The sequence below is a fragment of the Gleimia europaea ACS-120-V-Col10b genome, from assembly GCF_000411155.1.
Taxonomy (GTDB): domain Bacteria; phylum Actinomycetota; class Actinomycetes; order Actinomycetales; family Actinomycetaceae; genus Gleimia; species Gleimia europaea_B.
This window is the reverse complement of sequence record NZ_KE150266.1, coordinates 230,686-288,356: the sequence shown is the minus strand read 5'-3', so window position 1 is coordinate 288,356 and position 57,671 is coordinate 230,686. Positions and strand designations below refer to the sequence as shown.

Genomic DNA, 57,671 nt, shown 5'->3' with positions numbered 1-57,671 from the left:
CTGCGTTATGCCGGCGAGTATTGGGCTGGTTACATTACGGAGAAGTCATTGTCCTTGGACAACCTGTTCGTATTTGTGCTGATCATTGCCGCTTTTAGGGTTCCGCGAAAATACCAACAGAAAGTGCTGCTGTACGGCATCGTCATGGCCCTGGTGATGCGCCTTATTTTCATCCTTATAGGCGCGGCAATAATCGAGAAGTTTGCATGGATCTTCTATATTTTCGGCATTTGGTTGCTGTACACGGCCTATTCGCAGGTTCGTGAAGGCATCCAGGGAGATGAGGAAGAAGACGAATACCACGAACCTAGCTTCGTGCGCCTCGTGCGCAAGGTTTTCCCGGTTACGGACGGTTTCCTTTCGGACAAGTTGCTGCACCGCCACGCAGGCCGCACATACTTGACTCCCATGCTTCTGGTGATCATTGCCCTGGGCACTACGGACATCATGTTCGCATTTGACTCGATCCCGGCAATTTTTGGCCTTACCAAAGAGCCGTACCTGGTTTTCGCGGCGAACGCTTTCTCTCTTTTGGGATTGCGCCAGCTCTACTTCTTGATTGACGGCCTGCTTGAGCGTTTGGTGTACCTTCACTACGGCCTCGCTGCGATTTTGGGGTTCATCGGGGTGAAGCTCATTTTGCACGCGCTGCACGAGAACAATCTGCCGTTCATTAACTCCGGCATGCCGTTTAACGTTCCCGAAATCGGTATTCCCGCCTCACTCGGCTTTATTGGCGGCACGTTGATTATTACGGTTGTGGCATCGATATTGAAGACGCGCGCGGACAATAAGTCCAACTCTTAAAATGGGTTTAGGGCGCCTTTAAGGCAACGATCAGCGTTCCCCAATAGGATTTAACCGTGAGTGAATCAGCCGTGACGAAAGACCGCTACTTGGGCCGCGACGGTGTCAGCGCACAAGAGGTTGTGCGGGCCAAGCAACTGGGCAAAACCAACCGGGTAGAAAGCACCACTTCGCGGCCGATTAAGGTCATCATTAGGTCTAACTTGTTCACGCTGTTCAACGCGATTTTAACTACGGCAGTTGTGGTTGTGCTACTGGTTGGCAACTGGCGTGATGCGGTGTTTGGAATCGTGATGATTACCAACGCCGTGATTGGGATTTACTCTGAGATTCGCGCTAAGTACGTGCTAGATAGTTTAGCTATTTTAGAGTCGCCGAGGTCGTGGGTGATTCGTGATAGCAAGCAGATACAGGTTCCATCGGCTGATTTGATCTTGGGTGACTTAGTGTTGTTGCGCTCTGGCGATCAGGTGCCTGCCGACGGCATGGTGCTGGAGAGTTACGGCTTGCGGGTGGATGAATCAATGCTGACGGGGGAGTCCGTGCCCGTGCGTAAGCGCGAGGGTCACTCAGTGCTGTCCGGCACGGTTGTGGTGGCGGGTGAGGCCCTGTTTGAGACTTCCAAGGTGGGCGAGGATTCCTACGCGAATCGGCTAACTAGAGAGGCAAAACAGTTTCAGAAGGTTAAGTCTGAGATCGGGCAGAGCATAAATACGATTTTGAAATGGATTTCGTGGGTGATCCTTCCAGTCGTACTGCTGCTAGTTGCCTCGCAGTTGCGTTCGGATGAGGGCACCACGTGGCAGCACGCGGTGGTGCTCGCAGTCGCGGGAGTGGTGGGCATGATCCCGCAGGGACTGGTACTACTAACGTCTCTTAACTTTGCTTTGGCCGGTGCAAGTCTGGCTAAACGTAACGTCCTTATGCAAGAACTCGGTGCGGTTGAAGTATTGGCTCGCGTGGATCACTTGTGTTTGGACAAGACGGGCACAATAACTACCGGCGAAATTGAGCCGCAACAGCTAATTTGTCTGGATGATTCGATGGAGGAGGCTGCTCGCGCTGCTCTTGCGGCAATGGTTGCAGGCGGGGAGAACCAGACCGCGAAGGCGACGATGGCGGGCTTGCCCGGCGTGGAACCGGCACAGTTGCGTCAGAACATTCCGTTTGATTCCTCGCGCAAATGGTCGGCGGCAGTGACTGAATCGGGTTCCTGGTTTTTTGGGGCGCCCGATATTGTAGCTAGCCACGCGGTAAATGCATCTGAAGCGCTACACCAGGTCTCGGAGTTCACCGCGCAGGGTGCGCGTGTGGTTTGCTTGGCACACGCAAATGAAACCTCTATTGATGAGGACGATCCAAAACTGCCGCCGCTTTTGCAGGTCGTTTTGATCGTGGTTTTGGCGGAGCAGATTCGCACGGACGCTGCGGAAACCATCTCTTATTTCCTGCGCCAGGGAGTCCAGATCAAGGTGATATCGGGTGACAATCCCAGCACGGTTGCGGCGATTGCGAACCGGGTGGGAGTGCGGCGCGGCGAACCGGTTAGGGTTGTAGATGCGCGCGATCTGCCCCAAGAGGACGAGGCATTCACTGATGCGGTAGACGAGTATGACGTGTTTGGACGCGTCACTCCGGAAGCTAAGCGCAAGATGGTGAGAGCGCTCCAAGCGCGCGGCCACACGGTTGCTATGACCGGCGATGGGGTGAATGACGTGCTCGCCCTAAAGGACGCTGATCTTGGTATTGCCATGGGTTCGGGGGCGCCCGCAACGAGGGCGGTGGCAAAGCTCGTGCTAGTAGATGGGAAGTTTTCTAAACTGCCGCGCGTTGTGGCAGAAGGCCGTCGCATCATTGCCAATATGGAGCGAGTCTCTGCATTGTTCCTCACCAAGACAGCGATGTCGGCGCTACTTGCGGTGGTGGTGGCTATTTTTGCGTGGAGGTACCCATTCTTGCCCCGTCATTTGACGATTATTTCGAGCTTAACGATTGGGATTCCCGCATTCTTCCTTTCCTTGACACCGAATTACCGCAGGTATCGGCCTGGGTTCTTAGAGCGCACACTTCACATCGCGATACCGTCCGGCATTGCTTTGGCGTTGACCGCGCTGGCGGCGCAGCGGTTTTATGCGGCTGAGTCGCTAGAGGTTGGGGCTACTGTGGCCACGCTCGCCGTCCTGATGGCCGCGCTCTACCTGCTGTCCGTGATGTCTCGCCCAATTGTTGCCTACCGGGCAATGATCCTGTTCGCAATGTTGGGCGCGGGAGTGGCGGTAGTACTTATTGAGCCGGTGCGCACGTTTTTTGCCCTCACCTGGCCCACCCCGAACCAATGGCTCGGTGTGATGATACTAGCGGGGGTTTGCTCGTTCCTGATTGAGCTGATCTTCCGCAACTATTCACGCAAGTTCGGCGATCTGACGCGCATAGTTGGCGACATAGACGAATAGTTCGGCCGCAAGCGGATAACGCTTACTGGCTCACCAAGTGGTTTCACCCGTTTGTGCGGAGGTGGTAGCTAGGCGCTTGGCGATAACCGCAGCGGCCATGAGCTGCAGCTGGTGGAACACGATTATCGGCACGGTTACAGCCGCCACAATGTGGGGTGGGAAAATGATCGCGGCCATGGGTAGGCCGGTGGCCAAAGACTTCTTCGATCCGCACATGAGTAGCGCAATGTTGTCGCCGCGATTCATTTTCAAGAGGTGCCCGGTCTTCCACGAGGCGGTCATCATGATTGCCAGCAAAATGCCCGAGGCGATGACGAGACCGATGACGTCGCCCCAGGTAAGCGTGCTCCACAGTCCGCGAGCGGTTGCGCCGGCAACGGAGGAGGCAACGACGATGAGGATTGTGCCGCGGTCAACGGTTTTGGTTAGCCACTTGTTGGCGCGCACTTTGTCACCCAGTTTGGGTTGCAGTAGCTGCCCGATTATGAAAGGGATGAGTAGTTTGACGAGAACGTCAACTATTGAGCCCCAGCCAACACCCGTGGATGCGCCCATGACGATCATGACCAGGAGGGGAGTGAGCACCATGCCCAGAATGTTGGAGATGGTGGCGGCGCATACGGCGCCGGCCACGTTCCCTCCGGCAATGGAGGTAAACGAGATCGAGCTTTGCACGGTTGAGGGCAGTAGCGTCAGGTAAAGCAGACCGAGGGCGAAAGTCGCACCAAGCCAGGGACGAAATAGCGGTTGCGTGACGGCTCCGAGAATGGGGAACACAATGAAGGTAGAAGCAAGCACGCTGGCCTGTAGCTTCAGGTTTGTAAGACCTGCAATTATTTCGCTGGTGCGAAGCCGCATACCGTAGACCAGGAATAGGATCATGACGGCTACGGTGCCCATGATGGTGAGCAGGTCAATCCATTGCGCGGGGATCGGCACCAGGATGCCGATGACCAGGATAGCGAGGATGCTGACGATAAATGGATCAATGTAGCGCAGTAATACCTTCACGCCACGATGCTACGCCATGGCCGGGCGTTCGCAGTATCGTGGAGACATGACAACACTTAGTTATGACGTCTTTGGGCCGGCTGATGCGCCGGTCGTCTTCCTTGGATCAGCGCTCGGCGCAGACCGCGAGATGTGGAATGAGGTGGCACCGGGACTGAGCGATTACCGCGTGGTTCGCTTCGATTTCCCCGGGCACGGTCACTCGCACGTACCCGATGTTGCGGGGCAGCTAACTCCCGCAAAGCTGGGAGAATACATTCTCGAAATTGCTAACGAGCTAAACGTGGAACGTTTCCACATTGCGGGCCTGTCCCTTGGTGGCATGATGGCGCTGTGGATGGCGATTAACCACCCGCAGCGTGTCCAAAGCCTGGTCATGATGTGCTCTGGCCCGGTCCTGCTTCCTTCTAATGCTTGGGTAGAGCGGGCTGAGCTCGTGCGCGAGCAGGGTACGAGCGCCCTGGTGGAGGCCACGCTACAGCGCTGGTTCACGCCCTCGTTCTATGAGCTAAATGGGCCGGGCGTGCAGCGAACCCGGCAGACGTTCTTGGATTGCGCCGATGAGGGTTATGCCAAGTGCTGTGAGGTTATTGCAAATATGGACAATCGCGCAGGCCTTGTCTCTCTATTTCAACCGATTACCGTTGTAAGGGCGGAGTTTGACACAACGTTACCGGAAGATGCTGCGCTTGAGCTGGTAGCTTCTCTTCGCGAGGGCGGAAATCAGCAGGTGAATTTGGAATACGTGAAGGGCGCTGCTCACCTGGCCGCTGTCGAACAACCCAAACAGGTGTTGCAGGCACTCCTCGCGCATCTGCGCAAATACGCCTAAACGCGGTCTATAAAGCTTGAGGCACAGAAAAGTGCGGGGCGTGGTGGAAGAAACAGCCCCGCACTTAGCGTTTGCCTCTACGGGTTTGAGATGGGGAAGTCGGAGACGTTAGAGAAGCGTTCAGCCAGATCGCCAATGGTCGGCTTCCACTCTCGAATAATGATGTTGGTTACGAGGCCGTGTGCGAAGAACGGGTCTTGTTCTAGCAGGTCGCGTGCCTCCTGGGCGGTTTCGGTGCGCATGATTAGCAATGCACCCGCGTGACTGGCCTCCCGTAGGTGGCCAGAGGTGAACAGCTTTCCCTGCTTGTGCAGTTTGCGAAGGTACTCGCGGTGCGCGGGGCGCCAGTTGTCAATCAGGGCAAGAAGCTGCGGCTCATATTCATAAATTACGGCGTATGTGTGCATAACTACATTCTCTCTCGTAATCGAGAGTTTTTCAGCTGGACAAGCCGCAGATCTCACTTTTCTCCGCGATTTGTACGGACGTGGGTGCGCTAAAGGTCCGGATGACACCGGTTTTGCTGTAATCGAACAAATGTGCGCTTTCGCGCCGCGCTATTTAGGGTAGAGGTGTGAATGATTCGCTAATTGTCCGCGGTGCGCGCCAGCATAATTTGAAAAGTGTAGACCTGGATCTGCCCAGGGAATCGATGATTGTGTTCACAGGTCTTTCGGGCTCGGGCAAGTCCTCGCTGGCTTTTGACACGATTTTCGCGGAGGGCCAGCGTCGGTACGTGGAGTCGCTGTCTTCCTATGCGCGCCAGTTTTTAGGCCAAATGGATAAGCCGGACGTTGATTTCATTGAGGGATTGTCACCGGCGGTATCGATTGATCAAAAGTCCACGTCGCGCAACCCGCGTTCAACGGTTGGCACAATCACGGAGATTCACGATTATTTGCGTTTGTTGTATGCGCGAGCGGGCGTCCAACACTGCCCGCAGTGCATGGCGGAGATTACGGCGCAAACACCCCAGCAGATTGTGGACTCGGTGTTGGAACTTCCCGAAAGCACCCGATTCCTCGTTCTTGCACCCCTTGTAAGGGGCCGCAAGGGCGAGTATCAGGATCTGTTTGAAGAGATGCGCCAGAAAGGCTTTGCGCGCGTTCGCGTGGACGGTGAGCAGCTTCGGCTCGACCAGGATATCCAGCTGGATAAGAACCTGAAGCACACCATCGATGTGGTGGTGGACCGTCTGGTGATTAAAGCTGGGTTGCGCCAGCGCCTTACGGATTCGGTGGAGACAGCCCTGGAGCTAACCAACGGTATTTTGGTGATCGAACGCATTGATTTAGATGAGGATGACCCGCACCGCTCGCGCCGTTATTCCGAGGCCAGGGCGTGTCCGAATGGTCACCCGTTGATGCTTGAGGAGATTGAGCCGCGCACGTTCTCATTCAACGCGCCCTACGGTGCGTGCCCGGAATGTTCGGGGATTGGTTCGAAGTTGGAAGTGGATCCGGATCTGCTGGTACCCGATGAGGACGTTTCCTTACAAGATGGCGCGATTGCCGTGTGGACGGCCAACAACAAGTACCATGCGAACCTACTGAAAGCACTGGCTAAAAAGCTCGACTTTTCAATGACGACACCGTGGAAGGATTTGCCGAAGAAGATCCAAAAGGCGGTTTTATACGGCAATGACTACGAGGTGCACGTTCGGTATAAGAACCGGTGGGGAAGGCAACGCGCCTACACAACGGGCTTTGAGGGCGCCGTCAACTACATTGAGCGTAAACGTTCTGAAACGGAATCTGAGAACCAGTTGGAGCGTCTCGATTCTTTCATGAGGGAGGTGCCGTGCCCAGTCTGTAAGGGGGCGCGGCTGAAGCCGGAGGTTCTCGCGGTCACGGTTGGTGATCTTTCGATCGCGGCGCTTTCGAATCTGTCAATCCTAGAGGCGCGCGACTTCTTGAAGAACGTACACCTTCAGGGCAGGGCGAAACAGATCGCTGCCCCGGTGCTCACCGAAATTTTGGTGCGCCTCAACTTCTTGGTGGACGTGGGGTTGAACTATTTGACGCTGTCGCGCTCCGCAGGCACGCTTTCTGGAGGTGAAGCCCAGCGCATTAGGTTGGCCACCCAGATCGGATCCGGTCTGGTAGGCGTGCTATACGTGCTCGATGAGCCGTCCATCGGCCTGCATCAGCGCGACAATAGGCGGCTTATTGACACGCTGATGCGCCTGCGCGACCTCGGAAATACTCTCATCGTTGTTGAACACGATGAAGAGACGATGGAAGCCGCAGATTGGATAGTGGATATCGGTCCGGGCGCGGGTGAGTATGGCGGGCAGATCGTTCATTCCGGCACGTTGCAGGCGCTAAAGGAGAATAAGAAGTCGATCACGGGAGACTACCTTTCGGGGCGCAAGTCGATCGCCACGCCAAAGGAACGGCGCCCCGTGGATTCCCGGCGCATGCTAACGGTGCGCGGAGCGGTGGAGAACAACTTGCAGAACCTAACGGTTGAGTTCCCCCTCGGGCTTTTTGTGGCGGTTACAGGTGTTTCGGGCTCGGGCAAGTCCACTTTGGTGAACACGATTTTGTACCGCTCCTTGGCGTCGAAACTGAACCGCGCCCAGATCGTGCCAGGCCGTCACCGCACCATTACGGGCGTGGAGGATCTGGACAAGGTTGTGCACGTGGATCAATCACCGATTGGGCGCACGCCGCGCTCAAACCCCGCCACGTACACGGGCGTGTGGGATCACGTGCGCACACTGTTCGCACAGACGCAAGAGGCGCAGGTGCGCGGCTACAAGCCGGGCCGGTTCTCATTCAACGTGAAGGGCGGGCGTTGTGAGTCTTGCAAGGGCGATGGCACCATCAAGATCGAGATGAACTTCCTGCCCGACGTGTACGTACCCTGCGAGGTTTGCGGTGGGAAACGCTATAACCGCGAGACGTTGGAAATCGAATATAAAGGCAAAAACGTTTCCGACATTTTGGACATGCCTATTTCCGAGGGCGCGAAGTTCTTTGCGCACATTCCTCGTATTGCCCGGCATTTGAACACGCTAGTTGAGGTGGGCCTGGGGTATGTGCGCCTGGGCCAGTCCGCAACTACGCTATCGGGTGGTGAGGCGCAACGCGTGAAGCTGGCCGCTGAGTTGCAGAAACGTTCGCGTGGCCGCACGGTGTACGTGTTGGATGAGCCCACCACGGGTCTTCACAGTGAGGACATTCGCAAGTTACTCCTGGTGTTGCAGGGCTTGGTTGATAAGGGCAACACGGTGATCGTGATTGAGCACAATCTGGACGTGATTAAGTCCGCTGATTGGGTTATCGACATGGGGCCTGAGGGAGGCTCTGGCGGCGGCAAAGTAATTGCAACGGGCACTCCCGAGCAGGTCTGTGAAGTTAAAGGCTCTTTCACCGGCCAGTATTTAGCGAAGATCCTCGCCAAATAGGGCCGAACCTCGCCAAATACGGCGTGCCCAACGCGGCACCACGCCCAGGCCCGGCCTTCGGGCGGGCGGTGTTTAGATTTGATTAATGGGACGCACCGAGATCACTTCAACGGTGGCATCCTCAGTTGCATCGAGGGTGAGTCGCACGGCTTTCGCAATCGACTCGGGGCGCACGTGATCGCCGGCATTGTAATCGCGGCCAGCCTGTTCTTGGATCTGCACCTGCATGTCGGTGTCGACGCGGCCCGGATGCACGGAGCTGACCCGAACAGTGCCGCGCTCTTCTTCGCGTAGCGCGTCCGTCAGCGCGCGCAGGGCGAACTTCGAGGCGGAGTACAGGCCCCAGCCTGGCTTTGAGTTGAACCCGGACCCCGAGTTGATTGCCACCACTTGGCCGCGCGCATTGCGCAGTGCGGGTAGCAGGTGCTTCACTAGGCTCGCTTGGGCTATCACGTTCACGTCCAGAATCGTTTCCCAGTCTTCACGCGTGGCTTCCGCAATGGGTTTGCCCATGGAAATGCCAGCGGACAGCACCAGCGCGTCAAGCGAGTCGATCTTCGCGCATGCTTCGCGTACGGCCTCCTCGTCCGTAATATCAACCACCCAAGGCTCTGCCGATTCGAGGCTGGAAGCCACGCGCGCGGCAACCTCACTGCGACCTCCTACAAGAACGTGCCAATCTTTAGCCAGGTCTTCGCAAATGGCGCGCCCAATGCCGCGCGTGCCGCCGGTGACAAGTACTGTTTTTCTGCTCATAACTCCACCCTAAAGGATCCCTGCGCGTCCGGCTTTACTTGGCATAGAGCACTTCGATCTCGTCGGCGAAGTCTCGCGCGACGTCGGCTCGTTTGAGTTTCATGGAGGGGGTTAGGTAGCCATTGTCAACGGTGAATTCTGCGTTAATGATGCGGAATTTGCGGATCGATTCGGCTTTGGAAACAGACTTGTTCGCCCGGGCAATCGCCTTATCCAGTGACGCGATGACGCGCGGATGCTGGGCAGCCTGCGTCACATCCATGTTTTCCAGGCCGTGATTTGCCAGCCACGTGGGAAGCATCTCGCGGTCAAGAGTGATGATCGCGCCGATGAAAGGCTTCTGGTCGCCAACCACGATGACGTGGGAGACGAGCGGGTGGGTGACAAGCGATTCTTCGAGGCCGGCGGGAGCTACGTTCTTGCCTCCGGCGGTGACGATGATGTCTTTCTTCCGGCCGGTGATGTAGAGGTTGCCGCGCCGATCCATGTGGCCGATGTCCCCGGTGTGGAACCAGCCGTCCTTGTCGAATGCTTCGGCACTCGCCTCCGAGTTGTTCATGTAACCGGGGGTAATGGACACGCCTTTAACCAGGATTTCCCCCTCGTCGTCAAGCGTAATAGTGTTGCCGGGCAGGACTTGTCCTACGGAACCCATGATGGGATTGCGCGGGTCAGACAGACTAATTGGGCCGGTGCTTTCGGATAGTCCCCAGCCTTCGTAAACGGTCAGGCCCATGCCGCGGAAGAAATGCCCGAGGGTGGGGGAAAGCGGCGCTCCTCCGGAGATGACGTACTTCATGTTGGGGCCAAGCAGACACCGGATTTTGCTGAGCACAACGCGGTCAGCCCACGTGCGCTTGCGGCGCTGGGCAACGGTGGGGCCAAACGTTGTTTCCATGGCTTTCGAGTAGTCGATCGCCGCCTGCGCTGCCCAGCGGAACAATTTGCGCTTGGCGCCTTTGCCAGCTTTGGCTTCGGCGGAGTTGTATATTTTTTCAAGCACGCGCGGCACCAGTAGAAGCAAGGATGGTTGGAAGCTCTCGATATCGGAAAGTAGGTTCTTGGTGTCGGGGGAGTGGCTGAACACGCCCCGCCCAGAAATCACCGCGAGTTGCACGAAGCGGGCGAGCACGTGTGCGAGCGGGAGGAATAGCAGGAAGCGTGTTTGGGTGGAGTAAAGAATGTTCGGCACTACTTGGGCGATGGATTTGGTGGTGCCCACGAAGTTGCGGTGCGTGAGGATCACGCCCTTGGGAACGCCCGTGGTGCCCGAGGTGTAGATAACGGTGGCGATGGTATCTACGTGAAGTTCGGCTTGTGCAGCGCGCAGGTTTTCTTCGGCCACAGAGGTGGCGGCCTCAAGAATCGTGCGGATGGCGCCGGATTCGAATGTTATGATTCGCTTAACGGTTGGCGTGTTGGCGTGTTCGATTAGTTGGGCGCGCGCATGGGTGTCACAGATGGCGAGGCGCACGCTCGCGTCTTTGCAGATCCACTCGATTTGTTGCACTGAGTCAGACTCGTAGATGGGAACTACGATCACACCAAGGGATAGCGCCGCCAGATCTATGAGAGTCCATTCTGGCCTCGTGGATGACATGATTGCGAGCGCATCGCCCTGTTTTAGACCCAGGCCCAGCAGGCCGCGAGCGATGTCGTCAATCTCTGTGACGAAGCGTTTGGCCGTGACCTTGTACCATCCTCCAACTTCGCGGCGGCGTTCCATCACTACATCGTTTGGGCGGCGGCGGGCGCGTTCGCGTAGCGCAGTGAGGATTGTTTCGTTTTGGCTAATTGTGTATTCGGCCTTCGCAGTGCGGGTTTGGTAGTTTAGGCGGCTCATCGGCGCTCCTTTGGAAGTTTTCGGTTTCGATAATGATTCCAATAGGTTTTGTGCGCGTCGAATACACAATTGTATGTTTAAGAAAACCGCTTCGTTTCGGCGTGATTAATTGCTTTGACCAGTGTCTATTACGCAAACGTTTTGTTGTTACTGGGTTGAAGGGGATAGTGAGTTGGTTTTGCGCCATACTCTGACAGTCACCTCTTTGGGTGAACTGAGTTTGGTTGCGCAAGGCGAGTTTTTGGTGGGCGTGTATTTTCCGGATCATCATCCGGCGCCGAGTGAGCAGGATTTGGGTGCGTGGGTGTCGCCGGCAGACAGTGTGCTTAGCGCGGCTGCGGATCAGATTCACGATTATTTGGCAGGGCAGCGCTTGGACTTCACCGTGCCTTTTAAACTACCTGATCTGGGTTTTTACACGCAGGTTTGGAGGTGCTTGCAAAAGATCCCATACGGCGCTGTTTCAACTTATAAGGAAGTTGCGCAGGCCGTGGGGAGGCCACGCTCGTATCGGGCAGTGGGAACGGCTGTGGGACATAATCCGTTATCGCTTGTTGTGCCTTGTCACCGGGTAATCGCGTCGGATGGCACGCTGTCGGGTTACGCGGGCGGCGTGGATCGTAAACGTTCGCTTTTGCAGTTGGAACACCGCGTGGCCCACGCCCGAGGCCTAGATACCCACGAGCCGGACTTGTTAACTGGGATTTGACCGGCTTTCTGAAAGCACTGCGCGCGAGCCTAAAGGGGCATATCAGCGCCCGAAGCTTCCCGGTTTGATTGGCAATGCCGTGCAAGTAAGCGAATCGATAATAGCGGACGCGCCTGTCGCCCTCGTTGCTTAAACTTCGTAGAATCGAGGCGTGGCTGACCCTGTAACTTATCGTCCGAAGACGTCTGAGATCCCCACTGAACCTGGGGTGTATCGTTTTCGTGACGCTGAGGGCCGCGTCATTTACGTGGGTAAAGCCAAGAACTTGCGTAACCGCCTCACCAGTTATTTTCAGGACCCAGCGAACCTGCATCCGCGCACCCAACAGATGGTGTTCTCTGCAGCATCAGTGCAGTGGACGGTTGTAGCAACTGAAGTTGAAGCGCTCACCCTCGAATACTCGTGGATCAAACAGTACGATCCACGATTCAACGTCATGTACCGCGACGACAAGTCCTACCCCTATCTTGCAGTATCGATGGGGGAGGACGTCCCCCGAATGCAAATCATGCGCGGGGCGCGGCGGAACGACACCCGCTATTTTGGCCCTTACTCGCAAGTGTGGGCCATCCGCGAAACCGTAGACCAACTCCAACGAGTATTCCCCATCCGCACCTGCTCCACAGGCGTCTACCAGCGCGCACAGCGTTCCGGACGGCCCTGCCTACTCGGCTACATCGAACGTTGCTCTGCACCCTGCGTTGGCAAAATCTCAGAGCAAGACCACTACGAGCTAGCCGAACAACTATGCCAATTCATGTCCGGCAAAGTGGGCCCCTACATTCGCAACCTCAAAACCCAAATGAAACAGGCCGCCGCAAAGCTCGACTTTGAACGCGCCGCCCGCCTGCGCGACTTAGTGGCCGCACTCGAAAAAGTCCTCGAACAAAACGCTGTGGTACTCGGCGACGGCACAGACGCAGACGTATTCGCCCAAGTAGTTGACGAACTCGAAGCCGCAGTCCAAGTGTTCCACGTGCGTGGTGGCCGCATCCGCGGCGTGCGCGGCTGGGTAGTAGATCGCCCCGACAACACCAGCGAAGCTGAACTCATGCAGCGCCTCCTCCAACAGGTGTACGCCGAAGCCACGCGCGAAGATGTGTACGAACGCGTCGCCGCTGTCTCGGTAGACGACGTCGAACACGCTCCAACCTCGGCGGTTCCGCGCGAGGTTCTCGTCTCAGTCCTACCTGCTGATGCCGACGCCGTCACCCAGTGGCTCACCGAGATTCGCGGCGCCAACGTAGACCTACGCATCCCCCAACGCGGCGAAAAACGCGCCCTCATGGAAACCGTACACGCCAACGCGGAGCACGCCCTGCGCCTGCACAAAACCAAGCGGGCCGGTGATCTAACCCAGCGCAGCCAAGCTCTCGAAGAACTGCGTGACTACCTGGATCTTTCATCCGCACCGCTACGCATCGAATGTTACGACGTATCTCACACGATGGGCACAAACCAAGTGGCATCCATGGTTGTATTCGAAGATGGCGCACCCCGCAAAACCGACTACCGCCACTTCACCATCCGGGGCGAGGACGGCGAGGGCGTGGCGGATGATACCGCCGCGATGCGTGAAACTCTTACCCGCCGTTTCAAAAGGCTCCTTGCTGAAGAGGCGGGGGAGTCCGGTTACGACGATGACGGCATTGAACTGGCCTCCGGCCCGGTAGACCCGCACACCGGCCTGCCCCGCAGATTCTCCTACCGGCCCGACCTGGTGGTAGTTGACGGCGGCCTGCCGCAAGTAAACGCCGCCTCAACAACCCTGGAAGATCTCGGTATAAACGTGTCCGTAGTGGGCCTAGCAAAACGCCTGGAGGAAGTGTGGATCCCCGGTGACGACTTCCCGGTAATTCTGCCGCGCACCTCACCCGGGCTGTACCTACTGCAACATCTGCGTGACGAATCGCACCGCTTTGCCATCACCCATCACCGCCAAAAACGCTCCCGGGCGATGAAACGTTCCGTTCTCGATAAAGTGCCTGGGCTCGGGCCAGGTAGGCAGGCGGAACTACTCAAGAAGTTCAAATCAGTGAAGAAGATCCGCGAGGCCAGTGTGGAAGAACTCCAAACCACCCCCGGCGTTGGTCCGGTGCTGGCACAAACCATTTTTGACTTCTTCCATGCGGACGCGAATACGACCCGCCCCAATGAAAGCGAGACGAGCGGCCAAAAGGCTGGCAGACTAGACACATGAGTGAAGACACGAAGTCGGTAACCGAAAACAACCCGCCAACCGTGCCCGCAGGCATTCCGCTACTTGATGAAATGGCACGGCTTCCAAAAGCGCGCGACCCGGAGCTCATCATCATCTCCGGAATGTCGGGTGCTGGCCGCACGCGAGCGTCGATGGCACTGGAAGACCTCGACTGGTACGTCGTAGACAACCTTCCGCCCGCGCTCCTGCCCGCCCTCGCCGGCATGATGACCGTGGATGGAGCGGGCGTGCACCGCCTGGGCGCTGTGGTAGATGTTCGTAGCCGGGAGTTCTTCAATGACTTCGAGGACGTGCTCGCGAAACTGAATGAAGATTCGGTGACTTACCGCATTATCTTTCTAGAGGCGGACGAACCCACACTCGTACGCCGATACGAGTCCAACAGGCGCCCACACCCATTGCAGGGCGATGGACGCATCCTGGACGGAATTCGCAAGGAAAAGCAGATGCTGGCCCCGCTGCGCGCTCGCGCGGACGAGATCATCGACACCTCGAAAATGTCTGTGCATGACCTCACTCGGCACATGCGCGATATCGTTGCAGGTGAGGCCGACACACAACTGAAGCTCACGGTCATGTCTTTCGGCTTCAAATACGGTCTGCCGCTTGACGCGGACCACGTGCTGGACGTGCGCTTCTTGGCAAACCCGTATTGGGTTAGCGAACTTCGCCACCTGACTGGGCGGGATGAGCCGGTTGCGAAATACGTGCTCGAACAACCCGGAGCCCGCGATTTTGCCATTAACTACGCCAAACTTTTGGCCCCAATGATCCGCGGCTACGTGAATGAGCTGAAACCTTTTACTACCATCGCGGTAGGATGCACTGGCGGCAAACACAGGTCAGTTGCCATGAGCGAACTGATTGCCGCCACTTTGCGTAACGAAGGTTTCCCAGTCCGTGTACTGCACAGGGACCTGGGTAGGGAGTAATTGTGGCGGGTTTACTGGACGCAAACGGCTGGCCGCGCAGGGGAGAGGCCGGCACGCGAGTGGTTGCATTTGGTGGTGGCCATGGCTTATCTGCAACGTTGCGTGCCCTGAAACACATAACGCATCAGCTTACGGCAGTGGTGACCGTTGCCGATGACGGCGGATCTTCTGGCCGGCTGCGCAAAGAAATGGACGTGTTACCCCCGGGAGATCTACGGATGGCACTCGCTTCGCTTTGCGATGACTCCGAGTGGGGCCTCACTTGGCGTGACGTCATGCAACACCGTTTCGATACCGAGGGGCCATTGGATGACCACGCCCTCGGCAATCTTCTGATTGTTGCCCTGTGGCAGCTGTTGGATGACCAGGTGGCGGGCCTCGACTGGATCGCACGCCTCCTTGGCGCCCACGGCCGCGTGCTCCCAATGGCGCAGTCCCCATTAGAAATTGAGGCCGATGTGGAAGGCCTCGACGGTGTCACCAGGGTTGTGCGAGGCCAATGCGCCGTGGCCACTGCCGAGGGACAGACCCGCGCGGTTCGCCTCAACCCGGCAGATCCACCGGTTGCCCCCGAGGTTTTGAATGCGATTGCCGAGGCCGAATGGGTAGTGCTCGGCCCCGGTTCGTGGTACACCTCGGTGCTTCCCCACCTGCTCGTGCCAAAACTGCATGACGCCCTCGTTTCTACGCCGGCTCGCCGCGCCCTCGTTTTAAATCTTGCCGCGCAAGAGGGAGAGACAGAGATGCTCTCAGCTGGCGATCACGTGCGCGTCTTAGCTCAGCATGCTCCTGATTTGGCACTGGACGTGGTGATTGCTCAGCCCTCCACGGTGGATGACATTGAAGATCTTGAAAACGCCGCTCGCGATGTTGGCGCTAGACTACTTCTTCGACAGGTGTCGATTGGTGGCGCTCAGCCCTTGCATGACCCGCTCCGTCTTGCTGCTGCGCTACGCGACGCGTTTGATGGTTTCTTGGGTGAAGTGGGCCGCCGCGAGGCTTGGCTAGCTTAGATTTTTGGGAAGGTTTATGTCGCTGACGCTCGCTCTGAAAGAGGAACTGGTTAGAAAACCCGTTGCCACCCCGTCGGAAATGGTTTCCGAGGTGGCCGCGATGTTGCGCTTTGCCGGCGGTTTGCACCTGGTTTCGGGCCGCGTGATTATCGAGGCCGAGGTTGACTTACCCGCCACGGCCGCGCGTCTGCGCACGTTCATGGCGAAGCTGTTCAAGGTGAACTCTTCGGTGGTGATCGTCTCTGGGGGAGCGCTGAAGAAGGGCGACCGCTATGTGGTGCGCGTGGTGGAACGCGCTGACCATCTGGCCCGCATGACCGGCCTGATTGACGCGCAGGGACGTCCGGTGCGCGGCCTGCCCACCCGGATTGTTGCTTCGGGCGACGGGGAAGCGATCGCGGCATGGCGCGGAGCGTTCCTTGCACGCGGTTCGCTGATGGAGCCGGGGAGGTCTTCGGCAATGGAGATCACGGCGCCCGGCCCGGAGGCCGCGCTCGCAATGGCGGGGTTTGCTCGGCGTATGGGCGCGCAAGCTAAGGTGCGGGAGATTCGTAGCGCGCAGCGAGTTGTGGTGCGCGAAGCAGACGGGATCGCCTCGATCCTGCAAGCACTGGACGCGCCAGAAACCCTCGAAGTATGGCAGGCACGCCGAAAGCGCCGCGTTGCTCGGGGGAGTGCGAACCGGCTGGCTAACTTTGATGACGCTAACCTGCGCAGGTCTGCGCGTGCCGCCGTGGTGGCAAGCGCACGGGTGAAGCGCGCGTTCGACATTTTGGGAGACGAGGTGCCCGAGCACTTGCGTGAGGCTGGCGAACTTCGCGTGGCACACCCGCAGGCCTCCCTGGAAGAACTTGGTAAACTCGCCAACCCGCAGCTAACGAAAGACGCAATTGCGGGCCGTATTCGTCGGCTTCTTGCAATGGCGGATAAGCGCGCCCATGAAGACGGGATTCCGGACACGGAAGCAAGCCTGAGCGCTGATTTACTCGAAGGTTAAACAAAATAGCGTTTTCATAGCGAACCTAGATGCTGTATTTGCCTAGCTTTTACCTCCAAAAACCTTTCCAAAACCAGGAGTTTTCCTGGTAATAAAGTAAAAATGGCTCGCGAGCATGCTAAATCAGTCGAAACGGTGTAAATTTAGTACTGCTGGAACCGCAGAAAACTGCGGACTGCATGCCCACGAATTTTGGGCATTCAGTTTCATCAGACGAAAATGCGCCGTAGCGCATTACAGGAGGACATTGTGACTTTCCGCGTCGGTATTAACGGCTTTGGTCGTATTGGCCGTAACTTCTTCCGTGCAGCTCGTGAGCAGGGTGCGGACTTTGAGATTGTTGCCGTCAATGACCTAACTGACAACGAGACCCTCGCACACTTGCTCGAGTGGGATTCCATTCTCGGCAAGCTTGACGCAGACGTAACCTACGATGACGAGTCCATCACCGTTGGTGGCCACCGCATCGCCGCTTTCGCTGAGCGCGACCCCGCCAACATTCCGTGGGGCGACCTCGGTGTTGACATCGTGATTGAGTCCACCGGCTTCTTCACGGATGCAACCAAGGCCAAGGCACACATCGATGGTGGTGCTAAGAAGGTCATCATCTCCGCACCGGCTAAGAATGAAGACGCTACCTTCGTTGTTGGTGTAAACCACACTGACTACGATCCGGCTAAGCACAACATCATTTCGAACGCCTCGTGCACCACGAACTGCCTCGCTCCGATGGCTAAGGTTCTCGATGAGGCCTTCGGCATTGAGCGCGGCCTCATGACCACGATCCACGCTTACACTGGCGACCAGCGCATCCACGACGCTCCGCACAAGGATCTTCGCCGTGCACGCGCCGCTGCGGTCAACATTGTTCCGACCACCACCGGTGCTGCTCGCGCTGTTGCTCTCGTGCTCCCGCAGCTCAAGGGCAAGCTCGACGGCTACGCACTCCGCGTTCCGGTAATCACCGGTTCGGTCACCGACCTCACCTTCACCACGAAGTCCGAGGTCTCGATCGAGTCTGTCAACGCTGCGATGAAGGCTGCTGCTGAGGGCCCGCTTAAGGGCGTCCTTTCGTACTCCGATGGCTACCTCGTATCGACTGACATCGTAACCGACTCGCACTCGTCGATCTTCGACGCGCCGCTAACCAAGGTTATTGGCGACCAGGTGAAGGTTGTTTCCTGGTACGACAACGAGTGGGGCTACTCGAACCGCCTAGTAGACCTGACCAAGTACGTTGGTGAGCGTCTCTAATTAAGAGTCGAGCGTAAAAGTTGGACGCCCGCACATGCTGACGCGTGCGCGGGCGTCTTCTTTAGGCCTGAAGCATTGAACTTCGAGAGGAAGAATTTATGAGAACGATCGAAAGTCTAGGTGACCTTAAAGGAAAGCGCGTCCTGGTTCGTTCGGACTTTAACGTGCCACTAGATGGCCAGACGATCACCGATGACGGCCGTATCCGCGCGGCACTACCCACCTTGAACAAGCTGGTAGAAAGCGGAGCAAAGGTTATCGTCATGGCTCACCTTGGCCGACCCAAGGGCGAGTTTAAGCCTGAGTTCAGCCTCGCCCCGGTTGCGAAGCGTCTGGGCGAACTTGTTCCCGGCAACGTGTTCCTGGCCAAGGACATTACCGGCCCCTCCGCTAAGGAGGAGGTTGCCAAGCTAAACGACGGTGACATCCTTCTGCTAGAAAACGTGCGTTTTGATCCGCGTGAGACCTCAAAGGTTGACGCGGAGCGCGAAGAGTTCGCTTCTGAACTCGCTGAGCTTGCTGACGCTTTCGTATCCGACGGTTTCGGTGTTGTACACCGCAAGCAGGCTTCGGTTTACGACATTGCGAAGAAGCTCCCGTCCGCCGCTGGCCTCCTTGTTCTCAAGGAGATCCAGTCCCTGTCGAAGGCGACCGACAATCCGGAGCGCCCCTACGCGGTTGTACTCGGCGGCTCCAAGGTCTCCGACAAGCTTGGCGTTATCGCTAACTTGCTGAAGAAGGCCGACATGCTCCTCATCGGTGGTGGCATGGCGTTTACATTCCTTAAGGCGAAGGGCTACGAAGTTGGCAAGTCGCTACTGGAAGAAGAGCAGCTAGCCACCGTAAAGGGTTACATTGATGAGGCACAGGAGCGCGGTGTTGACCTCGTTCTTCCTATCGACATCGTGGTTGCGCCCCAGTTTTCGAAGGATGCGACCCCAACCGTAGTTGATGCGGACGCGATTCCCGCTGACCAAATGGGCCTCGACATTGGTCCGAAGTCGCAGGAACTCTACGCTTCGAAGATTGCTTCGGCGAAGACCGTTGCTTGGAACGGCCCGATGGGCGTATTCGAGTTTGAAAACTTCGCCGGGGGCACGAAGGCCGTTGCTCGCGCACTATCTGAGGGCGATTGCTTCTCGGTAGTTGGTGGCGGCGACTCCGCCGCTGCTGTGCGTCTGCTCGGCTTCGACGAATCCACTTTCTCTCACATTTCCACCGGTGGTGGCGCTTCCCTCGAACTCCTTGAGGGCAAGACGCTTCCGGGTATCGCAGTTTTGGAGGACTGATTTATATGGCACGTACGCCGCTTATGGCTGGCAACTGGAAAATGAACATGGATCACCTAGAGGCGATCCACTTGGTCCAGGGCCTAAACCAAGAACTGACCGACGCTAACTTTGATTTCTCAGCTGTTGAGGTAGCTGTCATTCCGCCTTTCACTGACATCCGTTCGGTGCAGACGGTTGTTGAGGGCGACGAGATGAAGATCAAGTATGGCGCTCAGGACGTTTCCACTCACGAGAACGGTGCATACACCGGCGAGATTTCTGCTTCCATGCTTTCCAAGCTTGGCTGCAGCTTCATCGTTGTGGGCCACTCGGAGCGCCGCGAATACCACGGCGAGTCTGACGCCCTGGTGGGGGAAAAAGCACGCGTTGCACTCGCCGCTGGCATGACGCCGATCATCTGCTGTGGTGAGGGCCTTGACGTTCGCAAGGCTGGCAACCAGGTGTCGCACGTACTCGCGCAGATCGATGGTGCCCTAGCGGGTATGTCCGCTGATGACGTCAAGAAGAGCGTTATCGCGTACGAGCCGATCTGGGCTATTGGCACCGGTGAGGTTGCAACCCCTGAGGATGCTCAGGAAGTTTGCGGCGCAATCCGCGTACGCGTAGGAGAACTGTACGACGCAGCAACTGCTGACGCTGTGCGAATCCTTTACGGCGGCTCCGTGAAGTCGGCGAACGTTGCCGACATCATGGCTAAGGAGGACGTCGATGGCGCCCTCGTTGGCGGTGCATCGCTTAAGGCTGACGAGTTCGCAAAGATCGCTCGCTTCAACGCCTAACCTCTTAGTGTGCCTCCACCGGCTAGGAGTCCGGTGGAGGCACATTTTTAGTGAAAGCCACCATGCTCGCGCGCCCGGCTATGAACTTTCGCGATGCCACGCTAGAATCTAAAAGGTTAGAAAAGTTTGTTGAAACGCCGTGGCGTGAAGGAAAACGATTAGCGTGACAGCTGTAAAAATCATCCTGGACGTGTTGCTCGTGATCTCGAGCCTGTTCCTCATCCTCACCATTTTGATGCATAAGGGCCGAGGAGGTGGCCTGTCCGACATGTTCGGTGGAGGTTTCTCATCAACGGCCGGCTCGTCCGGTGTTGCCGAACGCAACCTTAACCGCATCACAATCGGCACCCTTGTTGTTTGGGTTACCGTGATCGTGCTGATCGGTATCTTGACGAAGTTCGCCTAGTTTGGATGCGATAGCGAATATCGAATTCTTTTGCGCGCGTGGCCATGTCACGCGCGTTTCTTATTCTGCAACCTCACTATTCGACGTTCCTAACACCCACCCATGCGGCACGTGTCACCAGGATGCCTTCCGTACGCCTCCCAAGGTGGAACCGGCAGGCGCGCCCGTTCTACGCAAAGATCCACTCGCAACAAGACATTTAGAAGAGGCCACGGCCAGGCGAACTGCCGCTGAACAAGACGCGATCCTTGCAGACGCGCTACGGCGACTGCGTGAAAGTGAGCGTTAGAAGATTCGGTCAATCCGGCTGGCCGCCGACTTATCCACCCACCACTGCGTGCCCACCTGATTCATGGCGCCTGCGGGTACCTCTCTAAAGTTCGCTCCCTGCAGCGCTTGCGCAAACACCGTAGCCTTCTCCTTACCTGCGACTACAAACCATGACGCTCGTGACCGTCGTAGCACGGGAATAGTCATCGAGATCCGCTGCGCCGGAGGTTTGGGGGAGTGCGGTTCGGCCACGTACAAGCCAGTTGCATCGAGCGTGTTGTGCGAAGGGAACAGGGATGCAAAATGCCCATCCTGACCAATCCCCAGTAGGCTCAGATCCAGCGCGATTGAACGCGGATCCAGCAAGGTGTGCACGGAATAAACCGCCACCATTTCTTCTTCGTATTGGCGGGCTGCCGCCTGCAAATTTTTACTGTTTGCCGGCGAAGGGGGCCGGTGTAGCTGAACGATGGGGAAGCGCGATGCCAATGCCTCATCAATGTGGGTATCCGCACGATCGACATGGTCGTGATCCACATAGCGCTCATCGGCCATCCAAATGTGAACCGGGGACCACTGGTCTACGAGGTCGGGGTGGTGATGCATGATATCTGCTATCTTGTGTAGCAAAGTGCTACTAATATCGCTGGCGATACCTAAGTGAATACGGCTACGCTGCTGCGAAAGCTCAGTGATTTTACGGACCAGAGAGAGCGCCACCTTCGCGTGGAGTTCATCAACTGTTCTGTGAACCTGCAAATCTGTTTCCAGCATCGTTCCGCCTTGCTTCCAACTGTGCTCAGTTTACGAGATTGGGGACATAAAAATCTGGAGGCCAGCTACGCTGGCCTCCAGATTAGTTAAACGTTAGGCAAGAACCTCGCGGGCAACCTTAGCTACGTTTTCCTTGGTGAAGCCAAACATTTCCATGAGGTCATCGCCCGAACCTACCTCACCGAAACGCTCCAGCGAAACCGCACGGCCCTTGGCACCCAGGTACTTGTACCAAGGGGCTGCCAGGCCAGCTTCAACGCTAACGCGTGCGGTGACAGCTGCGGGGAGTACAGATTCTTTGTACTCGTCAGACTGCTCGTCGAACCACTCCATGCACGGAACGGATACGACGCGAGCCTTTACGCCCTCATCTGCGAGGAGCTGTGCTGCACCAAGTGCGTGCTGGACTTCCGAACCGGAAGCCATCAAGATGATGTCTGGCCTGCCCTCCGTGTCGCGTAGCACGTAAGCGCCGCGTGCCAGGCCGCTTGCGGGTGCGAGCTCGCCACCACGCTCGGGGTTGGGCAGGTTCTGCCGGGACAGGATGAGGCCAGCCGTGGCATCACGCTTCAAGATCTCCTTCCACGCCTCCGCAGTCTCAGCGGCATCTGCCGGACGAACAATGGACAGGTTAGGAATGGCGCGGTAGGCAGTCAGGTGCTCTACCGGCTGGTGCGTGGGGCCGTCTTCGCCAACGCCAATCGAATCGTGCGTCCACACGAACGTCGTCGGCAATCCCATGAGGGCAGCCAAACGCACAGCGCCGCGCATGTAGTCAGCAAACACGAAGAACGTGCCGCCGTAAACGCGGGTGAGTCCCTCAAGCGCAATACCGTTCATAACCGCGCCCATGGCGTGCTCACGAACACCGAAGTGCAGGTTACGGCCGTACTTATCACCCGGGAACATTGCAGAGCTACGCTCTTGTGGCAGGAACGAAGGCTCGCTGTCCATGAATGTGTTATTCGAGCCGGCCAGGTCGGCCGAGCCACCCCAAAGTTCTGGCAGAACCGGAGCCAGAGCATTCAGCACCTTGCCCGAGGCTGAGCGCGTCGCAACGGCCTTGCCCTCTTCAAACTTCGGGAGTGCGTCTTCCCAGCCCTCGGGCAGTTCCCGCTTTGCGAGACGATCATATAACCTGGCACGCTCCGGGTTAGCCTCCCGCCACTTCGCAAACTTCGCGTCCCACTCGGAGCGAGCCTTCTCGCCGCGCTGCTTCATATTCGCCTGCGCATGAGCAACGGACTCCTCGTCCACAGCAAACATCTTCTGCGGATCAAGGCCAAGCGCTTCCTTCAGGCCCGCTAGGGCCTCGGGGCCAAGTTTCGAACCGTGAATGGCGCCCGTGTTCTGCTTACCCGGGGTAGGCCAGCCGATGATGGTGCGCAGACCAATGATCGATGGACGGTCGGTTTCCGCCAGCGCGTTCTGGATGGCCTCTTCAACAGCTTGGACGTCTTCCTTATATTCGCCGCCCTTGGTCCAATCCACGTGCTGCGTGTGCCAGCCGTAGGCCTCGTAACGCTTCATGACGTCTTCGGTAAACGCAATCGAAGTGTCATCTTCAATGGAGATGTGGTTGTCATCCCAGAAAACAATCAAGTTGCCGAGTTTTTGCGTGCCCGCCAGCGAGGAGGCCTCGGAAGAAATGCCTTCTTGCAAGCAACCGTCGCCCGCGATTACCCAAATGTTATGGTCGAACGGGGATTCGCCGGCAGCGGCGTCCGGATCGAACATGCCGCGAATGCGCCGCTGTGCCATTGCCATACCAACTGCCGAAGAGATGCCCGAGCCGAGCGGGCCCGTGGTGATCTCAATAAAGTCAGTGTGCTTGTACTCGGGGTGCCCCGGCGTCCTCGACTTAAGGCTACGAAACGCCTGCAAATCCTCAAGATCGAGGCCGGCGTCAGCCAAGTACAAAGAGATGTACTGAGTCAAGGACGAGTGACCAGCTGACAGCACAAAACGATCCCGGCCCAGCCACAGGCTGTCTTGCGGATCCATCTTTAGGTGCTTTTGGAAGATTAGGTACGCGAGCGGCGCGAGAGAGATTGCGGTGCCCGGGTGGCCAGATCCTGCATTTTCGACGGCATCGGCAGCCAGCATCTTTGCTGTCTTAACCGCACGATCGTCGAGTTCGTTCCACGAAAAAGTCATGAAAGTAGAGCCTTCCCTTGTCGTTGGTTTTGAAATCGGTCACAATTGTATCGTTTTGATCGTTTTAACGCGTTCCGTGTTTATTTTAACACGAAAATAGGGAACACTTACGAATATGACACCTTTAGTCAATAGTGCTTTGCAGGAGCATCTCGTTGATTTTTTGGATTATCTGAGCGTTGATAGCGGCGCGTCCGAACACACGATCAGCGCATACCGTTCCGATATTTCTCGGTTCCTTGAAGACACACACCTTGAATCACCTGAAGAACTAAACGCCAAGGTCATCAATGCGCACCTGACCGAGCTGTCAACTGGGGAGCTCGGCCGGGCATTTGCGCGCTCCTCCATTGCCCGCGCCCGATCTTCAATCTCGGGATTCGTTAAGTTCTTGATCGAGCAGGACGCGATCCAAAGCGACCCGATGGACGAAGTGGAGTCAATGGCGCCTCCTACGCGACTGCCGAAGGCCTTAACTTTGGATCAGGTGCAAAAGCTAATAGACGCCGTGACTGAAACGCCCGGCCCCATCGGTCTGCGCGATATCGCTGTATTGGAAATGCTGTATGGCACAGGGGCTCGCATTTCCGAACTGACCGGCCTGTATCCGGAAGACCTGCTGCTCGATGATGATGTCCCCGTAGTGCGCCTGTTCGGGAAGGGCCGGAAGGAGCGCCTCGTCCCCCTGGGAAGTTACGCCCGGGACGCCGTGTTGAATTATCTCAAAGAAGGCCGGCCTGAACTCGCAGCCAAGAAAGGCAAAGATAAACACCTATTCTTAAATAAACGCGGGGGAGCGCTATCACGCCAGTCCGCGTGGGAGATCATAAAGAACGCGGCGGCGAAGGCAGAAATCGAGGACGTCTCTCCGCACACTCTGCGCCACTCCTTTGCCACCCACCTGCTGGAGGGCGGCGCTTCGATTCGCGATGTACAAGAACTGCTCGGCCACTCGTCAGTGGTAACCACCCAGATTTACACGAAGGTATCGATTTCGACGTTGCGTGAGGTTCACGCAACTACGCATCCGCGCGCCACCTGCCAGTAGCTTACGGAGCGCATTTTCGAGCGGGCGGCGCAAGAGGGGGCTAGATGACATATTCTATGGGGGTGAGTGAGATGCAACCAGGATTAGTTCCCGTACCCCCAGAGGGTGGACGCGACGATGACTTTCCCGTACCGCGCCCCCTACCATCACACGGCCCTGCCCGGGTGATCGCAATGTGTAACCAGAAGGGCGGGGTGGGTAAGACCACCACCACGATAAATCTGGCCGCAGCATTGGCTGAGTACGGTAGGCGGGTGCTCATCGTCGATTTTGACCCACAGGGCGCTGCGTCAGCAGGCCTTGGCATCAACTCGCAAGATCTCGATCTCACAATCTACAACTTGTTGATGTCCGCAAAGGTTTCCATCCGAGATGTTATCGCGCACACGAAGATCGAAAACCTTGACTTGGTACCTGCCAACATTGACCTGTCTGCCGCCGAGGTTCAGTTGGTGAACGAGGTGGCACGCGAACAGGCTCTGACCAGGGCGTTACGTCCCATCATGGACGATTACGACGTGATCCTCATCGACTGCCAACCCTCCCTTGGTCTTCTCACCGTTAATGCCTTGACCGCTGCCCACGGAGTGATGGTTCCCCTCGAGGCCGAATTCTTTGCCCTGCGCGGCGTCGCCCTCCTCATCGACACGATCGACATGGTGCATGACCGTCTTAACCCCCGTCTTAAGATTGATGGCATTTTGGTCACGATGGTTGATTTGCGCACGCTACACGCTCGCGAAGTTCTGGAACGGCTTCAGGAAGCATTTGGGGACAAGGTTTACGACACGATAATCAGGCGCACGGTGAAATTCCCAGACGCGTCCGTAGCCACCGAACCGATCACCACGTATGCCCCGTCCCACCAGGGAGCCCAAGCCTACCGCCGGCTGGCGCGCGAGGTGATATCGCGGGGAGACGTAGCGTAGTGACCACAGCCGAGGGCGGCGGGTTCACCGTCTCCTTAGAGAACTTCGAAGGGCCGTTCGACCTTTTGCTCGGCCTCATCTCGAAACGAGAGATGGACATTACCGAAGTTTCCCTCGCGTCGGTAACGGATGAGTTCATCTCCTACATGCGCGTGGACTCTGATCTATCGCGCACATCCGAGTTTCTGGTTGTTGCCGCAACCTTACTGGACATGAAGGCCCGCTCGCTTCTACCGGTTGATGATGAACAGCTGGAAGCCGACCTCGAATATCTAGAGGCGCGCGACCTGCTATTTTCACGGCTATTGCAATACCGGGCTTTCAAACAGGTGGCGCAAATTTTTTCCGGCTTGTGGGAAGCGAACAGCGCCGCCCACCCCCGGCAAGCTGAAATGGAACCCAAGTTCGCCGCTCTTTTACCGCAGCTACGCTGGTCCACAACTGTGCTCGATCTGGCGAAGATTGCGGCCGAGGCAATCTATGCGGCACCCCCGCAGGTCACGACCACCCATTTGCACGACCCGTTGGTGCCCGTGCGTGGGCAGGCTGAATACATTTTGAAACGGCTAAAAGTGCTGGGGGATACCAGCTTCGAACAGCTGTGCGCTGATGCCCCGGATGTGAACACGATCGTCTCGCGTTTCCTCGCCATCTTGGATCTATACCGCGAGGGAGCGGTGACCTTCAAACAGGAGTCGCCGCTTGCAAAACTTACCATCCACTGGACGGGTTCAAAGGCCAGTATCGCCGACATGCGGATGGAGGACGAGGAAACCGCAGTAGTCTCGCCACTTTAGGTACAATAGTTTCAGTATTGACGGGAGGTCGACATGCAAGAGGCAATACCCCAAATCTTTGGCGATGAAGAACTCGCCAGAGTAGTAGAAGCGATCCTCATGGTGGCGCCCGAGCCGGTGGCAGCGGCAGATATCGCGAGTACCCTTAGCGTTAGCACCGATCAGGTGGAAGCCGTGCTAGTGCAGTTGCGCGCTGAATATGACCGGGATGAGCGCGGTTTTGAACTTCGCGAAGTGGGTGGGGGATGGCGCTACTATTCGCGGCCTACCTACGATCCGTTCGTATCGCAGTTTGTTAGCGGTAGCCGCCTGCAAAAGCTGTCCCAGGCCGCTCTAGAAACGCTTGCGGTTATCGCGTATCGGCAGCCGGTTACCAGGCAAAAAGTTAGCTCCATTCGCGGCGTTAACGTGGATTCAGTTATCCGTTCCCTCCTTGCCCGTGGTCTTATCGAGAGCGCCGGCGAAACTGCGAGCGGCGCAACCTTGTTTCAAACCACCACCGAATTTCTTGAACGGATGGGCTTGCGCTCACTTGACGAGTTAAGTCCTCTTGCGCCTCACCTTCCGCACCGAGACGAACTTTTCGAACTAGCGCAATCTTTGGAGAAATAATGAAAAACGATCCCCACGTAGAATCGGGAATCCGCCTACAAAAAGTTATCTCGCAAGCCGGTGTAGCTTCGCGCCGGCATGCGGAAATCCTCATCACTTCCGGCCGCGTGCGCGTTGATGACAAAGTAGTGCGCAAGCTTGGAACCAGGGTTGATCCCAGCCGGCAGGTGATCCACGTTGACGGTGAGCGCCTTCTACTCGATACAGATTCGCTTACCATCGCCCTCAACAAGCCCGTGGGAGTCGTTTCTACGATGGATGACCCCGAAGGACGCGCCTGTCTGGCCGACTACACCCAGGACTACCCACAGCGCCTATTCCATGTGGGGCGCCTAGATACTGACACGGCGGGTCTGATCTTGCTGACCAATGATGGGGAGCTTGCGCACCGCCTCATGCACCCCTCCTACGAGATTCCCAAAACCTACGTTGCTACCGTTCCCGGAGAGGTTCCGCGCGGCCTGCGCAAGAAAATGTTGCGCGGCATTGAACTCGAGGACGGCCCGGTTGAGGTTGAAGATTTCCGCATTAAAGACCAGTACGGCGACCTCACCCTTGTGGAACTGACTTTGCACGAGGGCCGCAACCGCATTGTGCGCCGGCTACTGGAAAGCGTTGGTTTTCCCGTAGTTGAACTGGTGCGTACCCAGTTTGGGCCGGTCAAGATCGGCCGCCTTCACCCGGGAGTTACCCGCAAGATTGACGGCCCCGTACTACAAGAACTGTACAAAGCAGTAGACCTGTAGGAACTCACCGTGCAGATTTCAACTAACCCGGACGGCCGGCCCATTCAAACCACGGGGCCGGTCCTAGTGATCGGCTCGGGCCTCCTCGGCGGATCCGCAGCGCTGGCACTTAAAGCCGCTGGCATTGAAGTGTTCTTGCAAGACATTTCACCCGTGTCCCTGGCCCTGGCCCGTGACCTTGGAGCCGGGCAAGAGTACACCTCCTCCAGCCCCCAGCCGTCGCTAGTTGTCGTGGCAGTGCCGCCAGATGTCACGGCAAGTTGCGTTGTCGACGCACTGGTCACTCACCCTGACGCCGTAGTTACCGATGTTGCTTCGGTGAAGTCGATTATTTTGAAAGAGGTCGAAGCAACCGGTGTGGATGCCTCGCGGTACGTGCCATCGCACCCGATGGCCGGGCGAGAGCGATCCGGTGTTGCCGGCGCGGACCGAGACCTGTTTGTGGGCCGGCCGTGGGCCGTCATTCACCACCCCACCTGTTCGCCACAAGCGCGTGTGGTGGTGCGCAACCTCGCTGTAGACCTTGGATCTACCGTGCTAGAAATGAGTGCGCAGGAGCATGATCGGGGAGTGGCTATCGTCTCACACGTGCCCCAGCTAATCTCCTCGCTACTGGCCTCCCGGCTACGTGAAGCCACCGAGGATGAGCTCAGCCTGGTTGGTCAGGGCTTGCGCGACACCACGCGCATCGCCGCCTCGGATCCACGATTGTGGACGTCTATAGTGTCCGGTAACTGTGGACCCGTAGTAGATGTGCTTCGCCAGTATCAACGTGAACTCGATGACCTCGTGCGCGGCCTCGAATCAGGTGCTGCCGATGGCTTTGGCGCCCCGGGATCCGTGGCCGCGATAAACACCGCGATTTCACAGGGTAACGAGGGAGTCTCACGCATTCCCGGTAAACACGGGGGAGTGCAACGACGCTGGGCCATCGTGGAGGTTCTTATCCCCGATAAGCCAGGCGAACTCGGCCGCCTGTTCACCGAACTGGGAGCGGCCGGCATCAACATTGAAGACCTCACCATGGATCATTCCGCGCACCAGCGCGTTGGTCTGGCCCAAATTTTTGTAAACCCGGCTGTTGCAAAAGAAGCCGAAAAGGAACTTGAAATGCGCGGCTGGCGCATTGTCAATCAGTGAGCTCGGAGGAAACGTGGAAGAAACAGCAAATATGAGCGTAGAGCAGATGAAGGCGCTTATAAGCGAGCTGGGACTGTCCGTTGCTATCGACGGCCCCTCCGGCTCGGGCAAATCAACGGTTGCACGCGCGCTCGCACGTGAACTCGGTATCGGCTACCTCGATACTGGAGCAATGTACCGGGCCCTCACCTGGTACTGCTTGGACGTGGGATTGCCGCTGGATGATCACGCAGCCGTAGCTGGCGCAGCGGACTCGTTCCCCCTATCTATCACCACCTCACCTGACGATTTTCGCGTCACGGTGGGGGATACGGATGTGACGGATCAGATCCGTGAGTCCCGCATCTCCAAAGTAGTGTCAAAGACGGCCACTAATCTGGACGTGCGCGAATCGCTTGTGCGCCAACAGCGTGAAATTATTAACGCTGCCCGCCAGCGTGGCAACGGCATGGTTACCGAAGGTCGGGATATCACCACTGTGGTGGCACCTGACGCGGATGTGCGCCTACTACTTACCGCTTCAGCCGAAGCCCGAATGAAGCGGCGCGCAGTACAGTTGCTCGGTGAGGGCGTGGATGAAGCGGCCATCGAATCGATGCGCACCGAGGTGGTTGGCCGTGATGCAAAAGACTCCACGGTAGTGAATTTCCAGGAGGCCACCGAGGGGCAGATCCTAGTTGATTCTTCCGCGCTCGATGCGCAACAAACACTCGCGCTTGTACTGGGATACGTGGGGCAGAATCTGGCTGACCGAGCCGAGCAGGCTAAGGTTGAGGACGCCCGCGTGCGCGCCATGCGAGCTGCCCTGTCAAGCTACGAACTGTACGACGAAGATAAGGACGTGCTGGCGGGCGAGGTACCGCTGGAAGAGAGCGAAGTTTCCAGTTCTGGCAATCCGGTGCTGGCAATCGTGGGTCGACCAAACGTGGGCAAATCAACGCTCGTCAACCGCATCTTGCAGCGTCGCGCAGCAGTTGTTCAAGACACGCCGGGAGTCACGCGCGACCGTGTGTCCTATCCGGCAAACTGGAATGGGCGTGACTTCACGTTGGTAGACACGGGCGGCTGGGAAGTTGATGTGCGCGGCCTGGATCGTTCGGTTGCCGAGCAGGCTGAGATCGCCATTGAAATGTCTGACGCAGTGCTGTTTGTTGTCGATGCGACCGTGGGGATCACCGACACGGACGAGCGCATCGTGAAGATCCTTCGCCGCTGTGGCAAGCCCGTGGTGCTGGCCGCGAACAAGGTTGATTCCGCCGCGCAAGAGGCGGATGCATACGCTCTGTGGAACCTTGGTTTGGGCGAGCCTTTACCGGTTTCAGCGTTGCATGGACGCGGGGCGGGCGACGTGCTTGACGCCGTTATGAAGATCCTGCCCGAAGAGTCCGCAGTTGTGCAAAAACTACCCCAGGGCGGGCCTCGACGCGTTGCGCTCATTGGGCGACCCAACGTGGGCAAATCCTCCCTGTTAAATCAGCTGGCCGGCGAAAACCGCGTGGTAGTTGACAATACTGCTGGCACAACTCGTGACCCGGTTGATGAGCTCATCGAGATGGACGGACGCCAATGGTGGTTTGTTGACACGGCCGGTATCCGCCGCAAAATGCACCGCACCTCCGGCGCCGACTACTACGCGTCCATCCGCACACAGGCCGCGATTGAAAAGTCTGAAGTGGCCATGGTATTGCTCGACGCCACGGAGCCGCTGTCTGAGCAAGACGTTCGTATCGTGCAAGCAGCACTTGACTTAGGCCGTGCCCTGGTGATCGTTAACAACAAGTGGGATTTGGTTGATGAGGATCGCCGCTGGGAGATCCAGCACGAGCAGGAACGCGACCTCGCCCACGTTTCTTGGGCGCCGCGCATTAACTTGTCTGCTCGCACCGGATGGCACACCAACCGCATTGTGAAGGCGCTCGATACTTCGCTGAACTCTTGGGACATGCGCATCTCTACCGCGAAGCTGAACTCGTTCCTCGGCGAACTCGTTGCGGCCACACCTCACCCGGTGCGCGGTGGTAAGCAGCCTCGCATTCTGTTTGCAACGCAGGTGTCTGCCCGCCCGCCTCGATTCGTGATCTTCACAACCGGGTTCCTGGATCCGGGTTACCGCCGATTTATTGAGCGGCGCCTGCGGGAAACTTTCGGCTTTGCGGGCACACCCATCAAGATCAGTGTGCGCGTACGAGAAAAGAAGCATCGCTAACATTTTGTGGAGCCTGGATCGGCCTAGCTGTCTTTGTTCCGCTCACTGGGGATGGGAATAACGGCCGCTAACAGCAAGAAGAAAGAGGATACCTGGAACTGTAAGCACGATCCGCCACGCCCAAATTTGCCCGCCCGACAAGGCTGGCAGATGGCCAGCTAAGAGTGCGATACCCGCAAACATGACCGAGGAGAGAAGTGAAACTACTACGCCGCGACCAGCCATGGCACACCAATCTACAAAGACGCCGTAATTGAGGGGATAGATGTGAAAAAATCCCGAGACATGACTAACATTGTCGCGGGATTCACATCGTCGGGCTGGCGGGATTTGAACCCACGACCCCTTGACCCCCAGTCAAGTGCGCTACCAAGCTGCGCCACAGCCCGTGCTTTTCAGCAACAACGATTCTAACTTAATCGCTGTGCACATGCCTAATCGGGCGGACGGATGTGGGGTATGCCCTAAACTGCCTGCATTTCCCGTTGGTGCAAGGATCGAGTCACGTCAGTAACGGTTTAGTCATCGCCTTCGATACACTGAAGTGGTGGAGACTTTGACCCGTGAAGAGGCACTGGATCGCAGCGCCAATGTAATACCGGATGAGATTGACGTGTACGTTGACCTCGCAAACGCGATATCAAATGATGTCGCCTTCTACTCGAAATCGACGATCCGTTTTCAAACCAAATCTCCGTCCATTTTTGTCGATCTTGTTGCCCACAATGTTGAGGCGGTGCGAGTTGATGGAATGCCCGCAAACTTTGAGGTGACAGATACGCGGGTTGTAGTAAATGATCTTCCAACCGGGCGCCCTGTGAGCCTGGAAATTGAGTCCCATTGTAAGTACTCAACCACCGGGGAAGGGTTGCATCGCTACGTTGATCCCGAGGACGGCTCCACCTACTTGTACACGCAGTTTGAACCCACTGACGCACGCCGCGCGTGGGCGTGCTTTGACCAGCCGGATCTGAAGCCTCGGTGGCAGTTCCGGGTCAAGGCCCCCTCGGAATGGATCGTTCTATCTAACCAGCCCGAGCAGTCGCGCACGTTAGATGGTGCCTTCGCAGAGGTGACGTTCATGCGCACCCCGCCGCTATCGTCATACATCACTGCGGTGGTTGCCGGCCCTTACGCTCGCGTTGATGGTGGCAAGTGGAGCGGGGGAGCGGGCGATGGGGGCAACACCGACATTAGCCTGGGTGTTTACTGCCGCGCTTCACTGTCGCAATACCTGGACGCCAAAGATATTTTGACGCTAACGCGCCAGGGTTTGGACTTTTATCACGAGCATTACGGCTTCACGTACCCGTGGGGGAAGTACGATCAGGTTTTTGTCCCCGAATACAACCTTGGGGCAATGGAGAACCCCGGGTGCGTCACTTTTAACGAAAAGATGATTTCTCGCGACACCCCAACCAGGGCAGCGCGGCAATCTCGCGCCAACGTTATTTTCCACGAGATGTGTCACATGTGGTTTGGGGATCTCGTAACGCCGCAGTGGTGGGATGACTTGTGGCTCAAGGAATCGTTTGCGGACAACCAGGGTTCCATGGGACTGACCGAGAACACGGAATTTGAAACCGAGTGGGCCACGTTTGCTTCGGGTCGCAAAGAATGGGCATACAAGCAGGACCAGCTCCCCACCACGCACCCGATCGCAGCGGATATTCCCGACGTGGAGGCCGCGAAGAACAACTTTGACGGCATTACCTACGCGAAGGGCGCGGCAGTGCTCAAGCAATTGGTTGCCTACGTAGGAAAGGAAGCGTTCTTCACCGGAGCGCGTGAATACTTCCAGAAGCACGCGTTTGGTGCAACTCGGATGCAGGACTTCCTCTGCGCTCTTCAGGAAGCCTCAGATCGCGATAACCTGCAAGATTGGGCTCGGGCATGGTTGGAAACTGCCGGCCCCTCAACCCTGCGGGTTAAGCGCAGTGAAGGCGGGTTCATGCTCGAACAGGAGTCGATCGACGCGATTAGCGGGCAGCCTGCTTTGCGCCCACACCGGGTGAATGTCGGCTTCTACGAGTTGCAGGGCGACGCGTTGGTGCGCACGAGGCTGGAGGAGGTTACGCTCGCCGGACGTACTCTCACGCTCGCCGCGCAGGGTGACTACGACCTCGTCTTAGCAAATGATGATGACCTAACTTATGCACTTGTCGAACTCGATGAGAACGAGGTAAGCACGGCGCTTCGATACGTGTCTACGATTGCGAATGCTACCTCCCGCGCAGTGGTGTGGTCTGCACTGTGGGCCGGCGTGCGAGGGGCAAGATTAAACCCGCGCGACTACGTTAATGCGGTGGCCGAACAGGTGCCAGCTGAAAACGATGACGCGGTTGCTAGCGACCTCATCGCGAACGCTCTCGATGCCCTTTTGTACTACATGGCGACGCCGGAGCGAAAAATCGAGGCGAAGCGTTTTGCCAACCACGCGATCGACGCGATCGGGCGCTCCCAGTCCCAAGATCGCAAGCGTGAATGGGCGGTTGCGGCAACTCGTGCATTGAACATAGCTGGATCGCCCACTGATGACCAGATGCAGTTCCTGCGCGACCTCGAGTCCGCAAATTCGCCGCTTTTAACGGTTGGGCCAAACCTTGCCTGGCGGGCCCGCATCACTCTTGCTGCGCTCGGTGCGATCACTAGAAAAGACATCGCACTCCATTTGCAAGCCGATCCCTCTGGCGAAGCCGAAGTATTTGCCCTCCAGGCCATTTCCGCCCTTCCGGGGCGAATCGAGCGACAAAAAGCGTGGACGCGCATTTTGGAAGAAGATTTAGCTAACGAAAAGATGAGTGCGATCCTTGCCGGTCTCAGCGCTGGGGCAATCGGTCATGACGCCACCGGTTTCGCGGGCGACTTTTTCGACCTTGCTGGTCAGTATTGGAACTCTCACACGATTGGCATGGGCCGGCGCTTCGTTGCCGGCGCCTACCCGCGTGTGATTGACGCTAACCGCCCCGAAGAGGCCGCTGCGCTTCGCTACATGGCGTCGTGGTGGATCAGTGCAAACGAAAGCGCACCGCCTGCGCTCGTGCGTCTCATGCGTGAAGCCGCAGATAATTTGGAACGTAGCTTCAGGATTCAAACCAAATGGCTGACCAAGTAGATCCGGTTAGCCGCGCGTCCGCGGATGATCGAGCGTTTGCAGAGTCGTCCTCACTGCTGGGTGAACTCCTCTTCGACCCGCTCAACTACGGTGTGGGAACCGAATCGGCGCTGCAAAGAGGGCGACGGCGCCCATTTGAGACCCTCATCGCCCTCGTACTAGCTATTGCCTTAGCGTTTGGGGTAACCGTCGCGGTGAAAAACCTGCTGGGACACAAAACCACGCAGGAGAAAACGCGCGCCAATCTGAGTGAGCAGGTTGCCCGACAGCAAGAAATTGTTAATCAGCTCGAAGTTGAAAACGCTGAGGACGCCGCTCGTATCGCACTCCTATCCGCCGGCCTCAAGAATACGGTGACGGCCGACCAGCCGGCGCAGCAAAATGCGCAGTTGGATGCGATCGAAGGTAGCGGTGTCCTCGTGACGGTTAGCGAGCGCGAGGGAGCAGAATCAATTGAGCGCGTTTTGGATACCGACCTTCGTTTTATCATCAACGCGCTGTGGGCGGGCGGCGCCGAGGGCGTGGAGATAAACGGCGTGCGTGTGGGGCCCACTACGGCCGTACGTACCGCAGGTAGCGCCATCTTGGTTAATTTCCAACCGGTAGTTGCGCCGTACAATATCCGCGCCATCGGAGACGACGAGTCCTTAGAACTGCAGCTAAGATCCGGTGGGGTAGCGACCTATCTGTCTACACTGGACTCAAAATACGGAATCAAGACATCCATCCAATCGGAAGAAAAAATCGCGTTGCGCCCCGCCGGCGTCCGCAACGTGAACCTTACTGAGATCGTTCAACAGGAGCCGCAATGATCGCAATACTTGGCCTAGTGCTCGGCATCATCCTTGGTATTCTTCTTGACCCGACGATTCCTTACGCGCTACAGCCGTACCTGCCTATTGCCGTTGTCGCAGCTATGGATGCTCTCCTTGGTGGGGCACGAGCCTGGTTTGAAGGCAAGTTCTCTGACCGCGTGTTCATTATCTCGTTCTTCTGGAATGTTCTTATTGCTGCCCTTCTGGTTTTGATCGGCGCGCAACTGGGCGTGGGAGCCGCCATGACCACCGCAATCGTGGTTGTTCTTGGCATCCGTATCTTCTCTAACGCGGCAGCCATCCGCAGGCATATTTTCGGGGCATAAAAGTGAAAGAAAGAGACCTATCTAAACGCCGCCTGCGTGACCTGCTCACAGTGAGGTTTCGCCCCATTCATCTGCTCATTGGTGTGCTCCTGTTCACGCTGGGATTCGCGTTCGTGGCCCAAATTAAGATTCAGCGTTCAGATCCCTTAGATGGGCTTAACGAAGACGAGTTGGTTTTGCTTCTGGACCAGCTGACCGACGCTGAGACACAACTACGTGATGAGAAAGCCGAACTAACCGACCAAATTTACAAACTCCAGTCCGCCCATTCGCAAGGTCAAGCCGCCGTTGAAGCAGCTGAGAAGGAGCGCGAGCTTGCCCGCATCCTGGGAGGCACCACACCGGTTCACGGGCCCGGCCTCGTAATCATTGTGAAACAGGGCGGTGGTCCGATTCCGGCCCAAAAGTTTGTCACCATGCTTGGAGAACTTCGTAACTCGGGTGCTGAAGCTATCGAATTAAACGGTAACCGAGTTGTGGCCTCCTCGTATATAACCGCTGATGAAAACGGCGTGTTGAGCCTGTCTGGAACGGAGCTGACAGCTCCATACGTGTGGAAGGTAATTGGCGATGCGGACACGATACAGCCGGCACTGGACATTGCCCGCGGCGCCACTTCGCAATTGCGCGCAGCCGACGCGACGGTACAGATAACGCGTGTTGAAAACATCGAGATTAACAGCACTGTAACCCCCAAAACATACCGTTACGCTAAGCCCGTAGACTAGCGTTTCACTGTGGTGGATAACTTCTGCCAACAGAACTAAACTTGGAAGATAGAAATTCGATCCCCGTTGCCGAAGGAGAAGGCGATGTGCCCAAACAACACGCCAGATCCCAATGAAACCGCCATTTTTGGCGCATTGGACACGCCTAGTGAACCAGCAGAGTCGTTTACCCGCCGGCCGCTTTCCCCTGCCGATCAAGCTGCGGTAGATGCGCTTCCGTATGGTTCGGCGCTCCTCATCGTGCAGCGTGGCCCAAACTCCGGTGCCCGTTTCCTCCTCGACAAAGAAGTGACCACGGCAGGTAGAAGCCCCAAAGCGGATATTTTCCTCGACGATGTCACGGTTTCGCGCCGCCACTGCGAATTCCGCGCGGTTGATGGGGGCTTCATTGTGCGCGATTCCGGGTCATTGAACGGGACGTACGTGAACCGTGAACGCACCGAAAGTGCGCAGCTCCACACGGGTGATGAAGTGCAAGTTGGCAAGTACCGCCTCACATACCATCCGTCGAACAAAGCTTCATGAACGCGAAACAACTCCGTTTAGAAAATGAGACACCAATAACCTGGCCGCGTGATGTTTCTCATGAGGCGAGGTTCTCTATTGGGCAGGTGACCGAGCAGGTAAAACCTGAGTTTCCTGCCCTTACCGTGTCTAAAGTCCGCTATCTTGAGTCCGAAGGCCTGCTCGAACCTGAACGCACTGAATCTGGTTATCGCAAATACTCCAGCGCAGATATTGAGCGCCTGCGCTTCATTTTGACCGAGCAACGCGACTCGTACCGCCCACTTCGCGTTATCCGCGAGCAACTTGCCGCGCTCGACGCGGGCCACGAAATCGAACGGGTGCCCACCGCACGCGTCGTATCCGACAAGGGAGTCACCAAAGCTCCCGCCCGCGAACACGTGTCACTTCGAGAACTCTGTGACCTCACGGGCACGTCAAAAACAGAGATCGAAGAGTTCACCACCCTGGGCTTGCTTTCACCGGACCTCAGCGGATATTTCCCGGCAAAGTCGGTCAAGGTAGTTGGACTTCTGCTCCAGATCCGCAACGAGGGGATCAACCCGCGAAACCTGCGCACGGTACGACAGGCTGCCGAGAGGCATGCGGATCTCATCGACACTACCGCGCAACCGCTTCGCGCGCGCAATCGCGCTTCTGACATTGAGCGGGCGCGAGCAAAAAGTGCGGAGCTTGCAGAACTTACAGCCGATTTGCATAGGGAGTTTTTGCGGTTGGCAATTGATAAGCTTTCAGATAGTTAGACCGTTTCGATAACAAAATAGTCTCAAGTTAAACTTGAAGGTAAGGCACGCCGCGCGTTTCATTGACGCCGCGCCTATTCCGATCTAGCGTTGATCTCAGTTTGACCATCAACCTAATAGTCGCGAGGAGATACTCAGTTGATAGCAGATAATGGAGCTGCCGAGGCCCGGCAGGGCATGCTGTTTGGCGACGTCCTCGCGCACATCACACCCGAAACCGGCTACCGCGGCCGCATCGCTTGCCAAGCAGCTGGCATCACGTACCGCCAGCTCGACTACTGGGCACGCACCGGACTCGTGGAACCATCTATTCGCACCGCCCAGGGTTCGGGCTCACAAAGGCTTTATTCTTTCCGCGACATCCTCGTTTTGAAGGTTGTGAAGCGCCTTTTGGACACTGGCGTGTCGCTACAGCAGATCCGTACCGCTGTCACTCATTTGAAAGACAGGGGAGTGGATGACCTCGCATCGATTACGCTGATGAGCGATGGCGCTTCGGTTTACGAGTGCCGCTCGCGAGATGAAATGATCGACCTGATTGAAGGCGGCCAGGGCGTGTTCGGCATTGCGGTTGGTCACGTCTGGCGCGAGATCGAGGGATCTTTGGCAGAGCTTCCCAGCGAAGAGGCCGAGCCGATTCTACCGGTTGAAGACGAGCTTGCGAAGGCTAGGCGCGCCCGCCGTAACGCTTCTTAAAACGCTTCGACAGTTGTGGGTGGAACAGCTTTCCTGTTTCCACCCACAACTTTTTGTCCGCGTTCTTTTAACTATCGGCGTATTGGCGCCGAATTTGGGACACGCCCAAACTGCGCGCCTTTTTCGCTGCGATCACTGAGAACAAGAAGGTAGCTAGACCCCAAAGAAGCAGGGGGATAGCAGTACCCAAAATGCTGGTCAGATTACCTCCCACTACGGTGTGGGTCAGACCATCCGTGAGGGCAGAAAGCGGCAACAGACCAGAAATAAGCTGGAAGGCTCCTGGCGCGGTCTGGATCGGAATTATTCCGCCAAGAGAAACTACCTGCACAACAAGGAATAGTAGTGCCACGATGCGTCCAACCCGCGCTCCAAACACGGCGAGGAGAGCTTGGTTAATCGCGGTGAAAGACACCACGCCTATGATCATCATGATCGAGGTTGCAACCAGGCGCTTTGGGGAAACACCAAAGAGGCTAGCGATAATCGCAACACCAATGGCTTGTGCAAGTGCGAATCCTAGCGCCGGGCGAAGCGAGTTCCACGCCACGCGTAGCGGTGGCAAGGAAGATGCCAGTTCTCGCCTGCGTAGCCCCGGCATAGCCAGATACGTTGCGAACGCTCCCAGCCACAGCACTATCGCCGCCGCCCACGGAAATAACGTGTTAGCCTCACTTGTCTTGTACAGGGCCGCGTCCTCCGATCGGATGGGGATCGCCCCCACATTCACGATGCGCGTGCGTTGGGCGTCCGTGTAGCTGGGCACCTGCTCGGCACCGCCCTCGAGTTCGGAGGCAAACCGCGACGTTCCATCTATTAGCTGGCCGATACCGGCATAGAGCTCGCCGGTGCCCCCGGCTAGTTGATCCGTTCCCGCCGCCAGCTGGTCAGCTCCGCTAGCGCTTTGCCCCGCGCCCTCGGCCAGTTGCCAAGAACCGTCCTCCAGCTGGATGAGGCCAGGCTTTAGGAGCCTGAGACCGCCGGCAAGCTGACCCGCACCATCCACGAGGCCGAGCTGGCTTGGCGATCCATCTAGCCCCTCCTGAAGTTTGGCCGCACCATCGGCCAGCTGGGCCAGAGCCTGAGACATGCCGAGGCTACCTGGCGTACCGTTCACCCCGTCGGCCAACTGCGCGGTGCCCGCAGCTAACTGGCTTGCGCCCTCCCGAAGCTTCTCCAGATCCGCACTGATTCCGGCAAAGCCACCGGCATCCTGTAGCTGTTTCACCAATGCCTCTATGCGAGCAGTGACCTCCACAATCTGATCGACGAGCTCATTCATGCCCGACTGAGTAAGTAGTTCATTGAGCTTAGCCAGCGCTTGATCCAAGTTGGGATCATTTTGGGGAATATTTGCAACGGCATTCTCAAGGTCAGCAACAGCCCCGGCAAGCAAAGTGCAGTATTGCGGCGTTTGTACTGCGTCACACTGGGCAACAATCTCCTTGAGGCGGGGGAGTGCTCCTACGTTCGCATCCGTACCGTATATAAGTCCACGCACGTAATCGAGCAAGTTTTGCGAGTCTTTGATAATGTCGCGGATCTTTTCAACCTCGCTAGAGATCTCCGCCGAGGAGGGAACGTTATCAAGCGCGCCTTCAGGGATTGCATTCTCAATCCTTGAGAGAGGTTCGAGCACCTGGTTCAAGCCCTCCACAAGTTGGTCTATGCCATCGCTAAGTTGCTTGGATCCGTCGGCCAGTTGCCTCGTTCCTTCCGCAAGCCCGCCCGGCTCATTCACGCTGCGTTCCAACTGATCGATACCGGACTTCAAGCCGAGAGTGCCCGGTGTGCCCACAAATCCGTCGCGAAGTTGCTTGGTGCCTGCGGCGAGTTGGTCGGCGCCATCTGCGAGCCGGTCCACGCCACCGCGCAATTGGCCTACACCACCTGAAAGTTCGCCCGCACCGCCATACAGCTGGTTTAGGCCCGCCGCTAGTTGCGCCGTTCCCTCGGCGAGCTCCCGCGCGCCAGCAGAGAGCTGACCGACTCCCTCGCCAAGTTTGCCCGCACCATCATCCAATTGCTTCGCCCCGTCTGCGGCCTGGAGAAGCTGGTCTTTCATGTCGTTGAAGCCCAGAAAGATCTTGTCAAGCATCGTTTCTGTTAGCGTATGGCCCATCGTAGTGGCTGCAACAGCTGCAATTTGGGCAGATATCCGCCCCATGAGTTCAGATGATGCATCATTTGACGTGACGGTAATAAGTGCCGGCGAAGCCTCGGCAGTTCCAATCGAAGTTACGTTTTGAGAAAAATTCTTGGGTATCGTGATGACCGCTTGGAACTTTCCAGATTCGAGCCCGCTGCGTGCTGTTTCTTCGGTGACAAGCTGCCAGTTCAGGTTGAAATCCACGGGCTCTTTGGGATACATGAGGCCGCCGGCAAGCTCGCGTCCGATCGGAACCATCACTTCTTTGCCATCAACCACCATTTTTGCGCCCTCGTCCAAATTGACGATTGCGGCGGGAATCTTGTTGAAGTTGTTGGGCCGGCCTGGAAGCGACCATAGCGTGAGCGCGGTTGCGAGGATGGGTAGTAGCAGGACAGCCACGAGGGCCCGTATGTCTCGTCCGGTAAGTTTCATCACGCATTCACCGCCAACTTAGCGCGTACTTCGTATGATTGTTCGTTTGCAAATTCGTCCGCGTTGTCCGGTCCGAGTAGGAGGGCGCCACCCGCCTGGAGGTTTTCCTCGATTCTGACCTTCTCAACTTCTCGCAGGGGCCGATTAACCAGGAGCAATAGGGGTTTGGAAATAGGCGGGATCTGCGTTGCCGGGTCGTCGAGAAAGACAGTGCGCGCGATCACTCGACTAGCTTCGTCACGGCTAGAAATATCGAACACGTAAATGGATCCTGTGTGGGGCGCGAGCCGGCCTCCCAACGCCGCGAGCATTGCCTTGCAAGCCGCTGGATCACCGGTTAGGCGAATAATCTCACCTGGACGCACAGCCAGTTCCGCGCCGCTAACGAGGTCGCCGCGCCGATCTCCGATACTCACGTTTTCGGCCCGGGCTACCACCTCGCCATATTGACGTTGCCAGTCCACGTGTCTGAAGTGCAGGTCCATGCCGGTGCCTTCTACGTCAAGGAGGGGGAGCATGCGGTCAAGCCATCTTGGCAGATACCATGCCTTGTCGCCAAGAAGCTGTAGGACGGCGGGCACGAGCGTCATACGCACCAGGAAGGCGTCCACGCCAACGCCTACCAGTAGGCCGAACGCGATCGGTTGTACGTAGAACGAGCCATCGGGGATAAAGCCCGAAAACACCGACATCATGATGAGTGCCGCCGCCACAACTACCGGGGCCGAGCCCATGAATCCCGTGCGAATCGATTCTCGCACGTTACCGGTGTGGGCATATTCTTCCGCCATGCGCGAAACCAAGAACAGCTCGTAGTCCATCGCGAGGCCAAAAAGTACGCCCATAAGCATGATTGGCATAAAGGAAATGACCGGACCTACTTGACCGATTCGCAACAGGTCATTACCTACGCCGTCAATGAATACCCAGGTTGTCATCCCAAACGCGGCTGCCACCGAGAACACGTAGCCGAGTGTTGCCTTGATTGGCACCCAAATCGAGCGAAACACGATGAGCAAAATGATGAGCGATAGGCCGACAACAACCGCTCCAAATGGTACTAGCGCGGAATAGAGCTTTTCTGATACGTCGATGGCAACAGCGGCTGAGCCGGTAACCATGACGTTAGAGATGTCATATTTGGCTTCCCAACCGGGCGCCGCATCCCTAAGAGCGTGCACGAGTTGCTCAGTTTCGATGCTGTCTGCCCCAGTCTTCGGGATAACAACCACGACGCCAAGATCCGCGCTGCGATTGGGCGTGGATAGTTGCACCTGCTCAACGCCGGGCATGCGCTCGATTTCAGATTTCATGTCGGACATGAGTCCCAGTGGGTCCCGCGACGTGACAATGTCACCGATGACAACCAAGGGGCCGTTAGCACCGGGCCCAAACTCCGAGGCGACGAGGTCGTATGTTTGCCGCGCCATCGTGGACTCATCTTCCACGCCGTTGTCAGGCAGAGCAAGACGCAGATTTATTGCGGGAATTGTCATGACCACGACCACGGCGCTCACGCTCAAAATGGTCAGCCAGGGATGCGAGGTCACGGTTTTGACCCACCAGGCCGACACGTGGCGCTTACGTTCAACGCCAACCTCATCATCGGTTTTATCCAACTTGCGCTGCTTGGGGCGCAAGCGGTCGCCGAGTACGGCAAGCAACGCGGGCAGGCCCGTAACCGCCATGATCGCCGCGATAGCAACTGCCAGCGCCGCTACAAGGCCCATAACCGTAAGGAATGGGATACCGGCCACGAACAACGCCATAAGCGCAATTACAACGGTCGTACCGGCAAACAGCACTGCAGCACCCGAAGTGGCGATGGCACGCGGAATCGACTCTGCAACGGTGTAACCTGCGGCCAGTTGATCGAGGTGGCGCGAAACAATAAAAAGAGCATAGTCAATGCCCACAGCCAAGCCGAGCATGATGGCAAGCGTTGGGGTAGTGGTGGAGATCGGCACGAATGCCGCCACTATCATCGTGATTCCCATCGACATACCAACGCCAAACAGTGCGGAAACGATCGGCACAATGCCCGTCTTGAACGAACGGAATGCCACCGATAAAACCACGAGAGCCAGGACTACGCCTACAGCTTCATGAGGGGAGAGGGGAATCTCGGTGAGCGACATAATCTGGCCGCCAACGTGAACGCTCAGACCGGCATCCTCTGCCTGCTTGGCAATGCTGACCAGTTGGGATACTGATTCATCATCAATCGAGTCCAAGCCAAATGAGAACTGCACCTGCGACATCGCGTACCGATTGTTAGCCGAAATCAGGGGATCCATAATCGAATCATCGAACGGATCGGCCACCGCCGTGACGTACTTGATACCTTTTACTTGCTCCAAAACGCTTGTGATCTGCTGGCGGTAATCCCAGATACTTTCGCCTTCGGGAGCGCCAAAAATAACCTGCCCCGCAGTACCTGACAGTTCTGGGAACCGCTCGGCCATCACGTCAAGACCGTCTTGGCCCTCAGTGCCGGGAATGGTGAAGTCATTGGTCAGCTTGCCGCCTAGCCCAAACATAGCTGCCAAAACCGCGATCAGGATCAGAATCCAAACAAGAAGCACTGTCTTTGCATGCTTAACCGTGGAGGTAGCGAGCCGAAACAGAACCGATGACACGATGCTTCCTAAAAGCTGGATACAGTACTACAACCGATTCTATTATTTATTGGCCGGTCATGAAGAGCTGGAGTGCGGCTCCAACGCTACCACGCCAGGCAGATTCTGCTTCCCGGCGGCAACCGCTACTCCAGTGTTTGCGTGAACGCGGCAAAGGGGTAGAGGGGTGCCCAACAAGCTCCTACAAAAGCAGATTTAATTATGACATAATGTACATTATCGGATCGGGCTATGAAATTAGAAACCCACGCTCAGGGTTCTTTTCGCTTGAGCTGGCCCGTTTTGCCAGCTACTGGGAAATAAACGCCAGTTTGAATGCGTTTAAGCGTTTAGACTACGAAGCGTTTATAGAAAGGAAAACAAATGGCAGATCGCGCACTACGTGGAATGCAGATTGGCGCCAAGTCGCTTGAGACCGAAGATGGCATTGTTTTTGCAGACCGCCAGCAACGTCGCTACCAGTGCGAAAACGGACACGTTTTTGCGGTAACTATGGCGATCGATTCTGAGCCGCCAGCAAACTGGGAATGCCGCTGCGGTTCGCCCGCCGAGTATCTGGGCGAAGCTGAACCCGAGGAAGAAAAACCGGCAAAGCCTCAGCGCACACACTGGGATATGCTCCTTGAGCGTCGCACCGAAGAAGAGCTCGAAGTTTTGCTTCAGGAACAGCTTGAGGTTCTTCGTCGCGGCGAACTACGCAACGGCGTGGCCTACAGACGCTAAGAGATGTTAAAGCGGTGGTAAATTTAAGGTCGCTCTAAGCTTCGATAAAGCACAAGTACCCCTCTATGCATGTCAGCGCTCCTGCCGCTCAGCGCTGCTTTATGTCCGCACCCTCCCCGTGATCCTATACGATCACGGGGTTTGTGTTACACCGAGTAATCGAAGCCGGAGATGTCCTTCTTTGCGTTCACGTCATCTTCGCGCAGGAAGTCCACCTGCTTGATTCCGCGTATCGCTGCCACGATCGAGATTGGGAATGTAACTACCATCTGGTTCAGCAAACTAATGTTGGAGTTCACAATTCGCTTCGAGGCAGCCAGCTGGTCGTTTTCTTTCGCGATCTCACTTTGGAGGTTCAGGAACTGCTGGGAAGAGAGCATCTGCGGGTAGCTCTCCCCCACTGCAAAAATGCTGCGTAGCGCATTGTCTTGCGAGACGAGCGCGTCGTTCATTTCCGCCACCGAGGCACCTCGGCGTAGCTTCACGATGTTTACAAAAAGCTTCTCTTCGTGCTCCGCGTAAGACTTCGCTACCTTCAACATTTCCATGATCGTGTCATACCGCTTAGTCAGAGCAATATCGACGTTTTTCTTCGACTCCTCAATAATCACCAGGTAGCGCGACATCTGGTTGCTCTTAGCGATGAACCAGAAGACAATCAACATTAAAATGACCGCAACCGCGATCCACATGTACACGTAAGCATTCATTGATTCTCCATTCACAACTGCGAATTAACTTTATCTAACAACGTGTAGAACTGACCGAGCTGATTTTGCACCTTCTTATACTCACCGCTGAGTGAAAGGCTTTCAATCTCTTTTCGGTTACTAGGACGGCGTAGAATATGGCAGTCCGTGTAAAACGAGACCGCAACCGTGTTCTCGTCCATCGTTACAGCGATGGGACAACCTTCTCTATACTCCACAAGCGTGCGTAGCAGGTACGGGTTAAGCAGCGTGCGGCTAGAAACCTCGTCACTGCAGTAGACGTTGAAAGTCTCGTTAAACTGAATGTCTTCCGTCTCAATCTTGGACTCACCGTTGCGGGCCTTGGCATAACCTGGCTGTCTTTCCCGACCAAATAATCCTCTTTTTGTAGGTACGATGCGAATGTGGCCACGCAATCCAGTTAGGTACTGGGCGCTCAGCACCTGCCCATTGAAGTCCTCGACGGTATGAGTATTACCATCGGAATCCTCATACGTGTGATAGGCCCACAGGTTACAAAACTCCGTCCGCTTTTCGTCATTGAACCTAATGTGGCAGTTGGGCGAAAAACTCTCTGTTTTCGGTATAACTTCCTTCAAAACCCGGCGGTCAATCCCACCGTCATAATTGACTTCAGCGTTTGGAATCACTTCTTGCAACACGGGGAGCAAGAAGTTCTCCACATAGGACACCGTGGTTTTATTTCTGATCGCCGTGCGCTGCTTATTCCAGACGAAGATGAATACTGCGATAGCCACCAAAATCAAAGCTTCATCGCGAAGCCAAAACATCAGGATAATCAGTGCCGGAATGCCAACCCACAACATTTTATACTGCTGGGACACGCTGGAAACCATGCCCGCCTTTATCTCGTTCAACACGGCTTGCTTCTTAGGCGAATTCTCGATCTGCTCAATCCGTGCAAGCACCGTGGAATCGGCGAAAAATGGATGCTGCTCAGCCATGTTGCGATTCCCCCGTGGTTTCCGCCGTGCTAGATCATCATGATCGCTTCGTTGTTCTAAGTAAACATGGCGGTTAAGTTACGGCGCAACTGCTAACAGATTACAGTTTGTTGAACTTAACGGGCGTAGTTGATTTCACTGTGCCGGGCAATGGTTCGGATGCAACCGATAACGAGCAACAGGCCACCCAACGCCATAACCGTGTAGTTCAAGTACTCGCCCCACTTTGCGCTGAATGTGAGGCTGGTACGAAGCGGCACGTCCTCCACAATCCAATCGGGCTGATAGAGATCTGTAACCTTGAGCATTGTCCCGTTGGGCCGCACAATAGCGGATACTCCATTGGTGGACACCTGCATGGCGGTACGAGACATCGACATCGCTCTCAGGCGCACCATTTGCAACTGCTGGGTGGACTCGGGTGTGTAACCAAAAGACGAGTTGTTGGTCGGCACAAACAGCATTTGTGCGCCCAGTTGCGCTGCTTCGCTGAAAATGCGCTCGTAAGCGGCCTCGAAGCATATTCCAACGCCCATAGTCAGCTGTCTCCCGGCCAAATCAACGTTCATCACCCCCGGCTCGATTCCGGGCAGCATGTCGGTGGAAACCTTCGCGGTTTCCTTTGACAAGATTGACAGGTACTCGCGCATCGGAATATATTCGCCAAAGGGCACGGGCAGCTGCTTTGTGTACACCTCTCCAACGGATCCATCGGGATACCAAACCACGGCTTCGTTCCAGCGAGCATCGTCCTCATAGCGCAGTACGCCAACTACGATCGGCACTCCCGCACGCTTTGCCACCCCGTCTAGCATGGCCTTTGCTTTGGCATCGCTGCGCGGATCGTGATCCATCGAGTTCTCACCCCACAAGATAATGTCGGCTTTCATACCCGAAGCCAAGGCCTCCTCGGTGGTCTGGACGTGATTCTTCGTAACCTTCAAGTACTGCGCGAACGTGGCGTCCGCAGGTAGCTCAATGTTTCCTTGGATGACGCCAACGCGCAGGCTCCCTCCCTCCGCGCGCGCATCCAGAGTAAGGGCAAAAGGCATAACCACAATCAACGTAGCAATGGCGACCGCGCCGACGCGCCTGATCGGGCTGGTGCAAAATGCGGGCACGAAGCCGAATGCACGGCGAACCAGAACACAGGAAGTCACAACCACGAGGCCAATCGCAACCTCGGATCCCCACGGAGCGAGCGTCCGCAAGGGCGAATCCACCTGCGAGTATGCGATATAACCCCAGGGGAAGCCACCGAATGGAACGCGGCCGCGCAACTGCTCAACTGCCACCCAAAGCACGCCCACGCACAGTGCGTAGAGGAAGGGTGAACGTTGCAACGCGCTAATCTGGCGCACCCACGCCACGGACAGGCCAAACAGGGCCAAGAACAAAGCCTGCACGGTTGCTAAAGCCAACCAGGGCAAATAGCTGCCCACCGAGACGGTGGCCCACCAAATGTGGGGCAAGAAAAACCCTAAGCCGAATACAAAGCCATACCAGGTTGCGCGCCCCGCCCGGGACCGATCGAGGGCCGAAACTAGGAGGATTACGGATGGGAATATCAAGAACCAATAGGCGAGGTCAGGAAACGATGCCCACATCAAAACCGCTGCAACCAAGATTTGTGCATAATCGAGAAGGCGGCGCCGTTTAGGAAGATAGCCGCTCATGCGGATTCCTCGGCCAGTGCCACCACGGAACGGCGGATCGAGTCAGCGGCCGTATGCGCGTTACTGCGCAGCGGTTCGCTCGCACTAGATGCGATTTGTCCGAGCGCGTCAATCACCTGGCGGCACCAGCGCACCCAGTCGCCGGGAGGCAGATCAGCGCTACGCACAGCTGAAGCGAGGTCATCGCCCATCACCCACCAATAGATAGCCGGCATTATGCCGTACTCCAACGGCCCGGTAGTAGGCGCGTGCGCGTCATTTTCCGCCCGGTTCACGTCTTGTAAAATCCGCTCCAAGTCGCGCAAAGACTGTGCTAGCGCGCTGGATGAGCCACCGGGTATATCAGCCTCCGGGTCATGGTCCTTACGCGGCTCAAACACGCAAGTTGAAACGGCTGCGGCTAGCTCCGCAGGAGTGAGCTCATCCCAGATCCCGGCGCGAATCGCCAAAGCCGTAACCAGATCATGCTCGCCGTAGATGCGGCGGAGGATCTGCCCAGCCTCCGTTATCTCTTCGCCGTGTAGGGCCCCCACACGATCCAAAACCTCCGCGATGCGATCAAACCGATCCGACAGTGAGGACGTGTCTGTCTCAATCTTGTCCGCCAAACGCAGGTAATCCCGGCGAGCACTCAGCCACGCCCGCGCCGCGCGAGCGTGCTCATCACGATCAGGACAAGAATGCACCGGATGGTTACGCACCTTACTTTCCAGACGATCAATCTCGGTTTGCACCGCGCGTGGAATAGGTATCTTCTTGCGTTTGGGCTCGCCAAGGCGGCCCTCTTTACGCATAGCCCGAAGCTCGGACGCGATCGCCGCTTTGAAACGTGAAGGCCGGCGAACATGGTTTTTCTTAATACGCATGTGGCCCAAAACCGACACGCCATACAAAAATGAATCCGCAGTGACAATCTGTACGCGCCCGTCCGTGCCAATCACCTGCACGGAAGGTCCGTTCCGCCCCGGCCGGGGATTATGCACCACAATGGCATCGATATTTAGTTTGCGTCCAGGCAGTGCTATCACTTCGCCCACGCGCAGTTTCGCGATAGCGCGGGCAGTGTCAGCCGCCTGGTTAACCACTCGCAGTTTTGCCGACTCTTTTTGTAACCTGGTTAAATCATCGCGCGCAATAAAGTATGAGTGCGCGTCCCCAAGTTCGCACTCGAACCCGTGATCGAGATCTTTCATCCGTTCCTTCGCGAGGCGGGTTTCGCGCGCTACCCCAACCAACTTGCGATCCGCCTGGAACTGAGCGAAGGATTCGTCCATCACTTCGCGCGCCTGCGCGAGTGTTCCGGCCGCCGCAAGGTTCACCACCATGTTGTACGTGGGGCGGAAGGCAGAAACTAACGGGAATGTCCGCTTGGAAGAGAGCGAAGCCACCTCTTCGGGCATAATGTCGGAGCCGTAGACCACTACCGCGTGGCCCTCAACATCAATGCCACGCCTACCTGCACGACCCGTGAGTTGCGTATACTCTCCCGGGGAAAGATCCACATGCGCGATGCCGTTGAACTTCCGGAGCGAATCAAGCACCACCGTGCGGGCTGGCATGTTGATACCCAGCGCCAACGTTTCCGTTGCAAAAACAACCTTGATGAGGCCCGCTGCAAACAGCTTCTCCACCGTTTCTTTCATAATGGGAAGCATTCCCGCATGATGGGCCGCAATCCCTGCCTCCAATGCTGCAGCCCACCGCGCAATTCCCAAAACGCCAAGATCCTCAGCCGACAGTGAGGACACGGCCTCATCTACCGCCGCCGCGATCTCCTGCGCCTCCTGCCGAGTGGTCAAACTAACCCCGGCACTGTAAACCGCGTCGAGGGCGTCCTCACACCCCGCTCTTGAGAAGATGAAGAAAATCGCCGGAAGCAGATGGGCTTGCGCAAGTGAAATAACGATCTGCGGCTTGGACACGCGGCTGGCCCTTCGCCCGGCCTCACGCATTCTCCGTCCCCCAGCCAGCCCGCGCGCCGCCTCATGCGGTGAACGCGACTGGATGCCCTGCGAGCGGGAGATAGCGTGACGTAGGTGCGGGTTGATTTTCCCGCGTAGCGCCGGGCCGCCCTCGCGTGTGGGCTGGTACAGGTCGTAAAGCTTTCGCTCCACCATCATGTGTTGGTAGAGCGGCACGGGGCGCACCTCAGACACGATTACGCTACAGCCACCGCGAACCTGATCGATCCACGCGCCAAACTCCTCCGCATTCGACACGGTTGCCGAAAGAGCCACAATCTGCACGTGACTTGGCATGTGAATGATGATTTCTTCCCATACCGGGCCGCGGAACCGATCTGCCAGGTAGTGGACCTCATCGAGCACTACCGCACCCAAATCGGTGAGGTCTGTGCCCGAATAAATCATGTTACGCGCCACCTCGGTGGTCATAACCACCACGGGTGCATCGCCATTAATCGAAGTGTCACCGGTTAGCAAACCAACGTTTTCTTCGCCCAGCTCGGCCGCGAACTCGAGATATTTCTGATTGGAAAGCGCCTTGATAGGCGTGGTGTAGAACGCGCGCTGTTGCCTCCGTAACGCCATGTGGAGCGCAAACTCCCCCACCACGGTTTTTCCCGAACCCGTTGGAGCAGCAACGAGAACGCTCCCTCCTGACTCGACGACTTCTAACGCAGCGTGTTGGAAGTCGTCCAGTTCGAAATCAAACTGGCTGGCAAACTGAGCGCGCGCAGTGCGGGCGTATTCGCTACGTTTTCTTGCCGCCCGGTAGCGTTCAGCGGCGGACAAATCCTGATTCATTCGGCGTTATCTTCCTTCGCCTCCAGCCGCGCTAGAGCGGCGTCAAGTTCGGCCTCTTCCTTTGCCATCTTCTTATCATGACGATGATCATGAATGTAGGAAATTCCCACTGCCACGAAGTAGAGGGCGAGCATTGCCAGTGCTTGGAATGTCATATTCCACGGGTCTGGGAGCGGGTTAGCGAGTGCGGTGAACACGAATGCGGAAACCACCGCCCACCGCCATGCCTTCAACATGGAGGAGGCGCGCAACACGTTCATCTGGTTTAAACCCACCATTGCCAGCGGCACGAGGAACGATATGCCAAACACGATTACGAGGCGCATGTAGAAGCTGAAGTACATGGAGGAGCGCATGAGCATCACGGCGGAGTTTGGCGCGAACGACGTGAGGATACTGACCGCGTGCGGCATGATCCAAATACCAAATCCGGCTCCCGCAGCGAAAAGGATAGCGCCGGAAATAGTGAAGATAACCGCGTAGATCTTTTCCCGCTTCTTCAAGGCGGGTGCAATGTAAGCCCAAATTTGGTAGACCCACCACGGTGTAGTGAGGACGAAACCGGCAAACAGGGAAATCTTGAGTTTCAAGTCGAATGCGGCGGAAACCGTTTCAAAGTTCAGGTCGGCGCTCACGCCACGGGCACGAAGATCGCGGAGAGGCTGCGACATGTAATCAAAAATGTAGGGGTAGAGGAACCAGCCGGCCACCGCCCCCACCGTGATACCCAAAAGGATGTATATGAGGCGCCGCCGAGCTTCCTTTAAATGATCAACGAGGGGCATTCGCCCCTCGGGATCACGTTTCGTCAGCTTGGCCATAACCTGTAGTTCTATTTACCTTCTTCATCCGCATCTAAAGATTTTGTTGTCGGTTCCTCATCTTCGGTGAGCTCCTTCATCTCTTTCTTCAAAACCTTCGCGGACTTACCGAGATTCTTTGCAATGTCAGGTAACTTTGACGCACCAAAAACAATGATCAGGATAATCAGAAGCACAATAATGTGCGAGGGTTTAAATGCACCCATGTTTCCTCCAAAATACGCAACACCACGTTCATTCTACTTTACTGATTCCACTCGGCGCGAAAGAAGTCTCGGTTCGCGAGCGCCTTTTGCGCCCGCTCTTTTGCCGCCTGAAAAATATCGGGGCGGTTCGTCTCCCTTATCCACGGGCTCGCCATGAGCATTTGGGTAGCCATCCATTGCTCGTCAAACACTTCGAATACAGCGCGCATCATCTGGTTGTACTGTTTAATAGTCGCGTTTGTTTCCACCACTGCCCTGCCCTGCGGCTCGATGAAGATCCAAACTTTCTTGCCGCGCTCATCTCCACCTGCCCCTGTTGGCTCAACTTTGCAACCCGCCAGAATGTTCTCCATGCGATCCAGGCGAAACGCTCGCTTTTCTCCCTTGTCAAGGTCGATCGCTTCCACAATCCAGTGTGGCCCAGCCTGACGCAGGCCCAGCGGGAAAGCATTTCGTTCACTGACGTGGCTCGCGTTGGACACGTACTTGAACTGAACCGAAGTGTTTTGGCCTATCGCTTCTTGAAGTACTTGCCGATGATTCGCAACCTGCTCATCCTCAAACGAAACCAGTTTCGAAAAATCCAGTTTGAGGCCGCGCGGGGCCAAGAGTTTAAGCGCGGCACTGAACGCGGTTTCGCGAATGTCGGACGGCAGTAGATGCGATAGGAAGATGAGGCCGGTTACCAAACCGATTGCTTCATCGTCAGACAATCCAATTTTCTCACTTACCCGGTTCATGTCCTGGAAGGTGACGTAGTTGCTTTCTTCAAAACTGAACCAGTCCAACCCCAGATCTTCATCCGGGGCCCCATCACCAAACCACGCTTCCCCCAAAGTCGTTACTGTAGTTCGCACGGCCTGTTCACTAACGCCGAAGTGCTGAGCGATTTCGCTAACTTCAGCGCCACCGACTTCCTGCAACCAAGCCAGAATCGTGAACATTAAGGTATCTTTGCTCGGATTAGCCACTACTCCCCCAACGCGTCAATTCTGCGATCCACAGCATGTACCAAAGCGGGCGGGCCCAATACCACGATATTTTCTATCTCCCCCAGCACCCGCTCCAGCCAAACACCGAGGGAACCGGCCCTCCCCTCGTGGATTTCCCAGCCCCGGGGTGCTTCCTGGCCGATAACGCTCGTATGCTGCCGGGTCAGCAAAGCCGCCCCCTCTTTAATCGCAAGTGTTGGGGTGATAAGGAAGAGGCCGCGATCATCATCGGCACAAGGCGTGGTGGTGATGGGCTCATCTAATATCTCAATGTTGCTCTCGTCAACTCGTGACAGTCTGAAAGTGCGTTTTTCCTGACGCCCTCGGTCAAACCCGCACAGGTATAGGTTGCCGTCTTGCAAGAACATGTACCACGGTTCAACGGTTCGACGAAGAGCATCGCCATGGGGCTTCATATAGGTGAAAACCACCTGCTTACCCTCTGTCACTGCCCGGGCGAAAGCCGCTACTGCGCGTAGGCCACTCAAACTGGTTTGCGGCATGCTTCCCGGATTATTCAAGATCGCATGCAGGCGGGCGGCGAAGTTTGGCTCCCTATCTTGTGACCACAGGCCACCGGCCGCGTGTACCAACAGCTCCTCCGCAGGCGTCAAATCCGCTTCGATCCCCGTACCCTTTTCCAGAATGTAAATCTCGTCGCCCTCATGATTCACACCGGTTTTGAGGTTGAAACCCATATCTTTCAAATCAGCCTTGTCGCGGGTAAACCGGCGTTCGCGGGCCAGCCCCTGCTCCTCATAACCGGGAACGAGGTCAAAAATCTGGCTTGCGGTGAGTCCGAGCTCACGCTTAGACAATGCCAGAACCAGCCCAAGAAGGCGCTGTCCTCGCGATGTATCAACACTCATGTTCTCACCCTAACGGCTATGCTAAGCGTGTGTTGCAACGAAATGCCAAGGTCTTAAAACTCGCGCGATCCTGGGGCCGCGCAGCCGAACTGGAAGCGCAAATCACAGCTGCACCTGTGGGGGCAGAATGTTTTCTGCCCGGTGAGCCCATTCGCGCAGTAGCGCTGTTCGATCTAGTTGGGAAAGTCGCGGTGGGCGATGAGATTCGCGTTGACTGTTCCGCGCTTGCAAAGAATCTGGGTACGGGCGGATACGCCACTGTTTTAGCTGGTTCGCGCCTGCCCACTGATTCCCTTCCGGCGGCGGGCCACATCGTGAAGGCACGCTACATGCCCCACCAGCACGTGGTGCAAGGTGTTGAGGAGCCGGACTCACTGCATCATCAGGTGATGGCTGAGGTTACCTCACTGGGCGGCGTTCCCGTGCTGGTAGCTGACCTACACTCTGCAGTCCCAGCCGTAGTTGCCGGTATTCGCAACCAACATCGCCGCGCACGTATTGCGTACGTGTGGGACGACACGGCCGCGCTTCCCCTCGCCTTTTCTATGATCATCGCGCAAATGCGCGCTTGCGGCGACCTTGACTGCACTATCACGAGCGGGCAAAGCTTTGGCGGAGACCTGGAAGCTGCCTCTATGCCATCCGCTCTTCTGGCTGCCCGTCACGTGGCTAAGGCCGACTACATAGTGGTGGCCCAAGGCCCAGGAAACCTGGGAACCGCGACCCCCTGGGGTTTTTCTGGCACTGCCACCGCCCAGGCCCTCCACGTGGCCCACGCCCTTGGCGGAAATCCCATTCCCGTAGTGCGTGCCTCCCAGGCAGACCCGCGCCCCAAGCACCTGGGGATTTCCCACCACACGCTGTCCGTGCTGAACCAACTCGTACTTATTCAACTGGACGTACCCATCGTCGATAACAGGTCTCTGAACCTATCCGAGGCCGCTTATACCGCGCTCGAGGACGGAACCCGAGCGCTCGCAAAGCGCCACAGCGTGCACCGGATAGATAGCAAGGGCGCCCTCGCCTGCCTCGAAAACACTTCCGTTGTTCTGCGGACGATGGGTCGAGGAGTAGACGAGGACGCCCTCGCATTTGCGGCTGCTAGCGCCGCCGGAATTTACGCAGCGAGTCTGCGTCGCGATTGCGCTGACTCGACCGGAAACGCCCTATAGGCGCGAGGCCGACAGTTCTGTCACCAGGATGCCGCGGGCACCCACATCGTAAAGTTCATCCATCACGCGGTTAATGTCGCCGCGCGGAACCACCACGCGAACAGCCAGCCAGCTCGAATCAGCTAACGGCGAGATAGTGGGTGATTCAAAGCCTGGCGCCACCCCAACCGCTGCCGCCATGTCACGCTCGTGCACGTTGTAATCAACCAACACGTTGGCGTGCGCGCGCATCACCCCATCGAGACGGCGCTGTAGCACCTTCACCTGCGGGTCATCGCGGTATTCCTCACGGCCAATCAAGATCGCCTCAGACTGTAGCAGTACTGGACCAAACACTTCCAACCCCGCCGCGCGCAACGTTGAGCCGGTCTCTACAACATCGGCAATCACGTCCGCAACACCGAGCTGAATGGAGGATTCCACGGCTCCATCCAGGTGGACAACCTCGGCATTAACGCCTTCTTTTTCAAGGAATTGCTCCACCAGATAGTCGTAGGAGGATGCCACGCGTTTACCCTCAATGTCGCTGAGCTTGCTCATTTTGCCTGCGGGAGCCGCGAAGCGGAACTTCGATTTAGCAAAACCAAGCTGTTGGAACTCAACGGCTGGCGCAGCTGAGTCAAGCAGGAGATCACGGCCCGTAATGCCCACCTGGATGGTTCCTTTACCTACGTAAACCGCGATGTCGCGCGGGCGCAGAAGGAACAGCTCAACATCGTTAAGGTTGTCAACGAGCACCAGCTCTCTACCACGACGATTCACCTTGTATCCGGACTCGCGCAGCATCTGCACTGCTGCTTCGTGTAACGAGCCCTTATTAGGAACAGCGATTCTCAGCATTAGAGCTTCCTGTAAATATCTTCTAGGGAAATACCTTTTTTCACCATCATGACCTGGGTGTGGTAGAGCAACTGCGAGATCTCCAGCGCAGCGTCATCATCAGACTCGTACTCACAAGCCATCCACACCTCAGCAGCTTCTTCGACGATTTTCTTGCCGATCGCGTGGATCCCCGCGTCCAGCTCTGCGACCGTTCCCGAGCCTTCCGGCCTGGTCGCCGCCTTGGTTGATAGTTCGTTAAATAGTTCCGCAAATGTTTTCATGGAATCGATGATAACGAAAAGTGGGCGCGGAACGAGTCCGCGCCCACCTATAGAACACTGCCCTAACTACTTAACGAAGTCGTTAGTTACCGTTTCATCAAGCTTAATATCATCCGCGAGCAGGCCGTCTTGCGTGGCCAAGAAGTCAAGCATCGCCGCCCAGGTATCCAGATCCTGACGCATCGTCACTTCCCCGTCCTTTTCGAACAGCTTGTTCGTGGCAAGTAGCGTTGCCTTTGCCGCATCCGTTGCCCCGGGCGCCGACAGATTCGGGTCATATCCCTGCGTCACTTCCACAGCTTTGTCAGGATCATCCACACACAGCTGCTTGGCCTGGCGCAAGCCTTCCAGGACCGCCTTAACCAGCTCGGGGTTTTGGCTCGCAAACTTCGAGGTCGTAACTACGTTAGCTCCGATCAGTGGTAGTTCCCCGGCGGGTGACATTTCAAGTTCGCGCACGCCCACGTTCGCCAGCTCAAACTGGACCGTGTCATTGTTGGTGAAACCCACAACCGCGTCAACCTCTCCCGCCTGGAGGGCAGCAAGCTGAGTGAACCCAATCGAGGTTAGTTCGATGTCGTTAACACTCATGTTGTGAGCAGCAAGGGCAGACAGTAGGCCGTACCAGTTAGAGCCGAACTCGCCGGGCAGGCCAACCTTATGCCCGCGCAGGTCCGCAAAAGTCTTAATGTCGGAGTCTTCTTTGACGATCACCACAACCGGGTACTTGGCGTAATACTGCCCCACGGATACCAGATCCATGCCCTGTGATCGGGCAATAGCCATCTCGTCGCCGGTTGCAACCACCATTTGCTCTTCCCCGGCAAATAGCGCGGTGAACAAACCCTCGTCAGAGCCGTGGTGGCGGATCTTCACATCGGCGCCTTCACTGGCAAAAAAGCCTTCTTCAACACCCACGTAAGCGGGCGCGAACTGGACGTTCGGAATATAAGTAAGGCCCAACGTAACTTGGTTGGCGGTATTTTCGCTACCACCCGTTGGATCCTGTGCCTCTTGTCCGGCCGGTGACGAACATCCGCCAAGGACTAGAGCGCCAAGTGCCAACGTTGGTAGTGCAAGCCGCTTCAAAAACATTATTTTCCCTCTCTGATACTAGCGACGAGATGTGTTAACGAGCTTAGATTTGCGCTCCACCGTGTAAATCAGGGAGTAGACAGTCATTGCCATCACGCACAGCAAGGAAATAGTCACGAACATGCCGCTAGTATCCAAACTGTTGCGTTGTATGGTGAGGACAGTTCCCAGTCCAGCCCCTCCCATAACCATCTCTCCTACCACAGCGCCGGTCACTGACAGTGTGAAGCCGTTGCGCAGGCCGGCCAAGATGGAAGGCAATGCGAGGGGGATTTCCATGTGCAGTAGCAACGTAAGCCCAGATGCTCCGTCCAGCCGCGCCGCCTCCATGACATCTACGTCTAGGTGGCGAAGTCCAACTGTGGTCGAGACCAAAATGGGAAAGAAAACCATGAGTGTACATAGTGCAACTATGGCGCTCGTGCCGTAACCGACCCAAAGGACGAGTAGTGGGGCGAGAGCAATCGCCGGGATCGCCTGCGTCGCGCCGAGGAAAGGTTCAACCGCAGCGGAAAATACCTTGGACTTGTAGATCAGGTAAGCCATGGGAAGTGCAATAACTGCACCGCAAAGCGAACCCAGTGCGGCCTCTTTCAACGTCACCCAAAGCGCCTGCCATAAGGCGGTGCTAGACAACGATGAGACGAGGCGGGTTGCGAACTCAGCGGGGCTGGGAAGCATCCAGCTTTCAACACCCTCTTGGACGGTGATCAACCACCAGCACAAGAGCAAGAAGAGCCCGAACATGAAGGGGGCTCCAAATGTGAGCACTGCTGGGCGCTTGTAGGCTCGCCGGGTCGACACGCTATCTTGTCCGTTCCTCGATTAACTCGTCCGGGCAGACAAGGCACAAGCCAGCTCAAAAAGCGAGCTCCTCCCATCCGGACTTTTACCGTCGGTGCTGGAGTTTCACCAGCTCAACCGCCGTAGCGGCTCGCGGACTTTAACCGCCGGCTCGGAATTACACCGACCCCGGAGCACATTCCAATGTTACATGGCAAGCACAG

At 56.8% G+C, this 57,671-nt stretch carries 50 protein-coding genes, 1 tRNA gene and 1 riboswitch (1 of these 52 running past the window's edge); of the genes, 30 read left to right on the top strand and 21 right to left on the bottom strand.

Going from position 1 to position 57,671, the window contains the following annotated elements:
• Positions 1-807: the 3' portion of a TerC family protein gene (locus tag HMPREF9238_RS01310; protein WP_016443632.1), read on the top strand. 183 nt of this gene lie to the left of the window's left edge; 807 of the gene's 990 nt are visible here — the last part of the coding sequence; its start codon lies off the left edge, out of view; its stop codon occupies positions 805-807.
• Between the two features lie 56 nt (positions 808-863).
• Entirely contained in the window at positions 864-3,260 is a 2,397-nt protein-coding gene (locus HMPREF9238_RS01305; RefSeq protein WP_016443631.1) for an HAD-IC family P-type ATPase, read from the top strand.
• Between the two features lie 30 nt (positions 3,261-3,290).
• Here the strand turns inward: HMPREF9238_RS01305 and HMPREF9238_RS01300 are convergent, their stop codons facing one another.
• A complete protein-coding gene (locus HMPREF9238_RS01300; protein ID WP_016443630.1) occupies positions 3,291-4,271 on the bottom strand; it encodes a bile acid:sodium symporter family protein in 981 nt (326 codons plus the stop codon).
• Between the two features lie 46 nt (positions 4,272-4,317).
• On the opposite strand from HMPREF9238_RS01300, the gene HMPREF9238_RS01295 reads away from it, so the two are divergent.
• Positions 4,318-5,103 carry an alpha/beta fold hydrolase gene (locus HMPREF9238_RS01295; RefSeq protein WP_040316425.1) on the top strand — a complete coding sequence of 262 codons (786 nt, stop codon included), beginning with the start codon at positions 4,318-4,320 and terminating at the stop codon, positions 5,101-5,103.
• A 77-nt stretch (positions 5,104-5,180) separates the two neighbouring features.
• Here HMPREF9238_RS01295 and HMPREF9238_RS01290 read toward each other — a convergent pair whose 3' ends face one another.
• A complete protein-coding gene (locus tag HMPREF9238_RS01290) occupies positions 5,181-5,510 on the bottom strand; it encodes a YciI family protein (protein WP_016443628.1) in 330 nt (109 codons plus the stop codon).
• 167 nt (positions 5,511-5,677) lie between these two features.
• On the opposite strand from HMPREF9238_RS01290, the gene uvrA reads away from it, so the two are divergent.
• Positions 5,678-8,515 (top strand): excinuclease ABC subunit UvrA, encoded by a 2,838-nt coding sequence (uvrA, locus tag HMPREF9238_RS01285; protein ID WP_016443627.1) that lies wholly within the window; start codon positions 5,678-5,680, stop codon positions 8,513-8,515.
• Between the two features lie 72 nt (positions 8,516-8,587).
• Here the strand turns inward: uvrA and HMPREF9238_RS01280 are convergent, their stop codons facing one another.
• Together HMPREF9238_RS01280 and HMPREF9238_RS01275 are read right to left on the bottom strand one after the other, a co-directional pair.
• A complete protein-coding gene (locus tag HMPREF9238_RS01280) occupies positions 8,588-9,271 on the bottom strand; it encodes an SDR family oxidoreductase (protein ID WP_016443626.1) in 684 nt (227 codons plus the stop codon).
• 34 nt (positions 9,272-9,305) lie between these two features.
• Positions 9,306-11,114 (bottom strand): AMP-dependent synthetase/ligase, encoded by a 1,809-nt coding sequence (locus HMPREF9238_RS01275; RefSeq protein WP_016443625.1) that lies wholly within the window; start codon positions 11,112-11,114, stop codon positions 9,306-9,308.
• 121 nt (positions 11,115-11,235) lie between these two features.
• Between HMPREF9238_RS01275 and HMPREF9238_RS01270 the strand changes: the two genes are divergently transcribed.
• The 10 genes from HMPREF9238_RS01270 to HMPREF9238_RS09165 all read left to right on the top strand — a co-directional run bounded on the left by HMPREF9238_RS01270 (position 11,236) and on the right by HMPREF9238_RS09165 (position 21,006).
• Positions 11,236-11,823: a methylated-DNA--[protein]-cysteine S-methyltransferase gene (locus tag HMPREF9238_RS01270; RefSeq protein WP_016443624.1), complete on the top strand. Its 588-nt coding sequence runs from the start codon at positions 11,236-11,238 to the stop codon at positions 11,821-11,823.
• A gap of 151 nt (positions 11,824-11,974) precedes the next feature.
• Positions 11,975-14,023 carry an excinuclease ABC subunit UvrC gene (gene uvrC, locus HMPREF9238_RS01265; protein ID WP_016443623.1) on the top strand — a complete coding sequence of 683 codons (2,049 nt, stop codon included), beginning with the start codon at positions 11,975-11,977 and terminating at the stop codon, positions 14,021-14,023.
• Positions 14,020-14,976: an RNase adapter RapZ gene (gene rapZ / locus HMPREF9238_RS01260; RefSeq protein ID WP_016443622.1), complete on the top strand. Its 957-nt coding sequence runs from the start codon at positions 14,020-14,022 to the stop codon at positions 14,974-14,976. Before uvrC ends, rapZ begins: the two co-directional genes overlap by 4 nt.
• 2 nt (positions 14,977-14,978) lie before the next feature.
• On the top strand, positions 14,979-15,989 hold the full coding sequence (locus HMPREF9238_RS01255) for a gluconeogenesis factor YvcK family protein (protein ID WP_016443621.1): 1,011 nt from the start codon (positions 14,979-14,981) through the stop codon (positions 15,987-15,989).
• 16 nt (positions 15,990-16,005) lie between these two features.
• Positions 16,006-16,986: a DNA-binding protein WhiA gene (gene whiA, locus HMPREF9238_RS01250; RefSeq protein WP_016443620.1), complete on the top strand. Its 981-nt coding sequence runs from the start codon at positions 16,006-16,008 to the stop codon at positions 16,984-16,986.
• Between the two features lie 249 nt (positions 16,987-17,235).
• On the top strand, positions 17,236-18,240 hold the full coding sequence (gap, locus tag HMPREF9238_RS01245) for a type I glyceraldehyde-3-phosphate dehydrogenase (protein ID WP_016443619.1): 1,005 nt from the start codon (positions 17,236-17,238) through the stop codon (positions 18,238-18,240).
• A 98-nt stretch (positions 18,241-18,338) separates the two neighbouring features.
• On the top strand, positions 18,339-19,529 hold the full coding sequence (locus HMPREF9238_RS01240; RefSeq protein ID WP_016443618.1) for a phosphoglycerate kinase: 1,191 nt from the start codon (positions 18,339-18,341) through the stop codon (positions 19,527-19,529).
• 5 nt (positions 19,530-19,534) lie between these two features.
• Entirely contained in the window at positions 19,535-20,311 is a 777-nt protein-coding gene (gene tpiA, locus HMPREF9238_RS01235; protein ID WP_016443617.1) for a triose-phosphate isomerase, read from the top strand.
• 163 nt (positions 20,312-20,474) lie between these two features.
• Positions 20,475-20,717, top strand: a complete 243-nt coding sequence (gene secG, locus HMPREF9238_RS01230) for a preprotein translocase subunit SecG (protein ID WP_016443616.1) — start codon at positions 20,475-20,477, stop codon at positions 20,715-20,717.
• A gap of 1 nt (position 20,718) precedes the next feature.
• Positions 20,719-21,006, top strand: a complete 288-nt coding sequence (locus HMPREF9238_RS09165; protein WP_156824359.1) for an RNA polymerase-binding protein RbpA — start codon at positions 20,719-20,721, stop codon at positions 21,004-21,006.
• On the opposite strand, the gene pgl is transcribed toward HMPREF9238_RS09165, so the two are convergent.
• Together pgl and tkt are read right to left on the bottom strand one after the other, a co-directional pair.
• Positions 21,003-21,761 (bottom strand): 6-phosphogluconolactonase, encoded by a 759-nt coding sequence (pgl, locus tag HMPREF9238_RS08525; protein WP_016443615.1) that lies wholly within the window; start codon positions 21,759-21,761, stop codon positions 21,003-21,005. The two genes, HMPREF9238_RS09165 and pgl, sit on opposite strands and share 4 nt — an antisense overlap.
• 93 nt (positions 21,762-21,854) lie before the next feature.
• Entirely contained in the window at positions 21,855-23,918 is a 2,064-nt protein-coding gene (gene tkt, locus HMPREF9238_RS01220; RefSeq protein ID WP_016443614.1) for a transketolase, read from the bottom strand.
• A 115-nt stretch (positions 23,919-24,033) separates the two neighbouring features.
• Here tkt and HMPREF9238_RS01215 point away from each other — a divergent pair, with 115 nt between their 5' ends.
• The 7 genes from HMPREF9238_RS01215 to der are packed head-to-tail and all read left to right on the top strand — an operon-like array spanning position 24,034 to position 31,396.
• Positions 24,034-24,966 carry a site-specific tyrosine recombinase XerD gene (locus tag HMPREF9238_RS01215; RefSeq protein WP_016443613.1) on the top strand — a complete coding sequence of 311 codons (933 nt, stop codon included), beginning with the start codon at positions 24,034-24,036 and terminating at the stop codon, positions 24,964-24,966.
• Positions 24,967-25,010: 44 nt separating this feature from the next.
• Positions 25,011-25,895, top strand: coding sequence for a ParA family protein (locus tag HMPREF9238_RS01210; protein WP_016443612.1), 885 nt, complete (start codon positions 25,011-25,013; stop codon positions 25,893-25,895).
• Entirely contained in the window at positions 25,895-26,692 is a 798-nt protein-coding gene (locus HMPREF9238_RS01205; RefSeq protein ID WP_016443611.1) for a segregation and condensation protein A, read from the top strand. Before HMPREF9238_RS01210 ends, HMPREF9238_RS01205 begins: the two co-directional genes overlap by 1 nt.
• Positions 26,693-26,725: 33 nt before the next feature.
• Complete coding sequence (gene scpB / locus HMPREF9238_RS01200) at positions 26,726-27,304, top strand: SMC-Scp complex subunit ScpB (protein WP_016443610.1); 579 nt, start codon at positions 26,726-26,728, stop codon at positions 27,302-27,304.
• Positions 27,304-28,050 carry a pseudouridine synthase gene (locus HMPREF9238_RS01195; protein ID WP_016443609.1) on the top strand — a complete coding sequence of 249 codons (747 nt, stop codon included), beginning with the start codon at positions 27,304-27,306 and terminating at the stop codon, positions 28,048-28,050. The genes scpB and HMPREF9238_RS01195 overlap by 1 nt, the downstream gene beginning before the upstream one ends.
• A gap of 9 nt (positions 28,051-28,059) precedes the next feature.
• On the top strand, positions 28,060-29,190 hold the full coding sequence (locus tag HMPREF9238_RS01190) for a prephenate dehydrogenase (RefSeq protein ID WP_016443608.1): 1,131 nt from the start codon (positions 28,060-28,062) through the stop codon (positions 29,188-29,190).
• Positions 29,191-29,221: 31 nt separating this feature from the next.
• Positions 29,222-31,396: a bifunctional cytidylate kinase/GTPase Der gene (der, locus tag HMPREF9238_RS01185; protein WP_232217622.1), complete on the top strand. Its 2,175-nt coding sequence runs from the start codon at positions 29,222-29,224 to the stop codon at positions 31,394-31,396.
• A gap of 315 nt (positions 31,397-31,711) precedes the next feature.
• On the opposite strand, the gene HMPREF9238_RS01180 is transcribed toward der, so the two are convergent.
• A tRNA-Pro gene (locus HMPREF9238_RS01180) sits at positions 31,712-31,785 on the bottom strand.
• Between the two features lie 158 nt (positions 31,786-31,943).
• Here HMPREF9238_RS01180 and pepN point away from each other — a divergent pair.
• From pepN to HMPREF9238_RS01145, 7 genes are all read left to right on the top strand, one after another.
• A complete protein-coding gene (pepN, locus tag HMPREF9238_RS01175; RefSeq protein ID WP_040316424.1) occupies positions 31,944-34,511 on the top strand; it encodes an aminopeptidase N in 2,568 nt (855 codons plus the stop codon).
• Positions 34,496-35,323: a DUF881 domain-containing protein gene (locus HMPREF9238_RS08520; protein ID WP_016443605.1), complete on the top strand. Its 828-nt coding sequence runs from the start codon at positions 34,496-34,498 to the stop codon at positions 35,321-35,323. Before pepN ends, HMPREF9238_RS08520 begins: the two co-directional genes overlap by 16 nt.
• Complete coding sequence (locus HMPREF9238_RS01165; RefSeq protein WP_016443604.1) at positions 35,320-35,652, top strand: small basic family protein; 333 nt, start codon at positions 35,320-35,322, stop codon at positions 35,650-35,652. The genes HMPREF9238_RS08520 and HMPREF9238_RS01165 overlap by 4 nt, the downstream gene beginning before the upstream one ends.
• A 2-nt stretch (positions 35,653-35,654) precedes the next feature.
• Positions 35,655-36,380, top strand: coding sequence for a DUF881 domain-containing protein (locus HMPREF9238_RS01160; protein ID WP_016443603.1), 726 nt, complete (start codon positions 35,655-35,657; stop codon positions 36,378-36,380).
• Positions 36,381-36,464: 84 nt separating this feature from the next.
• Entirely contained in the window at positions 36,465-36,905 is a 441-nt protein-coding gene (locus HMPREF9238_RS01155; RefSeq protein WP_016443602.1) for an FHA domain-containing protein, read from the top strand.
• Positions 36,902-37,648 (top strand): transcriptional regulator FtsR, encoded by a 747-nt coding sequence (gene ftsR, locus HMPREF9238_RS09115; RefSeq protein ID WP_016443601.1) that lies wholly within the window; start codon positions 36,902-36,904, stop codon positions 37,646-37,648. Before HMPREF9238_RS01155 ends, ftsR begins: the two co-directional genes overlap by 4 nt.
• A gap of 177 nt (positions 37,649-37,825) precedes the next feature.
• Positions 37,826-38,344: a MerR family transcriptional regulator gene (locus HMPREF9238_RS01145; RefSeq protein WP_051109801.1), complete on the top strand. Its 519-nt coding sequence runs from the start codon at positions 37,826-37,828 to the stop codon at positions 38,342-38,344.
• Between the two features lie 67 nt (positions 38,345-38,411).
• Here HMPREF9238_RS01145 and HMPREF9238_RS01140 read toward each other — a convergent pair whose 3' ends face one another.
• Both HMPREF9238_RS01140 and HMPREF9238_RS01135 read right to left on the bottom strand, forming a co-directional pair.
• A complete protein-coding gene (locus tag HMPREF9238_RS01140; RefSeq protein WP_016443599.1) occupies positions 38,412-40,928 on the bottom strand; it encodes a YhgE/Pip domain-containing protein in 2,517 nt (838 codons plus the stop codon).
• A complete protein-coding gene (locus HMPREF9238_RS01135; RefSeq protein ID WP_016443598.1) occupies positions 40,928-43,567 on the bottom strand; it encodes an MMPL family transporter in 2,640 nt (879 codons plus the stop codon). Before HMPREF9238_RS01135 ends, HMPREF9238_RS01140 begins: the two co-directional genes overlap by 1 nt.
• A 363-nt stretch (positions 43,568-43,930) precedes the next feature.
• On the opposite strand from HMPREF9238_RS01135, the gene HMPREF9238_RS01130 reads away from it, so the two are divergent.
• Positions 43,931-44,290 (top strand): RNA polymerase-binding protein RbpA, encoded by a 360-nt coding sequence (locus HMPREF9238_RS01130; RefSeq protein ID WP_016443597.1) that lies wholly within the window; start codon positions 43,931-43,933, stop codon positions 44,288-44,290.
• Between the two features lie 146 nt (positions 44,291-44,436).
• On the opposite strand, the gene HMPREF9238_RS01125 is transcribed toward HMPREF9238_RS01130, so the two are convergent.
• The 8 genes from HMPREF9238_RS01125 to HMPREF9238_RS01090 all read right to left on the bottom strand — a co-directional run bounded on the left by HMPREF9238_RS01125 (position 44,437) and on the right by HMPREF9238_RS01090 (position 53,294).
• Positions 44,437-45,000: a LemA family protein gene (locus tag HMPREF9238_RS01125; RefSeq protein WP_016443596.1), complete on the bottom strand. Its 564-nt coding sequence runs from the start codon at positions 44,998-45,000 to the stop codon at positions 44,437-44,439.
• Positions 45,001-45,011: 11 nt separating this feature from the next.
• A complete protein-coding gene (locus HMPREF9238_RS01120) occupies positions 45,012-45,965 on the bottom strand; it encodes a DUF3137 domain-containing protein (RefSeq protein WP_016443595.1) in 954 nt (317 codons plus the stop codon).
• 116 nt (positions 45,966-46,081) lie between these two features.
• Positions 46,082-47,641: an apolipoprotein N-acyltransferase gene (gene lnt / locus HMPREF9238_RS01115; protein WP_016443594.1), complete on the bottom strand. Its 1,560-nt coding sequence runs from the start codon at positions 47,639-47,641 to the stop codon at positions 46,082-46,084.
• The gene (locus tag HMPREF9238_RS01110) at positions 47,638-50,406 is read right to left on the bottom strand and encodes a DEAD/DEAH box helicase (protein WP_016443593.1); all 2,769 of its coding nucleotides are present in this window, start codon (positions 50,404-50,406) and stop codon (positions 47,638-47,640) included. The genes lnt and HMPREF9238_RS01110 overlap by 4 nt, the downstream gene beginning before the upstream one ends.
• Entirely contained in the window at positions 50,403-51,227 is an 825-nt protein-coding gene (gene tatC / locus HMPREF9238_RS01105) for a twin-arginine translocase subunit TatC (protein ID WP_040316422.1), read from the bottom strand. Before tatC ends, HMPREF9238_RS01110 begins: the two co-directional genes overlap by 4 nt.
• Positions 51,228-51,238: 11 nt before the next feature.
• Entirely contained in the window at positions 51,239-51,433 is a 195-nt protein-coding gene (gene tatA / locus HMPREF9238_RS01100) for a twin-arginine translocase TatA/TatE family subunit (RefSeq protein ID WP_016443591.1), read from the bottom strand.
• Positions 51,434-51,471: 38 nt separating this feature from the next.
• On the bottom strand, positions 51,472-52,377 hold the full coding sequence (locus HMPREF9238_RS01095) for a helix-turn-helix transcriptional regulator (RefSeq protein ID WP_156824356.1): 906 nt from the start codon (positions 52,375-52,377) through the stop codon (positions 51,472-51,474).
• A 26-nt stretch (positions 52,378-52,403) separates the two neighbouring features.
• Positions 52,404-53,294: a helix-turn-helix transcriptional regulator gene (locus HMPREF9238_RS01090; RefSeq protein WP_016443589.1), complete on the bottom strand. Its 891-nt coding sequence runs from the start codon at positions 53,292-53,294 to the stop codon at positions 52,404-52,406.
• Positions 53,295-53,323: 29 nt separating this feature from the next.
• Between HMPREF9238_RS01090 and HMPREF9238_RS01085 the strand changes: the two genes are divergently transcribed.
• A complete protein-coding gene (locus tag HMPREF9238_RS01085) occupies positions 53,324-54,466 on the top strand; it encodes a DUF3866 family protein (protein ID WP_016443588.1) in 1,143 nt (380 codons plus the stop codon).
• Here the strand turns inward: HMPREF9238_RS01085 and hisG are convergent.
• From hisG to HMPREF9238_RS01065, 4 genes are all read right to left on the bottom strand, one after another.
• Positions 54,461-55,306, bottom strand: coding sequence for an ATP phosphoribosyltransferase (hisG, locus tag HMPREF9238_RS01080; protein ID WP_016443587.1), 846 nt, complete (start codon positions 55,304-55,306; stop codon positions 54,461-54,463). The genes HMPREF9238_RS01085 and hisG overlap by 6 nt on opposite strands.
• Positions 55,306-55,569, bottom strand: a complete 264-nt coding sequence (locus HMPREF9238_RS01075) for a phosphoribosyl-ATP diphosphatase (protein WP_016443586.1) — start codon at positions 55,567-55,569, stop codon at positions 55,306-55,308. The genes hisG and HMPREF9238_RS01075 overlap by 1 nt, the downstream gene beginning before the upstream one ends.
• A 66-nt stretch (positions 55,570-55,635) precedes the next feature.
• Positions 55,636-56,664, bottom strand: coding sequence for an ABC transporter substrate-binding protein (locus tag HMPREF9238_RS01070; protein ID WP_016443585.1), 1,029 nt, complete (start codon positions 56,662-56,664; stop codon positions 55,636-55,638).
• Positions 56,665-56,682: 18 nt separating this feature from the next.
• Positions 56,683-57,411 carry an ABC transporter permease gene (locus tag HMPREF9238_RS01065; RefSeq protein WP_016443584.1) on the bottom strand — a complete coding sequence of 243 codons (729 nt, stop codon included), beginning with the start codon at positions 57,409-57,411 and terminating at the stop codon, positions 56,683-56,685.
• Positions 57,412-57,529: 118 nt separating this feature from the next.
• Positions 57,530-57,648, bottom strand: a riboswitch (FMN riboswitch).
• Between the last annotated feature and the right edge of the window lie 23 nt (positions 57,649-57,671).

Coding starts and splice junctions, on each gene's coding strand:
- HMPREF9238_RS01295 (WP_040316425.1), top strand. CDS start 4,318: ATGACAACACTTAGTTATGACGTCTTTGGGCCGGCTGATGCGCCGGTC.
- HMPREF9238_RS01290 (WP_016443628.1), bottom strand. CDS start 5,510: ATGCACACATACGCCGTAATTTATGAATATGAGCCGCAGCTTCTTGCC.
- HMPREF9238_RS01280 (WP_016443626.1), bottom strand. CDS start 9,271: ATGAGCAGAAAAACAGTACTTGTCACCGGCGGCACGCGCGGCATTGGG.
- HMPREF9238_RS01275 (WP_016443625.1), bottom strand. CDS start 11,114: ATGAGCCGCCTAAACTACCAAACCCGCACTGCGAAGGCCGAATACACA.
- rapZ (WP_016443622.1), top strand. CDS start 14,020: ATGAGTGAAGACACGAAGTCGGTAACCGAAAACAACCCGCCAACCGTG.
- whiA (WP_016443620.1), top strand. CDS start 16,006: ATGTCGCTGACGCTCGCTCTGAAAGAGGAACTGGTTAGAAAACCCGTT.
- HMPREF9238_RS01240 (WP_016443618.1), top strand. CDS start 18,339: ATGAGAACGATCGAAAGTCTAGGTGACCTTAAAGGAAAGCGCGTCCTG.
- tpiA (WP_016443617.1), top strand. CDS start 19,535: ATGGCACGTACGCCGCTTATGGCTGGCAACTGGAAAATGAACATGGAT.
- pgl (WP_016443615.1), bottom strand. CDS start 21,761: ATGCTGGAAACAGATTTGCAGGTTCACAGAACAGTTGATGAACTCCAC.
- tkt (WP_016443614.1), bottom strand. CDS start 23,918: ATGACTTTTTCGTGGAACGAACTCGACGATCGTGCGGTTAAGACAGCA.
- HMPREF9238_RS01215 (WP_016443613.1), top strand. CDS start 24,034: ATGACACCTTTAGTCAATAGTGCTTTGCAGGAGCATCTCGTTGATTTT.
- HMPREF9238_RS01210 (WP_016443612.1), top strand. CDS start 25,011: ATGACATATTCTATGGGGGTGAGTGAGATGCAACCAGGATTAGTTCCC.
- scpB (WP_016443610.1), top strand. CDS start 26,726: ATGCAAGAGGCAATACCCCAAATCTTTGGCGATGAAGAACTCGCCAGA.
- HMPREF9238_RS01195 (WP_016443609.1), top strand. CDS start 27,304: ATGAAAAACGATCCCCACGTAGAATCGGGAATCCGCCTACAAAAAGTT.
- der (WP_232217622.1), top strand. CDS start 29,222: ATGAGCGTAGAGCAGATGAAGGCGCTTATAAGCGAGCTGGGACTGTCC.
- HMPREF9238_RS08520 (WP_016443605.1), top strand. CDS start 34,496: ATGGCTGACCAAGTAGATCCGGTTAGCCGCGCGTCCGCGGATGATCGA.
- HMPREF9238_RS01165 (WP_016443604.1), top strand. CDS start 35,320: ATGATCGCAATACTTGGCCTAGTGCTCGGCATCATCCTTGGTATTCTT.
- HMPREF9238_RS01155 (WP_016443602.1), top strand. CDS start 36,465: ATGTGCCCAAACAACACGCCAGATCCCAATGAAACCGCCATTTTTGGC.
- ftsR (WP_016443601.1), top strand. CDS start 36,902: ATGAACGCGAAACAACTCCGTTTAGAAAATGAGACACCAATAACCTGG.
- HMPREF9238_RS01145 (WP_051109801.1), top strand. CDS start 37,826: ATGCTGTTTGGCGACGTCCTCGCGCACATCACACCCGAAACCGGCTAC.
- HMPREF9238_RS01140 (WP_016443599.1), bottom strand. CDS start 40,928: ATGAAACTTACCGGACGAGACATACGGGCCCTCGTGGCTGTCCTGCTA.
- HMPREF9238_RS01130 (WP_016443597.1), top strand. CDS start 43,931: ATGGCAGATCGCGCACTACGTGGAATGCAGATTGGCGCCAAGTCGCTT.
- HMPREF9238_RS01125 (WP_016443596.1), bottom strand. CDS start 45,000: ATGAATGCTTACGTGTACATGTGGATCGCGGTTGCGGTCATTTTAATG.
- HMPREF9238_RS01120 (WP_016443595.1), bottom strand. CDS start 45,965: ATGGCTGAGCAGCATCCATTTTTCGCCGATTCCACGGTGCTTGCACGG.
- lnt (WP_016443594.1), bottom strand. CDS start 47,641: ATGAGCGGCTATCTTCCTAAACGGCGCCGCCTTCTCGATTATGCACAA.
- HMPREF9238_RS01110 (WP_016443593.1), bottom strand. CDS start 50,406: ATGAATCAGGATTTGTCCGCCGCTGAACGCTACCGGGCGGCAAGAAAA.
- tatC (WP_040316422.1), bottom strand. CDS start 51,227: ATGGCCAAGCTGACGAAACGTGATCCCGAGGGGCGAATGCCCCTCGTT.
- tatA (WP_016443591.1), bottom strand. CDS start 51,433: ATGGGTGCATTTAAACCCTCGCACATTATTGTGCTTCTGATTATCCTG.
- HMPREF9238_RS01095 (WP_156824356.1), bottom strand. CDS start 52,377: ATGTTCACGATTCTGGCTTGGTTGCAGGAAGTCGGTGGCGCTGAAGTT.
- HMPREF9238_RS01090 (WP_016443589.1), bottom strand. CDS start 53,294: ATGAGTGTTGATACATCGCGAGGACAGCGCCTTCTTGGGCTGGTTCTG.
- hisG (WP_016443587.1), bottom strand. CDS start 55,306: ATGCTGAGAATCGCTGTTCCTAATAAGGGCTCGTTACACGAAGCAGCA.
- HMPREF9238_RS01075 (WP_016443586.1), bottom strand. CDS start 55,569: ATGAAAACATTTGCGGAACTATTTAACGAACTATCAACCAAGGCGGCG.
- HMPREF9238_RS01070 (WP_016443585.1), bottom strand. CDS start 56,664: ATGTTTTTGAAGCGGCTTGCACTACCAACGTTGGCACTTGGCGCTCTA.
- HMPREF9238_RS01065 (WP_016443584.1), bottom strand. CDS start 57,411: ATGTTCGGGCTCTTCTTGCTCTTGTGCTGGTGGTTGATCACCGTCCAA.